Raw genomic sequence first — 57,671 nt, forward strand, 5'->3', positions numbered from 1 at the left:
GGGGCGACCGTGACCCCGATCGTGCCCCTGCTCGAAAATCAGACTCCAGAGTCTGTACAGATCGAATTGCGCAAGCTCAACATTCGTATTGAACGCAGCCTTGCCCTCCTACCCGATGACCAGCGAGATCAAGAAATCGGGCAGTTACGAACACTCCTAGAGAACGCCAAGGCAGCCGAGTTAACAGCAATTGAAAAAGCAGCTGGCTTGGCCAAAATGATCAAAACCCTGTCGCTAGAGAATGACCAACTAAGAAAGGTGCGAGCCGAGAAAAACAGCCATACCGTGCCCCTCCAACAGCTGCCCATCCTGGTAATAGAGCGCCAACAATCAAACGTAGAAATTCGCAATCTCGAAATCCAGAAAACGAGGGAAGCTGTTTGCAGCTATGCCCGTGGGTTGTGGGCACATGAAGATTTGGCTAAGTGCCGCACACGCAAAATGGCGGAGATAGTTCGAAAGGCTTTTGATTCGGACCTTACAAAATACCTTCCCAAGACGGATGTGGTTCTTGCGAGGTGGCTGTCTGAGGACGCGGCACCAGTCTCAGCAAAGCGCAAAGGGCGCCCGTCCAAATCCGATCCAAATAAATAAATCACACGCCCGGTCGGATATTCAATTATCTGGATCCGTCGAACAATTTTAACGCGTGATTCATCCTGTCAGCATTGCCATCGTCGAGTACCCAATATGACCCTGGAGGCATAGACGATGACAGCCCATTTCCAACACCTTTTTCAGCCGAGCTTACCGGCTGAGCATCAGGAATTAGAGTCGCGCACCAACTCCACCAGCAATGAAACCTCCCGACCTCTTTTTTGCGCAGGGGTCAAAATGAAGGCGTCGGATGCTGCTCAAACGAGCATGAGGACCGCAGCATGACCCTCAAAATCATCTCGCTCGATTATTCAGGCCACACTGTGAGCTTTAATGCTGAAGGCTGGCTCAACGCAACCAATGCTAGCTCTCACTTCGGAAAAGATCCCGCCCAATGGTTGGAGCTAGACTCGACCAAAGAGTACATCACGCGGATTTCCGAAAGAATATCTGCCGACAGCATCGGGCAACCCAATACGCGCCCTGTATGGACGCGTCGTGGAAAAAACTCCTCACGTGAGGTGTGGCTGCACCCGAAGCTTGCGGTCAAGTTCGCCTGCTGGCTTTCCGTTGACTTTGAAATATGGTGTGACGAGCAACTTGAAGGCTTGGTACTCAATGAAATGTCGGCCAGAGTAGTAGCTCGTCGCCAGGCAGCTATCAGCTACCGAAGCATGTGCGATGCTCTTTTCATCACCCATGAAGCTATTGGCAAGACCACAAAACCTCACCACTACATGAATGAGGCGAGACTGATTAACGAAGTCGTTACCGGAGCATTCGCCGGGCGGGATCGTACTCAACTGACCCTGGCTGAGCTTGAGTTGGTGACGCTGATTGAAAACCGCGATGTACTTTTGCTTGGCCTAGGAAAGGAATATGGCGCTCGCAAAGTCGCACTCAACGCCTACATGGAGCAGCTGCGCACAAATAAGGTACGTAGAATTCAGCAATAGACTCCGCCTGTCTTCTCTTTGTCAATCATGCATTAACAGGACTATCGACAAAGCAGGCAATAGCTCCCAAATAAAATGCGTAGATCGACGTTATCGCTTTTGGCATAGCACCAGCCAGCTTGACCCGTTTGACTGTCACCGACTAAATCCCCTCTTTCGGTGTCCGTCATGCCGCATTCAACTGTTCGTAGACCGTGGACGCGTCTTTTGACCACGGGGCTATCCGTTACTCTGGCGGCAGCCAGTTTGGACGGACTGGCCATCAACACTGCCACACTCGCCAGTTCAAGCCTCTCACCGGATTGCCTGGAATACCGAATCATCGGCGTTTGCTACTGGCTACGCTGCACACCCTTTGGCTGCAAGATCAAAACCTCGCCGAAGGTGCGCCATTACACCCCTGACTCGGTGGTATCGAGCTATTCGGATACCGGCGCCAATCCATGGACTGAGGTGGCACTGATGAGCCCTACCAATCCCACCGCTCGGGGCGGCGGCGATGGCACCACCAATCAAGCTCACGAAAACAACCTCACCAAGTTCAAGAATGCGGACGTGATCGGCCATCCAGGCACCCTGCTGTTCAACCGATTTGCCAGTCAGTTCGGTTACACCTGTCCCGGTACCGGTGTGCCCTTTCAGCCCTATCTACTAAGCACCTTCGATACCCTCGCATGGCGCTACAACCTGCCGGAGATGCTCTACCCCGAAGCACTGATACCCGGTCAACGTGAAATCGGCAGTTCACCAATGGGTGACCTATGGGGCAGCGTATATCCGCGTGGCGGCTTTCTGGAGCAGGTCGACGACCACAAGGCGGCAGCCGTGATTGCCCAGCGAGCAGGCGATATTGTCACTCGACGTGGTCAACCCCATCTCTATCTGCCATTGCTGGCCATGGCCTATCCAGGTTACTGGCCAGCCGGGGAGCTGGAGGAGGGCGACGCAAACAGCGGAAAGTGGCAACCACTACAACCCGAGCGCTCACCCACTTGCGTGGTATTTCCACATCAAGCCGCCCTACCCCAGGCGGAAGATGGCGCCTATGTCTGGGGACTCTGGCGCCCTTACCAATGCTGCAAACGTGAAGGACAAACCTTTCTCGGCAGCAGCTACTTCGGCCAGTGAGACTCAGCCATGAAATCGATGCTGACTCTCATGATCCCGTCCCCTTCAAATCTGCGCTGGTTGCTGATCAGCTCAATTCTGCTCTGGGGGATGGCTCCGGCTCAGAACGAGCGCAGCGAAACCAAAGCGGGCTTCAGCGGCAGCGTGATCGGAGACGATGTGCTGTACAGCATTGGCGGAGGCAGCGCAGTCCCCATGGGACCGGGCGCCAATATGCAGAGCCTGGGTGTCGGCGCCGGCTGGAGAGGCAATCTGATCTGCGGTGATATGAGTCTGGAAACAACGCTGCAGAACCAGCTCAACGGCCTCACCAATGGCTTTCAGTCGATCATGAGCAGCGTGATCCAGAACGCCACCAGCGCGGTCGCCTCCCTACCCGCGCTGATCATCCAGCGTGCCAACCCCGGGCTGTATAACCTGCTGACCAACGGCATTCTGCAAGCACGACTGGACTTCGACCGATCCAAGTCGACCTGTCGTGCTATGGCCAATCGCATGGCCGATATCGCCGGCGGGCAATCGGGCTGGGGCCAGTTGGCCGAAGGCATGGCCTTGAAGGAAGCAACCAACAAGACTGACGCCGTCGCCGCCATCGAACAGACCGAAGCCCGACGCGGTAATCGGGGTGTTCCTTGGGTTGGCGGCGATCAGGCTGGCGGTAGCGGCCAGGCACCTATCAAGGTGGTCGGTGATGTGACCCGCGCCGGCTACAACCTGCTTAACGGCCGTAGCGTCACGGACACCTCACCGATCCCCCGCTCCAACTGTGGCGATCGCCTGAGCTGCCTGAACTGGCCCTCGCCCCAGGCCGCCGCCGATTGGGCCAACCGAGTACTGGGCGAACAGGTGCAACGCACCTGTGACGGCTGTAGCAAAACCGATAGCACCCCAGGGACTGGTTTGACGCCGCTGATCCAGGAGGAATACGAGACCAAGCTCAGGGCTCTGCAAGATCTGATATCCCAGCGCATTCTCACCACACCAGACAATCTGGAGGCGGCCGGCAGCAATGCGTTGCCAGTTACGCGAGGATTGATCGAAGCCCTGCGTGAGGAGCCTGACCAGGAGCTGCTGGGTAAACGCCTGGCATCGGAAGCAGCGCTATCGAGCGTGCTGGAGAAAGCCTTGCTGCTACAGCGCACCCTACTCACTGGACGCCAGGAACCCAACGTCGCAGCCAACGATCTGGCGCAACAAGCCGTCACCCAGGAAAGCGATCTGCTGAGCCTGGAAATCCAAAACCTGAAAACCGAACTGGAACTGCGCCGAACCTTGGCCGCGAACACCGCCAGCGAAATTTTGCGGCGCAATCAGCAGCGAATCGAAGGCTCCCGCGGTGTCTATCAGGGCGATCCGGAGCGCAACCGCCTTGAGCAGATAGAACGCCCCGTTGAAGGAGGTCGCTAGCATGGGCAAGACATGGATCAGGCATATGTCTACAGGGGCGCGAATCGCGTTGTGGGTCTCGATCCTGATACTCACCGGGATACTGATCAACCTGCTCGCCATCCGCCTGATGGGGGATGCGCAGGCCTGGCGTCACTGGCTGGATAAGCACACCACCGACCTGCTGATCTGGCGGCTGTGCCTGTATACCTTGCTGATCTACGGTTGGTGCTCAATGCGCACTCGACTACTGCAACACCAACCCGAAGCGGCTCGACGCCTGTGTCGTGCCGAGTGGGCCGGCGCCACTGCTCTGGCGCTGTTGGAAATCAGCAACGCGCTTTCCAATGCGGAGGCCACATGAGCCTGAGCACTACCGACTACCTCGAGTACTACCTGACTCTGGTGGGTTGGATCGTCAACAACGGTCTGTGGCAGGTACTGGTCGCCAGCGGCGTATTCGCCCTGCCGTTCCTCGCCATCATCCTGCAGGAGTGGTTACGCGCCCGGACCGAGGGTGCCGACGAAGGCAACAAGGGCGTGCTCTCGGCGATGCGAATCGAGAACCGGGTCTGGGTGGCCATCGTGGTGATCCTGTTCGCCGGCATCCCATTTGTACCGGTGGACTTGAACACAGCGCAATTCGACGAGAGCCGTTCGCGACAGTGCCAAGTGAGCGTCGCTGCACCTGGTGAAACCGGCTGGAACAGTGCCTTCACCACCCTCAACAACCAAAGCGCCGAAGTGCCGGCGTGGTGGTTTTTTATGCATTCGCTGTCCAAGGCAGTTACCGGTGCTGCGGTGGCTTCGATACCCTGTGGCGCCGACTTGCGGCAGATGCGGATGGCCATCGACAGCGCACGAATCGACGACCCGCTTTTGGCTCAGGAGGTCGCCGACTTTACCCGCGACTGCTATGCCCGCGCTCGAGCGCGGATGTTTATGGATCGTCCGCATTTGAACGAAGAGCAGATGAACGACGTCGGCTGGATAGGCTCGCGCTACTTCCTCGACACCCCCGATTTTTATGAGCGCTACCGCTCCAGTACCCCGCGCAGTGCCTGGCCCTACGATGCCAACCGCGACGCCGGGCTGGCCCAGGTGCCTGACGGTGGCGGCTATCCCGGTTGTCAGCAATGGTGGGCGGACGACGATCGGGGCCTACGTGCCCGACTGTTGCAGCAAGTGGATGCTGACTTGCTCACCCGCCTATCACGCTGGGCGGGCTTTCTGCCCCGCTCCGAAGTGGATGATGCGGTGGTTCGTGCGGTCGCCGCGCCTCGGCAGCAGGCGATGAATCAGGGACAGGTCTACAACGACTACGGCGGCCAGGTCGAGAAAAGCATCTCCAACATCATCACCCGCGCCACAGCGGATTTGGGTCTGACAGTGGGCTCATTGGGGTTCTTCCCGGCCATGGACGTAGTGCGCCAAGCGCTGCCGATGGTGTTGTCGCTGTTGAAGATGGCCCTGGTCATCTGCCTGCCGCTGGTACTGGTAATCGGTACCTACGACCTCAAGACCCTGGTCACCGCCAGCTGCGTGCAGTTCGCGCTGTTCTTTGTGGATTTCTGGTTCCAACTGGCGCGCTGGATCGACAGCACCATCCTGGATGCGCTCTACGGTAGCGGGGCACCGAACAGCAATTTCAATGTGCTGTTTGGGCTGAACAATTCGTTCGGGGATATGTTGCTGAACTTTGTGATGGCGGCGATGTTTGTTGTACTGCCAGGCTTCTGGATAGCAGCGCTAACCTGGACCGGTATTCACGCCGGTAGCTTCCTGCGAGGCTTAAGCGATGGAACAACCGAAGCAAAAAGTGCTGGTCGAGGTGGTGGCGAGATAATCAGCAAGAAACTCATATAAAGGAGGACGGGTCACGCCTCGTCATCCGTCTCAAACAGTCGGCCAAAGTCTGTGCGGACTCCATTCTCATAGAAGCCATACCCCTCATCACCATGGCGCCATTCCTTGTCTCGCATTCGATAAGAAAAATCGCTCCGGGCTACTCCCCTTCCAATCAGGAAAAGCCCCGTAACAAGTCCTGCCAAAAGGATCGAAAAACTCAGGAGCAAGACCAGAACGCTCAAACGTATGAACCAGGCGATGGCCTTGGCTCCCAGTACCGGAAGACCGCCGGCGACCAGCCACAAACGCAAGTGCTGCTCTTGTCGGATAAGCCCTCGATAGGCTCTTCCCAGCCAGCGCCCGACACGCTCGGCCTTACTGATTTTTGGGTAACAAGTCATGGTACTCACCTCTGCGACACGGACCTTTCAGAGCCCAATTCGAAGAAGGACAAAGGGTATGGATAACACAGTTCCTCCACTTGTTGCGGACCGTTTGTCCATAAAAACGGCTTGAAATGGCGCAATCAAAAGACACAACGGAAGGGTCGTTAATAGCAAAGGCCCTATCCAGAAAAGGCAAAAGGCACTCCCGCCGCACGCGCTTCAGAGGCAGCCATGTTTCGTTGGTTCCGCTCCCGAAAAGGAGCAACTGAAACACCCGCTTCCGCCCGCTTCGAACCATCGAGTGGCTGGTTGAAGCCCCTGTCGGCAACGGAGCTGCTAACCGTTCCCCATCGACAGTCGCTGATGGAGCAGATCTGGCAGCGCACCGCGGTCTCACCCGAACAATTCGCCCTTCTCTACCGAACGTCACTGGAGCGCTATGCCGAATTGGTACAGCACTTCCCCGCGTCGGAAAGCCATCACCACGCACAGCCAGGCGGACTGCTGGATCATGGCCTGGAAATCGTCGTTTGCGCTCTGAAGCTGCGCCAGTCACACCTGCTACCTCAGGGCACACCACCGGAAATCCAGACCCAACAAGCCGAAGCTTGGACAGCAGGTATCGCCTATGCAGCACTGCTGCACGATATCGGCAAGCTGGTCACCGACCTGGTGGTGGAAGACCAAACCGGGCAACGCTGGCACCCGTGGCACGGCCCACTACGACAGCCATATCGCTTTCGCCATAACCCGGATCGACAGTACCGCTTGCACGGCACAGCGGCCGGGCTGCTGACCAGCGCAGTACTCGGGCGTGAGCCACTGGACTGGCTCAGCGGTTTCCCGGAACTCTGGGCCGCCCTGCTCCACGCCCTGGCCGGACAATATGAGCACGCTGGGATACTGGGCGAACTGGTAATCCGCGCCGACCAAGCCTCAGTCGCCCGCGCGCTCGGCGGAGACCCAGTCCAGGCTCTGAGCGCACCGCGACACGCCCTGCAACGCAAACTGATCGACGGCCTGCGCTACCTGCTACGCGAGTCGTTCAAACTCAATCAACCTCAGGCCTCGGATGGCTGGCTCACCGAGGATGCTCTGTGGCTCGTGAGCAAGACCGCTTCGGACAAGCTGCGTGCCCACCTGCTCTCCCAGGGCATCAGCGGTATTCCAGAGCGCAACACCACGCTGTTCAACATCTTGCAGGAATATGGGCTGGTGCTGGACAACCCTGAAGGCAAGGCCATCTGGCGCGCTACCGTGCAAAGCGACAGCGGTTGGACCCAGACTTTCACCCTGCTCAAGCTAGCCCCGGCACTGATCTGGGAGTCGGATCAACGGCCAGCTACTTTTTCGGGCACAATCCAAGTCGAACCTTGGCAACAGGAAGGCCATGAAGCTGATGCCATAGAAACACAACCCGAGACCGTGCCCTCCAACGAAGGTGCGGCACAAACCACAGACCACCAGGCAGCATTCAAGTCATCCGCGGGTATGCAGTTTGTGGGCTGGATACGGGAGGGACTGAAAAGCGAACGGCTGCGGCTCAACGAAGCCAAGGCTCTGCTGCATACGGTCGATGGCACGGTATTTCTGGTAAGTCCTGGTTTGTTTCAGCGCTATGCCCAGGAACACCCAGCCATTGCCCGCGAAGCGAAACGTGAAGGCACCACGGATTGGCAGTGGATACAGAAACGCTTTGAGCAGCTGAATCTACACCGCAAACAACCCAGTGATCTGAACATCTGGACCTGTGAAGTACTGGGTCCAAACAAGGGGCGTCGACTACATGGTTATCTGATGATTGATCCGCGAAACTTGGTCGTAGAGGTGACTTTCAACAATCCGTATCTGAAGCTTTTACAGTATTCAGAAAGAGAAAAAATCATTTAGCGTCCCTAATCTGTACAGCACGCGGAGCGCCATAAATGTGAGTCCCGATGAGTACCAAGGTTCGCTCACAGCTCAACGGCACCTGCAAAGAAACAAAATGCGACAAATAGGCAGCAGCCTACCAGCAGGACACCCCCATCAAATTATCGGATACTTCGCACGCTTTCTTGGTCTATGACTGACTGAGCAACCCTCCCCCTTCGTAATAGGCTTGTCGAGTCACAAGTATACCTGTGACCGGGTGTCGCAACCTGTACTCACACGAAGGCGCGGTAGCTCCGTAACGATGTAGTCAACGCTTCTGGCGTATGGCTGCTGCGTTCTATGGTGGACCGCGCGAGGCAGGTTTCGGCCTGGCCGGTGTTCCTTCGTGTACCGGTTTGCGACCCTCGCGTGGTCTGCCACCCTCATCGTGTCGCAACGGCGGATGGCAGTTCCTTAACCTCACGAAGGAGATAAGGAGAATGGTCTATCCCCCTTTCATGCCCGGGCACCGCCTGTCACGTCGGGTGTTACTACGATCTGGCCATGGAGCCCCAGTCCATGATTGATCGCTCATTGCTCTCTCGCTTGCCCACACCCACCCTGATCAAACTTGCCTCGCTGACACCCAGCGAAGCGGTCGATCATTTACGCCATGCCGCCCGGCTTTGTCTGGACGGTGCCCGAACCCTGGCCTTTCAGGATGACCAACAGCAGGAACTGGCCGATAAACTGATCAAGGACGCCATTGCCCTCTATGACATGGCCCTACTGCGACAACGCCATCTTCCCGCGCCGACGACCAGCGACACCCTCAGCCTCAACGCTTGCGACAACGCTCTATCAGAAAGCCCCACACCTTGGGATGAGCGATTCGCTCAGGAAATCGCCAGCGGCACGCGTTGCGCCGGACTCTGGCTGGACCGGCGAGCCACACAACCCTTGTGGTGGCAGTTGACCCAGGCCCGTCGCGGCTACCCAGAAGGCGAGCGTCGTGACGCCTTCGAAGCCGGCTTTCTACGGCATCTGCAGCAGCGGCTGATCGCCATGCAATACCGAACCTCACGCAGCCCGTCCCCTCGCTGACAACAGCCCCGCACAAGGCGGCAGCGTTCACGCTGTCACTTTGTGCGAACCAAAAAAGGTATTTAACGCCAGACTCAATCCTCTCTCGGCCAGCACCGTACGCCTACTTTATTGCACCACGTTTTACTTTTAACCGAGTGACATTCTCGCCGACCTGATTTGCAAATTCGTGGGGGGTGATATGCTCCTGACGATTGGCCTCAAGGTACCGGCTCCACCAGTTCATGATCAGCCTGCGCTCTTCAATAAACTCTGCCTTATGGATGTAGGCCGCGCGAACACTGTTCCGCTCTCGATGGCTCATCTGCCTTTCAATAGCGGTCTCGGACCATAGCCCTGACTCGACCAATGCGCTGCAGGCCATTGCACGGAACCCATGACCACAGACGTCCCTCTTGGTGTCGAACCCCATTACTCGCAACGCTTTGTTCACGGTATTTTCTGACATCGGCTTCCAAGGATTGGCATCGCCTGCGAATACTAGGTCAAACGTGCCGGTAAGAGCGTGAATCTGTTCGAGCAGCGCCACGGCTTGCGGCGATAAGGGTACAAGATGGATATCCCCGGCCATTTTCGTCCCCCTTGTGGAGTAGCGGACGCCTTTCAGGGCTGGCCGAGTATCGGGAATCGCCCATACACCGCGCTTGAGGTCGAACTCACCCCAACGGGCAAAACGAAGCTCACTGGAACGTACAAATACATGTAACGACAGTAATAACGTGAGCCGAGTCAATGGTCGTCCCGGATAGGTATCGACGAGCGCAAGTAATTCCGGCAGGCGCGATAAAGATAGGGCTGGCCGGTGAAGCACCCGTGGGGTCTGGATAGAGCCCTCAAGATCGTAAGCAGGATTCACAGTGATCAATCGACGACGCTTTGCTTCGCGCATGATGCCTTGTATATAATTTTGTACCCTCAAGGCGAGGTCGATCGTGCCACGAGCCTTGATCGCTTCCAGTGGCTGGAGAAGATCGAAGGTATCCAGCTCTGCAATTTGCCGCGACCCGATCAGCGGAAATACATGGGTCTTGAGGCGATTCATTACAGTCTTGGAGTGGTCGGATGACCACTTGGCTGACATGTTCTTGTGCCAAGCTCGGGCAGCGCTTTCGAAGGTTCGGCCTTTTGTGGCCGCTTCAATCTTGGCCTTCTGTTTGTGCTCGACCGGATCAACTCCTTCAACCAGGAGTCTTCTAGCTTCCAAACGCTTTTGGCGGGCATCGGCCAGACTGACAATCGGATAGCTGCCAAACGAGGTCAGCCCTTCCCGTCCATCAGGTTTTACATACCTGAGGCGCCAGCCTTTGCGGCCATTGGGTTGGACTAGAAGGTAGAGGCCGTCGCCATCGAAAAGTTTGTAGGCACGATCTCTGGACTTGGCTAGGCGGCAAGCCGAGTCGGAGAGCGGAGCAGTGGTGCGCGACATAAGGGTACTCCCCCTTTATCGAACTGACTGTTGTACCCCTAATTTTACCCTTAAAACGACTGGATTCCAGCAGAACTGACCAGAACCAGACGGAACGCCAAAACGAAAAAACCCGCCAGAAGGCAGGTTTTTTGGGGGTTCCAGAGAATTCGTAAGCGCTCTATGGAATGCAAGATGGTGCCCGAAGCCGGAATCGAACCGGCACGCCCTTACGAGCGGGGGATTTTAAGTCCCATGCGTCTACCAGTTTCGCCATTCGGGCGGTAGCGCGGTGAAGCGGTCTACGCGGCGGCTCATTACGAGTCAGAGGGCTCCAAAACCTGCAAACCAACCTGACGCCTGCGCGACAAGGGGACGAATATATACATCCCCATCCGGCGAAGCAAGTTTGCCGACGTCAATTCCCCACGCCACACACATTTCGCAACCATCTGATTTTCAAAGAATTGCCCGGCACCTGGCATGCCTCGAACCAGGACGCCCCCTCAAGGACCCTCCCACCTGGCCAAGTCATTGGATTTCCAAAGGTTATGCATCAAATTGATATCAGGCTGTAATTATTTCATCACAAACGGCCGCCATAATCGGGCACTGCCAAAGGATCTGGCCCCATCCCAAGAAGCCCGCACATGCGGGCTTTTTGCTGTCTGGCGCGAAAGCGCTGGGCCTCCAAGCCCACAAACAAGGCTAAAGCACCCGCCCATCCCAACCAACCGTCACGTTACCCGGCAATTCTTGACGATGCTGCAGCAACCAGGCATCCAACGTATGCCCGACATGGGTCAACACGCCCAGCCCTGGCTTTAATTCTTCGATGCACTGCAATGCCAGCGTCAAATCATTGTGATTACGCGGTGCCTGGGGCTGCGGCGGCATCGAACAATCAAGCACCAGCACGTCGAGCGCTTCGCGTTGCAGCCAGGCCGTCGTCACCGGCGGCAAGCCGACAGTGTCGGTGAGGTAGGCGATGCGCCGCCCCTGCCCTTCGAACAGATAACCCAGGGTCGGTTTTGAGTGTTGCAGTGGCAGCGCCGTAACACTGAGCAAACCGAAATGCCGGGTTTCGAACTCACTGAAAGGTTGGGTGAAATCGAGGATGCCAGGGTGTTTGTAGAGATCGGACAAACCCTCCGGATCCACCGGACCGTGCACAGGAATCATCAACCCATGACCCCAACGCAGATGCAGCAGCCCCTGGGCGTGATCCGCGTGGTAATGGGTCTGGAAAATGCCGTTGAAGCTTCTCGGTGGAAAGCGTTCGGTGAGATCGGGCAAGCCGCTGTCGATCAGCCAGCGCTGGTCGCCACACTCGATCAGCGCGCTACAGGGCAGGCGCCGCAGGCTTGCTTCGCCGCGAGCCAACTCGCAAGCGACACATTCGCAACCGTATACCGGCACTTGCCGGGCATCACCGGTGCCGAGCAGGGTCAGGCGCATAGAGTTTCTCCATTAAGGCACGCCAGCAAGCACTCGACTGTGCGCTCCAGCGCTCCAGAGTTGTCGATCAGGCACAACCCTGGCACGGCCTCGGCGATCAGGTCCTCACTGAAGCGGACATTACGCGCCAACCGTTGGTCAATTTCCGCCAGCGACTCACGTCCGCGTGCCAGCAAGCGTTGACGCAACACCGCCTGATCCACGCTCAGCAACAACACCCACAGCTGCGGATAGCGCAGACGCGTCTGCGCCAGATGGCCACGGGAACCATTGACCAGCACGTCCTCCCCCGCCGCCAGCCAATCATCGATATCCCGAGGAATGCCATAGGACAACCCATTGGCGTGCCAGCTCAGGGCAAACTCGCCCTGAGCCTCCAGCACAGCGAACTGCTCCGGGCTCAAGCCCTCGGCCGCCTCGCCCCCCGCCTGCGCCGAACGGGTGATCACCCGCCGCGCGATACGGCATCCCCGTTCGGCCAGGCGCACTCGCGCGGCATCCAGCAGGCTGTCCTTGCCCGAACCGGAAGGCCCGATGAGATAGATCAACCTGCCTGCCATCAAAACACCCTGTTCGCTTGTCGCCAGACCTGTTGCACAACCGGCAGTCCATCCCGGCACCTGGCCTGCACCAGATCAGCCCGCAGGCCGATGGCAATTTCGCCGCGATCGCTCAAACCGGCCGCTCGCGCCGGCGCCAGACTGATCATCTTGACCGCTTCGGGCAGATTGCAGTGATTGTCCAGCGCCGCCAGCGAGAACGCGGCTTGCAGCAGGCTCGCCGGGTAGTAGTCGCTGGACAATATATCCAGCAATCCCTTGGCGGCTAGGTCGGCGGCGGCCACATTACCCGAATGGGACCCGCCACGGACCACGTTCGGTGCCCCCATCAACACGCTCATGCCCAGCCGCTGGCAGCCCTGGGCCGCTTCCAGGGTGGTGGGGAATTCGGCGATGGTCATGCCGTAGCGTGCCGACTCCTCGACATGGGCCACGGTCGCATCGTCATGGCTGGCCACCGACAGGCCACGGGCCAGGCAGTGTTCGACGATGGCGGCGCGATAACGATCGCTGTACTCCTTCGAGTTGGCCATTTGCAGGACGATAAAGGCATCCATCGTCTCGTCGTTCAAGTGGTACTTGCCCATGTAGTACTCGCGGTACTTGGACTCCAGCACGAACTGACGCTGGCCCGGCGAGTGGTCCATCACCGACACCAGCTGCACCAGCGGGTTTTCCACCAGGTCGCGGAATACGCTCAGGGTGTCCGGGTGGCAGAGTTCACAACGCAGGTGCAGGCGGTGTTCGGCGCGGGTCAGCCCAGCGCCCTCGGCTGAAGCGATAGCCTCCAGCATCGCCGGCAGTTTCTGCATGCGATTGCCCTTGGGATTGACGTCGCCGATGGACACCGCGTCGAACACCGTGGTGATCCCGGCGGCGATGATCTGCGCATCATGGCTGAGCACCGCCGACGTCGACGGCCAGTCCACGCCGGGGCGCGGGGTCATGTGTTTTTCCAGGTTGTCGGTGTGCAACTCCACCAGGCCGGGCAACAGGAAATCACCGTTCAGGTCCTGGGCCTGGGGCAACTGGCTGCGGCCTTCGGCGATATCGACGATCACCCCGTCACGCAGCACCACGGAGCCCTCGATCACACGGTCGGCCAGGACCAGACGGGCATTGCTGAGGATCTGTTCAGCGGGCATGGGCGTATTCCTCTTCGGCAATGGCGGTTGGGGTCATGTCGAGATGACGGTCGGCCACCGCTTCACGGGCGGTATGGTCGTGGAAAATGCCGATCAGCGCGGTACCGCCGGCCTTGGCTTCGTTCATCAGTTCCAGCACCACCTGGCGATTGTTGTCGTCCAGAGACGCGGTGGGTTCATCCAGCAACATCAGCGGCCAGGCGACCATAAAGCCCCGGGCGATATTGACCCGCTGCTGCTCGCCGCCGGAGAAAGTGCCCGGCGCCAACTGCCAGAGACGCTCGGGGATATTCAGGCGACCGAGCAAGAGTTCGGCACGGGAACGCGCCCTGGCCTTGGACCAGCCACGGGCCAGGGCCGGCTCCATCACCACGTCCAGACAGGCAACACGGGGGATCACCCGCAGGAACTGGCTGACATAGCCGAGGGTCTGCTGGCGGACCTGGAGAATGTCCCGCGGCGCGGCGCCCACCAGCTCCAGCCACTCACCGGCATGCCTCACCCGAATGCTGCCGCCCGCCGGCAGATAGTTACCGTACAAGGTGCGCAACAAGGTACTTTTCCCGGCGCCGGACTGGCCATGCAGCACCAGGCATTCGCCGGCCCGCACACTGAAATCCACCCCGCGCAGCACATTCAGCACCACGCCATTGTGCTGGTGCAGGGTGAAGGTTTTCGAGAGGCCACGGACCTCGATCAAGTTAGTCATCGCACTGGATTCCACTTCACGAACAAGGCTCATGGCTGCAACACCGAAGACACCAGCAGTTGCGAGTAAGGGTGTTGCGGATCGTCGAGGATCTGGTCGGTCAGCCCGGTTTCCACCACATGTGAGCGGCGCATCACCATCAGGCGGTCGGCCAGCAGACGCGCCACCGCCAGGTCGTGGGTGACGATCACCACCGCCAGGTCCAGCTCCCGGACCAGGCCACGCAACAGGTCGAGCAAACGTGCTTGCACCGAGACGTCGAGGCCGCCAGTGGGTTCGTCCATGAAGACCAGGCGCGGGCTCGATACCAGGTTGCGGGCGATCTGCAGGCGTTGCTGCATGCCGCCGGAAAAGGTGCGGGGCAAATCGTCGATACGCTGCGGGTCGATTTCCACCTGGCTCAGCCAGTCGAGGCCAGCGCTACGCAGCTGCTGATAGTTGCGTACGCCCTGGGCCATCAGCCGCTCACCGATGTTGGCACCGGCCGAGACGCCCATGCGCAAACCATCCCGTGGGTTCTGTTCGACAAAGCCCCATTCGGTGCGCAACAAGGTCCGGCGCTCGGCCTCGCTGGCGCTGTACAAGTCCAGCCATTCACCGCCCTTGCCGCGATAACCGATGCTGCCACGCTGGGGCGGCAGGCGCCCGCTCAACAACGAAAGCAAAGTGGATTTTCCCGAGCCGGACTCACCGACAATCCCCAGCACTTCACCGGGATACAGGTCGAAGCTGACACCCTGGCAGCCCTTTTCCAGGCCGTACAACAACGTCAGGTCACGCACTTGCAACAGCGGTTCGGCGGATAGGCTGACCGACTGCTCTTCCATCAGGGACAGGTTCATTGCTTGCTCTCCTGCTGCTCGACCCGTTGGGCGCAGTACCAGGTGTCGGAACAGACAAAACGTTGGGTGCCGGCGTCGTCGATGATCAGTTCGTCGAGGAAGGAGTCGTGGCTGCCGCAGATGGCGCAGCACTCTTCCCACTTCTGCACTTCGAAGGGATGGTCTTCAAAGTCCAGGCTGGTGACGCGGGTGAACGGCGGCACCGCGTACAAACGCTTTTCCCGTCCAGCACCAAACAGCATCAACGCCGGGCTCATATCGAGTTTCGGGTTATCGAATTTGGGAATCGGCGACGGGTCCATCACGTAGCGCTCGTCGACCATCACCGGGTAGGCGTAGCTGGTGGCGATATGGCCGAAGGTGGCGATGTCCTCGTACAACTTCACATGCATGACCCCGTAATCGTTGAGGGCGTGCATGGTCCGGGTCTCGGTTTCCGAAGGCTCGATAAAACGCAACGGCTCGGGGATCGGCACCTGGCAGACCATGATCTGATCGGCCTGCAACGGCGTTTCCGGGATGCGGTGGCGGGTCTGGATCACCGTGGCGTCAGGCGTGCGTTCAGTGGTGGCCACACCCGCCGTGCGGGCAAAAAAGCGCCGGATGGAGACCGCATTGGTGGTGTCGTCGGCACCCTGGTCGATCACCTTGAGCACGTCCTCGGCCCCCAGAATCGCGGCGGTCAGTTGCATGCCGCCGGTGCCCCAGCCATAGGGCAACGGCATCTCGCGACCACCAAAGGGCACCTGGTAACCGGGAATCGCCACGGCCTTGAGCAAGGCGCGGCGGATCATCCGTTTGGTCTGCTCGTCGAGGTAGGCGAAGTTGTACGCCGGGTCGCGCGCGGGCGCTTGGCTCAGGTCATTCATGGCGTTTCCCCTCGGCCGGTTGGCGCAGTTTGCGGATCAGTTCCAGTTCGGACTGGAAGTCCACGTAGTGAGGCAATTTGAGGTGCGAGACAAAGCCCGCCGCTTCGACGTTGTCGCAATGCATCAGCACGAACTCTTCCTGCTGCGCCGGCGACTGGATCTCTTCGTTGAACTCTTCAGCGCGCAGTGCACGATCCACCAGGGCCATGCCCATGGCCTTGCGCTCGGCATGCCCGAACGCCAGGCCGTAGCCGCGGGTGAACTGCGCCAACTCCGTGGCCGAACCGACGAACTGGTTGACCATCTCGCACTCGGTCACTTCGATACTGCCCAGGCAGATGGGGAAACCCAATTCTTCCGGGTCGATCCACACCTCCACGTCACCGATCCGAATTTCCCCGGCGAACGGGTGGTTGCGGCCGTAACCACGCTGGGTCGAGTACCCCAGGGCCAGCAGGAAACCCTCATCGCCACGGGCCAGGGCCTGCAAGCGCTGGGCACGGCTGGCCGGAAACTCCAGGGGATCACGGGTGATGTCGGCGACGCTGTCGCTGTTGTCGGCCTCGTTCTTGATCAAGCCTTCCTTGGCCAGCAAACCCAGTACCCGTGGGCACGGTTCAAGACGAGTATCAGGCGTGACCCGGGGCCCCGGGTATTCGCCCTCGGCCAATAATGCAAAGTCCAGCAGGCGATGGGTGTAGTCGAAGGTCGGCCCCAGCAGTTGGCCGCCGGGCACATCCTTGAAGGTCGCGGACAAACGCCGACTGAGGAGCATCTGCGAGGTGTCGATCGGCAGGCTCGGACTGAAGCGCGGCAACGTGGTGCGGTAGGCCCGCAACAGGAAGATCGCTTCCACCAGGTCCCCCGCCGCCTGCTTGATCGCCAGTGCGGCCAGCTCTTCGTCGTACAGCGAGCCTTCGCTCATGACCCGGGCCACGGCCAGGGGCAGTTGCTGGCGGATCTGCTCGACACTCAGCTCAGTGACGGAGGTGTCGCCCCGGCGCTTTTTCGCCAGCAGACGGTGGGCATTGTCGATGGCCTGTTCGCCACCCTTGACGGCTACGTACATCAGGCAAGCTCCTCTGCGATATGGGCGACCCGGGTGCTGCGGGGTAAACCGATCAACTGCGGGCCGGCGGCAAACAACACATCCAGGCCACGGGGGAAAACCTCACGGCGTTGGCGTTCCAGCCAGAAGCCTGGAGGCAACGGCAGACTGACCCGACGTGTGCTCTCGATGCCCGGGCCGCGCCAGTTCAACTCGCGACCAGCCGCCAGAGCGGGCAGCTGGACCAGTAAGGTGCAGGACTGATCCGGGTAACGATCATTGCCGTGGTCGAAACCGCCCAGGTCCAGCAGATCCGCTTCGCCGAGCAAGGCGAACGCGGCCTCCTCCCGGTGGAGGGTCAACGGACAGCCGCAGTGGAACGCCAGGTTGGCGCGGATCAACGGCGTATCGAAGGCCGGCGCCAGCCACAACGGCGTATCCACATCCAGCAGCGCCAGGCACAGCGCATAGGTGGCGGGCGCCAGGCCTTCCAGGCTTGGCGCGGTGGCCAGGGACTGGACCAGACCAGGCTCGGCCAGCGCCTTGAGGGCGGCGCGAAAGCCGCGCTGGGCATCCAGTACCGGGTCGACAAACGCCGGTTGCAACAACTGTGGATTCATCAGTTTTCTCCTCGAACCAGGGTGAAGAACTCCACCTTGGTGGCAGCGGTGTCCGCCTCTTTTTCCGCGCGGCGGGCGGCCTGGGCATCAGCCAGGGGGGTGATCAAGTCGCTGAGCCACAGGCTCCCTTGCGCACCCTGCAAATGCGCGTCGGCCAAGGCCGCCAGCTCGGCGTGCACCTTGTCGCGACCGGCCAGATAGCTGTAACCGGTACGGCCATCCGCCAGGCGCACCACGCAACGGGTCACGCTCATTTCGCCGACGTTGAACGGCGCGCCGTTGCCGCCCATACGGCCACGGACCAGGGTCATGCCGATCTCCGGGGCTCGGATCAACTGGTAATCAACGTCGCGCAAGGCGGCTTCATGGGGGAGCAATTCACTGCGTCGGGCACGGGCAAGCACACCGATCCAGTGCTGACGTTGGGACGGGTTCATCAACGGGTTCTCCATCAGGTGACGACCTGGTACTGAAAGCGATCCGAACGACTGGTGGACTGGGCCAGCTCCACCGGGAGGCCGTCGCGATCGCGGGAAAGGGTAAACACGGTCAGGGCCGGCAAATGCCGGGGCATCATCAACAGCGCGGCTTCGTCGCGGTTGGGCAGACGGGCACCGATCAAGCTCTGGGTCCGCGTCAAAGGCAGGTCCCGCTCACGCAGGTACTGGCGCAGGGAACCGCCGTTGTAGTCCGCCAGCAGCGGCGCATGGCTGGCGCAGTAGCGATGGCGGATCAGGCTGACGGGCTGGTGGTCGAGTTTGCGCAGGGTCTGCAATTCGATCATCGGCGCCATCTCGGCAATGCCCAGTTGTTGCGCTTCGTCGCGACTGGCGTAGCAGTAGCGGCGTTTGAGCAGTATCGCCTCCACCCCGACACCCTGGGCCGACAATGACTGGCTGTAAGAGGTCTCGGCGCCCATCGGGTAGATCAGCGGTCGCTCCAACACCTGGGTGCCCTTGCCCTGCAAGCGCAGCAGGCTGCCTTCGAACACCAGCTCATCGATGGCCCGGCGCAGGGTGTGGCGGTTGACACCGAAGCGTTCGGCCAATTGCACTTCGCCCGGCAGGAAGTCGCCGGCCTGATAACTGCTCAGTTCGCGGCGCAGGATATCGGCCAGTTCGCGGTACACCGGCTCATCTTGTCTAGACAACTGCATCGTTAAAAAAAGCGCCCAGGGGCACCCCTCCGAAATCAGATGAACTGCTTGCGCAGGCGTTGGGAAAAGACATCGATCAGGCTGACGACGACGATGATCACCAGCAGCACCGCGCAGGTCTGGACGAACATGAAGGCACGGATGTTTTCCCAGAGGATCACTCCGATCCCGCCCGCCCCGACCATCCCCACCACCGTCGCCGAGCGCACGTTGGCTTCGAAGCGGTAAAGCGCGTAGGAGACCCACAGCGGCATCACTTGCGGGATCACGCCGTAGATCACTTCCTGCAAGGCGCTGGCACCGGTGGCGCGAACGCCCTCCACCGGGCCCGGATCGATGGCTTCGACCGCTTCGGCGAACAGCTTGGCGAGTACGCCGGTGGTGCTGATCCACAGGGCCAGGACCCCGGCAAACGGACCCAGGCCGACCGCCACCACGAACAACATGGCGAAGACCATTTCGTTGATCGAACGGAACGCATCCATCACCCGGCGCAGCGGCTGGTGGACCCACCACGGCGTGATGTTGTCGGCGCAGAGAATCCCCAGCGGCACCGAACAGACAATCGCCAGCACCGTGCCCCAGAGGGCGATCTGCACGGTGACGATCATCTCCTTGAGGTAGGAGCGCCAGTCATGGAAATCCGGCGGGAAAAAGTCGGCGGCGAAAGTCGCCATGTTTCCCGAATCGCGGTACAGCGCCAGCGGGTTCATCTCGGCGCCGCGCCAGGCCCAGGCCAGCAGGACCAGGAACAAGCCCCAACCGACGTATTGCGGCCAGGTGTGCTTGCCGACAGCTTCAGCGTGCAGCGTGGTCATGATCGACTCTCATCAAGGCAGCTCAGAAAAGGCGCGGCGTGCTAGCGCCGCGCCGAGGATCAACCGGCGTTGGCCGCAGTCTTCTTGTCCAGCTCGGTGAGGCGCTGTTGCAACTTGGCCAGGTCGGCGTCGATAGCCGCGAGTTTCCTGGCCTTGTCGGCCGCCTCCAGGTGGTCGTCGGCGCTGACGATGGTGCGTTGCTTGAACAGTTCCAGTTGGCGGATCGGCAGCAATTGGTCATCGCTGGACACAAGGAACTTGCCCAGTTGCATGCCCTTGAGCACCGCCTTCTCTTCATCGGTGTTGCCGTAGCCGAGGATAAAGTCGCGAATCCTGGCCTTCTCGCTGTCGCTCAGGTTCTTGCTCCAGACCATCGGGTCGGCGGGAATCAGCGGCGACTTCCAGATCACCTTGAGCATGGCGGCCTTGTCCGGTTGGGTGACTTCCAGGCGTTCCCAGCTTTCAGTGTTGAAGGTGGCGACATCCAACTGCCCCTTGGCCACGCTCAAGGCATTGACCTCATGGCTGGAGTTGAGCGTGCGCTTGAAGGCGGTGGCCGCGTCGACATGGTTCTTGGCGAACACGTAGTAGCCCGGCACCAGGTAGCCCGAGGTGGAGTTCGGATCACCGTTGCCGAAAGTCAGGTTCTTGGCGTTCTTGAGCATGTCCTCCACGGAATTGATCGGGCTGTTCTTGTTCACGATCAGCACGCTCCAGTAACCGGCCGCGCCGTTGGCGGCGGAGGTCTGGGCGAAGATTTCGCCGTTGGAACGGTCCACCGCTTCCATGGCCGCCTTGTTGCCCAGCCAGGCCACGTCGACCTTGTTGAAGCGCATGCCCTGGATCAGGCCGGCATAGTCGGAGGCAAAGGTGGCGTTGATGGTCAGGCCGGTATTCTTGTGCATGTCATCCAGGAACGGCTGCCAGATGCTCCGCAAGTTCTGCGAAGACTCGGTGGACATGATGCCGAAGTTGATGATCTTGTCGGCGGCCTGGGCGTGACCCATGACACCGGCGGCCAACAAGACGGCGGACAGACACACGTGACGGATACGGTTCAACATTGAAGGATTCCTGTGGGTGGAATACTGCCGGGGGAACAAGGGTATTCAGAGGCTCGCCAACACCAGTCGGGGCGTGACTTCGGGGCGGCGGCTCTGCTCGGAAAACATCAGGCTGGTGTCGAGGTCGGCACCGTACAAATCGTTGAGGAACTGGCTGCTGAGATCGCTGCCGCGCCCGTCGTAATGAATCCGCCCGCCTTTCAATGCCACCGCCCGGGGGCAATAACGCATGGCGTAATCGACTTGATGCAGGGTGACCACCACGGTCTTGCCGTCGCGGCGGTTGATATCGGCAAGGATTTCCATGACCTTGCGCGCCGACTCAGGATCGAGGGAGGCGATGGGTTCGTCGGCCAGAATCACCTCGGCGCGCTGGGTCAGGGCCCGGGCAATCGCTACACGCTGCTGCTGGCCACCGGACAAGGTCGAGGCGCGCTGCGCCGCGAGATCGGCGAGACCAACACGGGCCAGGGACTCCATGGCGAACTGCTTTTCCTCGGCATTGAACAATCCGAGGCTACCGCGCCAGCGTGGCATGCGGCCCAGGCAACCGAGCAGCACGTTGTCGAGCACGCTGAGGCGATTGACCAGGTTGAACTGCTGGAAGATATAGCCGATATCGGCCCGTAGACGCCGTACCTTGCCATTCAAGCGTCCGGAGACCTGCACATCGCGACCAAGCACCTTGACGCTGCCGCCGTTGCTTTTGTCGCAACAGGCCAGGCCCGTGAGGTGACGCAACAAGGTGGACTTGCCGGAGCCGGAAGCACCGATCAGCGCAACCATCTCACCGACCGCGATGGAGAGATCGAGATCGACCAAGGCGCTCTTTCGCGCAAAGGTCTTGTTCAGATGTTCGACACGGATCGCTGGATGCATGGGCCGCTCTATCAGGTTGAGCAGCCGTCCCTGGCCACGTTTGAGTTCAAACGACTCTAGGCAGGCGGGGTGTCAGGTAGATGACCTGAACAAAACATGGGAATAAACGTTTGATGAAGGTTTGATGAAAGGTTGAGCGGGGACGCCCGAAGAGCACACGCCAGCTTTAGACGAACGGCCAAGCCGAATGCCCGCAGCTCCTTGCACTTGGGCAAACGCGATCTATTGTCTCCCAATATCACTCAAGAAAAACTGAGCCCCCTATTCTGGTCGGCAGTACCGTCCAGTGACAACGACACCTCGGAGTCCGAGTCGATGGAAGAAACCCTCATTCTGGTGGATGAGGATGATTGCGAAACCGGCAGTGCGTACAAACTGTTCATCCATCAACAGGGCCTGCGCCATCGGGCTTTCTCGATCTTCATTTTCGACGAGCAAGGCCGCTTGCTGCTGCAGCAGCGCGCCCTCGGCAAATACCATTCGCAAGGCCTATGGACGAATAGTTGCTGCGGCCATCCACGCCTGGGTGAACAGACCCTCGCCGCCGCGCAACGGCGTTTACTCGAAGAAATGGGCTTGACCTGCCCCCTGAAGAACGTTGCCTCCCTGCTCTATCGGGAGCAGGTTTCGAACGACCTGATCGAGCATGAATTCGATCACCTGTTCGTCGGTACCAGCGACACCCCACCCGTCGCCAATCCCGATGAAGCCCTGGCCTGGGCCTGGTTGCCGCTGTCCGACATTCCGCAGCGCATTGCCGCCGAGCCGGAAAAGTACACGGTCTGGTTTCAAAAGATCTTCGACACCTACACCCTCGCGGGTCTGCGCGCCTGGCAAAAAATCGCTCTCGCGGCATCCTCGACCGGCCACGCCAGGGCCACGCAGTTGTCAGGCCTGCCACCAACGCGGCAATAGCTGCCGGACCTTGGCCTCGGCAAAACGATCGTCGATCAGCATCACCACGCCGCGATCCTGCTCGCTGCGAATCACCCGGCCCGCCGCCTGCACGACTTTCTGCACGCCCGGGTACAGGTAGGTGTAGTCATACCCCGCGCCGAACAGTACAGCCATGCGTTGCTTGATCTGTTCGTTGACCGGGTTCAGTTGCGGCAACCCCAGGGTCGCGATAAACGCGCCGATCAGTCGCTGGCCGGGCAAGTCGATGCCCTCGCCAAAGGCTCCGCCGAGGACCGCGAAGCCAATGCCCTGGCTGTGCTCGGTGAACTGCTCGAGAAAGGCCTGGCGCTGGCTTTCCTCCATGCGTCGCGATTGCAGCCAGAGCGGGATCTGTGGATGAGTCTCGGCCAACAGCCGCGCCACCTGCTGCAGATAGTCGAAGCTGCTGAAGAACGCCAGGTAGTTGCCGGGACGCTCGGCGAACTGCTCGGCCAGCAGCTCGACGATGGGTGCCAACGAGGCCTGGCGATGGACGTAGCGGGTGGAAATCTGGCTGACGATCCGCAGGTCCAGCTGCTCGCGTTTGAAGGGCGACTCGACATCGATCCACGCGGTGTCCGCCGGCAGGCCCAGCAGGTCGGTGTAGTAGCGCCGGGGACTCAGGGTCGCGGAAAACAGCACGCTGCTGCGGGACGCCGTCAGTCGTGGACGGAGGAAGCCGGCCGGCACCACATTGCGCAGGCACAATTGCGAACTGCGGCGCTGGCCGTTCTCGCGCAGGCTGATGTCGAACAGGTAATGCTCGTCGAACAGCTCCCCTACCCGTGAGAACTGCAGCAGCTCGAAATAGAAGCCCTGGAGTTCGCCATCGACACCTTGCGGGTGTTCATTGAGGTAGTCGCCGATGGCCGACACGCACAAGCCAATGGCGTTCAGCAACTTGGCGGGCGCCTGCCCATAGGCCTGATAGGGGCCGGCCTGCTCCTTGTGCAAGGCATTCCACTCGCGGTTCAAACGCTGGAACGACTTTTTCAAAGCGTCGGGGATGTTGCGCCGGACACTGCTCAGCACCTGCTGGTCGAGGCTCGCGCTGTACATCTGCCGTCCCCGCTCCACCAGGTTGTGGGCTTCATCCACCAGCGTCGCCACCCGCCACTGGTTGGCCTGGGCCAGACCGAACAGCAGCGCGCTGAAGTCGAAGTAGTAGTTGTAGTCGGCGACCACCCAATCACTCCAGCGGGCCATTTCCTGGCTCAGGTAATAGGGGCAGATATCATGGGCCAGGGCGACGCTTCGCAGCGCCTGCTGGTTGAGCAAGGGCACGCCGACCGCGGCCTGTCTCGCTGCGGGAAGGCGGTCGTAAAAGCCTCGGGCCAAGGGGCAGGACTCGCCGTGACAGGCCTTGTCCAGGTGTTCGCAGGCCTTGTCCCGGGCCACCAGCTCCAGCACCCGCAGCGGCAACTCGGGTGAGCGCCCATAGAGGACCTGCGCCGCATCCAGGGCCAACTGACGACCCGGGGTCTTGGCCGTCAGGAAAAACACCTTGTCCAGTTGCTGCGGCGCCAGGGCCTTGAGCATCGGGAACAGCGTGCCGAGGGTCTTGCCGATCCCGGTCGACGCCTGGGCCATCAGGCAGCGACCGGTGCTGACGGCCTTGTACACCGTCTCGGCCAGGGTTCGTTGGCCGGGGCGAAAAGCGTCGTGGGGAAAGGCCAGGTCCCGGGCTGCCTGATCGCGGGCCTGGCGATGGCCGGCCTCCTGCTCGGCCCAGTGCAGGAAACGTTCGCACTGCCGCACGAAGAACGCCTCAAGCTGCGCGGCGCTCCAGGTCTCCCGCAGCACGGTTTCCTTTTCGCTGACGATATCGAAGTAGACCAATGCCAGGTTCATTTCCGGCAGTTGCAACTGCCGGCAGAGCAGCCAGGCGTAGATCCGAGCCTGGGCCCAGTGCAGTTGGCGATGATTGGCCGGCTGGGCGGCAAGGTCGCCGCGATAGGTCTTGATTTCCTCCAGCAGGTTTTGCCCCGGGTCATAGCCATCCGCCCGGCCCTGGACCTTGAGGTGACGGTAATGCCCTTCCACCGCCAGTTCCGCCTGGTAACCCTCGGCCCGCCGCGAAGCCACGGTGCGATGGCCGAGCATGCCCTCCTGGGCCGTCGGCGACGGCGTGAAGCGCAGGTCCAGGTCGCCGACCTTGGCGGTGAACTCGCACAAGGCGCGCACGGCAACGCGGTAGGTCAAGGTTCCTCCACTGTCCATTGCACATAGCAGACGGCAATCGGCATCTGGTGCTGGCGGCAGAACTCCAGCCAACGCAGCTGGTTGTCCTGCAAGCGGTCACCCGGGCCTTTGACTTCGATCATCCGGTAGCGCTTATCCGCCGGCCAGAACTGGATCAGGTCGGGCATGCCGGCGCGGTTGGCGCGGATATCCAGCAGCAGGCGCTCGAACCAGTGTTGCAGATGTTCGGCGGGCAGGCAGTCGAGGGCCTGCTCCAACAGCTCCGGGGTGAGGATATTCCAGAACACAAAGGGCGATTGCAGGCCCCATTTGGCGTTGAAGGTAGCGCGGATGCTGTCCCGGTAGCGACCGTCCTCCAGTTGTCCCAGGCACTCGGCGAACAGCTCGGCACGACGGGCGTGGAAGTCTTCGTCATGGAGGTCCGCCGGACCGCTCTGGAACGGGTGGAAAAAAGCCCCCGGCAGCGGCGCGAAGATCGCCGGCCAGCACAACAGGCCGAACAGCGAATTGACCAGGGTGTTTTCCACGTAGTGCACCGGGGCCTGCGGTTCGTGCAGGTGCCGGGCGACGCCTTCCTCGACGGACAGGGCCGGGTCATTGACCAGTACCAGGTCCAGCCGGGTAATCGCCACCGGCGCTATCGGGGCAATCGCCGGCAGGCCGAGCTTGCGCCGCAGCCGTGGCAGGATACGCAGCAGATGCTGTTGCTCTTCGGCGCTGCGGGGCGCGTCCTGTGCCTGCGACGCCAGGTCCATGGCCGACTGGAACTCGCCCAGGCGTTCGAGCACGCGGATCCGCCGCAAACGTGCCGGCGGGTGGCTGCAGCCGCTATAGATCGCCAGTGCGCCGGGCCAGTCCTGCAAGCGCTCGCTCTGCTGCCCGAGCTGGAACAGCAGTTTGCCCCGACGCCGTTCCAGCCAGGGGTTGTCGGTGTCCAACCGGTTGACGTGCTGGTGTATCAGGCCTGGCTCCTCGCCAGCCTCCAGGGCCTCGCGGGCTGCATGCAGATGCAGGTAGCCATCGAGGTCGGCGCGGCTGCGCAGGCCGCGGGACGACGCTTGGAGTTCGACCTTTTCATAGGTAAAGATGCCCAGGTCCGCCAGCACGAATTCGGACCAGTCCTGGTACAGATTGCCAAAAAACATCAGCCGCAGGCGGTCGCACAAAGGCATTACCCGCAAGCTGTAAAGCGGCTCGGGAATGCTCGGGCACCATTGGGCAAATGGCCGGTTCTCGTCGAAGCGCAGGGCCAGTTGCCCATAAAGCTCCGGTTTGTTGGCTCTGGGCTGGGTGATATCGGCCTTGAAACTGCTCAGCACCTCGGCCTTTTGCAGGACCGCGAACAACTGCTCCAGGCTCAGCGGCGCGTCATCACGTACCCAGCCCAGGGCCAGCAACGGCAGCGCCGCCTGCTCGGGGTCGCCGATTTCGGCATAGTTCAGCTTGCCGGCGCGAAAGTGCTCGCCCTTGCGCATCACCATTCTTACCAGCAAGGCCCGGGAGGCCTTGGGCAAGCCGGCAAAATCGCGGATAAAGGCCTGCTCCCGAGCGTCCAGCAGGTCGGCATAACGCGCGGCCAGCCAGTCGAGCACTTGCTGGAAGTTGTTCAGGTAGTAGAACGGATCGTCGAGGGGCTGGGTTGTCACAGGCGGGAAGGACCACGGTTATCGAATGCTGGTTATGCATACAGATAACAGGCCCTCCCGCCCCTGGCAAATACAAACGGACAAAGGGCGCCTCAGTCGAGCTGTTCCAGGCGCAAGGCATCGGCCAGCACGCCCAGGGCCTGGTCCAGATGACGGTGGGCATTGGCGGTGCTGCACAGACGCAGGTGCTGCTGATGCAAGCCATGCAGGCTGAAGAGTTCGCCGGGGGCGATGACGATCTTCTGCTCCAGCAGTCGCTCGAACACCTTGCGCATGTCCACTGGCCGGGTCGCCTGCGCCCATACCGTCGCGCCCCCCTCTGGCGGCACGAACGCCAGGCTGTCGGCCAGACGTTCGCGTAGCAGACCGCCCATATGCGCCATGCGCTCCTGCAACAAACGGCGCAAGGTCGCCAGGTGCTGATCAATCCGACCGCTGCTGTAGAGCCGGGCAATCGCCTTCTGCCGGGTCGGCGACATGCGGAACGAACGCAACAGGAAATGCCGCTGCAACTCCGCCCCCAGGTGCCGGGACAGCAGGTAGCCGAAAGGCGCCTCGGCACCCATGATCCGCTCGAAGCTGGCGAACACCAGCAGGCGATCCGGGTCCACCAGGTCGCGCATCCGCGGTCCGCCAGGCTCGAAGGCGAACTCGCCATGGCTGTCGTTTTCCAGTAACCAGACGCCGAAATGCTCCAGCAACCGTGCCAGGTGCTCGCGCTGTACCAGGGGCATCAGGCTGCCACGGGGCACACTGAGCCCGGAAGACATCAGCAACAGCTTGACCGGCTGGGTCTGCAGCAAGTGCTCCAGGGCCATCAGGTCAAAGCCACCGTCGTCCAGTAGCGGCAACTCGACGATATTGACTCCGCCGGCCTGCAACAGCCGCAGAATCACCCAATCGCAGGGCGACTCCACCAGCACCGTGGCCTGTTTCAGGCTCATAGCGGCCATCAGGGTTTCCAGCACGCTGCGCAGGTCCGCGCCGATATAGACATCGTCGGCATGCCAGTAACGCTGGGCCGAGGTGGTGTAGCGCACGGCCAGGGCGGTGCGCAGCTCCAACTCGCCAAACGGCTGGAACTGTGGCGCCTGTTGGCGCGGGTACTGGCGCACCAGCTCGCGTTCGAGCAACAGCAACGGATTGTCCAGCGACAACAGCAGCGCCGGCTCATCGCTGCTCAGCACCAGGGTACCGGGCCGCCGCGAATGCACATACAGGCGCTCCAGCACATCGGCGCTGCCACTGACAAACGACGCCCCGGAGACCGGTAGCGCGTAGTAACCCGACTTGGCGAGCGAGTACACCCGCCCCTCCTTTTCCAGCAGGGAATAGGCGTACTGGATGGTCGAAATCGAAACATTCAGGCGCTCGGCCAACTGACGCAGGGACGGCAACTTGACCCGGGCATCGGTCTCGACTTCGCTGATCAGGCTGACCAGATAACGGTAGACCGCCTGGTAGGCGAAGTCCGAGTGTTTACGCCCCTTGTCAGGTAAGGGTTGAGTCATGTCCTGGGGTACGGACGAATCCGCACCCGGCTTGGGAGTGTCTGAAACTATCAATACCAATCCTTTTTAACGTCCCGACAAGACTTCTTTGAATACTTCACCGTTGTCGGGATTGACGATGTCGATGCGGTACTTGTCCGGGTCGCTGGCGCGAACCCGGGCAATCAGCGAACTGACGCCGGAAAAGTCCACCTGGGCCTTGGTGTAGAGATCACCAAGCAAGGTCGGGGTCAGGCCGCTGACTTCGCTCAGCCATTGCCAGATCTGCTCGGGCCCCCCCTGCCCCGACAGCGCCTTGTGCAAGTCCGGCAGCGCCACCAGCATGCCGGGGTGGCAACTGCGCAGGAACAGCTCGAGCCCATGGCCACGGTTGACGAAGGGCGCGAACAACAAACAGGTCAGTTGCACTTCGCTCAGGCCAAAGGCCTCTTGCGCGTAGGCACTGGCCAGCGCCCGTCGATCGAGGATCTTCTCGTCGCTGTCATAGGCCCCCATGGCCTGCTCCACCAACCGCGCCGGCATGCGCTTGCGGCGCATCATGGCGGCGGCCAGTTGCAGGTACTCGCCGATGCCACCCTCGTAGCTCAAACCCCGCACGTACTGCGCCTGCAAACCGCGCATATGGGCCATCAGCAAGGGATTGGCGCAATCGGATTCGCTGAAGTGGAACGCCAGGTCATCGAACTGGAAACCGAGAAACTCGGTCAGCAACGGCCAGCGCTCCTCAAGGTCGCGACCGACCAGGTCATAGACGCTGACCAGCATCGGCGCCGAGGCCCGACTGGAACGACTGATGGCCGGGCCTTCGGGCTCCACCAGGGCCTCGCCATACAGCTCGCGGTAATAATCCAGGCCGAGGTCGTGACAGGTTTTGACCGCCTCGTCGAACTCCAGCGCCCGCCCTCCGGCCCAGGTTCGCTCCGGCTTCTCGGTCGCCCGCAGCAACCAGGTCATGTACTGCTTCTGCTCCCGGGGCGACTCGCCGCTGACCAGGGCATCGACGCCTTTGTCCCAAGCACTGGAGCGCTCGTAGAAATCGGCCATGGACAGATAACAGCCATTGCAGAAGGTCGCGCGCCCGTCACCCGCGGTCAGGTGGCCGCTCATCAGCAGATTGCGACGGTTGATATCGCGATTGAGTTCCGACATCGGCAGGCGATGATTGAACGGCCGGACATGTTTGTTATCCACCATCAACAACTCGACCCGGGGGTCGTCATAGACAAACAAGGCACTGTAACTGCGGTGGATATTGTGCATGACCGTAGCCGTCACACCGGCATGGCGCAACGTGGCGACCCGCAGGTTGAAGGTGGCCGGCGAACGTCCGGCAATACTCAACTGCGCCGCCCGCAAGAACGCCAGCGTATAACTGCTGTCCTTGCCGCCGCCGTGGGCCACCATGACCTTGAATTCGCCAATACGCTCAATACCGCCCGCCGCTACGATCAGACGTTGAATCAACAACTGCAGTGCAATACGTTCAGCGCGCGTAAAGTAACTCATCAGACGCTGCAACACCTGCTGATAAACATAATTCATTGCCTGCTCATGAATGGAGCTCATAGCCTTTATACACCTGGTTTGAGTTCAGTGTCGGGCAAACAGCGCTCGCATTACCGGCAGCGGCCGGATCAGACGGAAGATTGCCTGCCCCATATAATCCTGAATGCGGACAAGCAACACCCGAAGTATTGCACAGGCCTGAAACACCCACGGCAAGAGCTTTCGAGCATGACCGACGTCACGGATTGCCAGTTAGCGCTGGGAGTCTGCGTGCCAATAAAAATATCTTAGGAATATTCTTACAATGACCTACAACTATTAACTACCCGCAAGAATTTAACGACATAAGGAAACCATCTTCGCCCGAGACCCTGAAGACGAGACATCCCACACGTTGCATTCAAAAGAGTTCGACCTGAAACTTCGAAAAACAACGAGACTCCGATACGGCGGCTGGTAGTGAACCATAACTCATTCCTTGAGCTGTAAGTGACGCTTCAATTATCAGCACTTAACCGGCGATTAACAGATACAGAATCCGGCAAAAAACCGGTTCAGTTGATGGTATTTTTCGGCGCGAGTAAACGCCTGGAAAGTTGTTAGAAAATATTTCAAGGCATTAATAAAAAACCCCGTATCGCAGAACGATACGGGGTTATGTCAAACCGCTTCAGTCAGCTCAACTGGGCTCAACTTGCAGCGCGACCCGACCGCGGCACGGGCAACCATCCATGAAACGGTGCGCCTCGACAAACTCGTCGAACGGGAAAGTCCGGATTTCCAGCGGCGGCAACACCCGGTCGGCCGTCAACTGGTTGATATCGCGCAAGGCCCTTTGCAGCGCCGCCTGATCCTGGACGATGCCCAGTTCCGGCTTGCCGGTGAAGTTGCCGATGCAGTGGACGAAGAACTGGATGTTCTTCTGGAACGCCGCACACGCCGGGAACGGGGTCTGGTTGCCGCCCTGCAGGCCGTAGAGCACCAGGCTGCCACGGGGCGCCAGGACATCGCCGAGCATCGACATCTGTGGGCCACCAAGGCCGTCGAAGACCATGTCGACGCCACGTCCATCGGTGTATTTGTTGACCTGCATCAGCAGGTCCTGCTCTTCGGTGACAATCACCTTGTCGGCACCCAAGGACAACAGGTACTCGCGCTCTTCCGGGATCTTGGTCGCGGCAATCACCTTGGCGCCCAGGGCCTTGCCCAGTTGCACGAAGGACGGCCCGGCACAGTGGCTGGCATCGGTGACCAGGGCGAACTGCCCCGGCTTGACCCGCGCCAGGTCCACATAAGCGAAATAGGCGATCAATAGCGGCGTGTAGTGCACGCTGGCCTGGACCGGGGTCAACACATCCGGGTAACGGGTCAAGGCCGAGCGTGGCAGGACGATCTGCTCGCCATAGACCGGGTAATCGTTGGGGCTCTGGGCCGGGAAGCTGGCGACCTTGTCGCCGACGGCCAGGTCATCGACGCCATCGCCGATGGCGGTGACCACACCGGCCATCTCATGACCGATACCGGCCGGCAGGCGGGCCTGGGACGACGCCAGGTTCTGCCGCCAGAGAACGTCATACCAACTGATGCCAATGGCCTCGACACGCACCTGCACTTCGCCCGGCGCAGGCAGGGTGGCCGTATGCTCTTCGCATTTGAGCACCTCGGCCGGGCCAAACTTGTGAAAACGGATCGTGCGGGACATCGCAAACCTCGTCAAATGAACCTCTAATGCCACGAACTCTATCCGGGCTTTTCGTGCAAGACCATCAGTGGCTATTAATAGTCGACATGCCTGTCATTGATTGGCGACCATTGTACACAGTTCAAATTTCCGTGCGAATCAACCACTTTTGCCCGTAAGATTGACCTTCCCCGCCAGTGAATATCCTGTGAAGCGAGCCCGATGAACCGTAACGACTTGCGTCGCGTCGATCTGAACCTGCTGATCGTATTCGAAACCCTGATGCACGAGCGGAGCGTGACCCGGGCCGCCGAAAAGCTGTTCCTCGGCCAGCCGGCCATCAGCGCGGCGTTGTCGCGCCTGCGCAGCCTGTTCGATGACCCGCTGTTCGTGCGCACCGGCCGCAGCATGGAGCCGTCGGCCCGTGCCGTGGAGATCTTCGCCCTGCTCTCCCCGGCCCTGGACTCGATTTCCACCGCGGTCAGCCGCGCCTCGGAGTTCGACCCGGCCACCAGCACCTCGGTGTTTCGCATCGGCCTGTCCGATGACGTCGAGTTCGCCTTGCTGCCGCAGTTGCTCAAGCGCCTGCGCGCCGAGGCGCCCGGCATCGTCCTGGTGATCCGCCGCGTCAACTATCTGCTGATTCCGGCCAAGCTGGGCTCCGGCGAGATTTCCATCGGCGTGTGCTACACCACCGACCTGCCGGCCAACGCCAAGCGCAAGGTGCTACGCCGCAGTTCGCCGAAATTGCTGCGGGCCGACACCATGCCCGGCCCGATGTCGCTGGATGACTTCTGCGCGCGGCCCCATGCCCTGGTGTCGTTCGCCGGCGACTTGAGTGGTTTTATCGATACCGAGCTGGAAAAACTCGGGCGCAAGCGCCATGTGGTGCTCGCGGTGCCGCAGTTCAACGGCCTGAGCACCCTGATCTCCGGCACCGACATCATTGCCACCGTGCCGGACTACACCGCCGATGCGCTGACGGCAGCCGGTGGCGTGCGGGCCGAGAACCCGCCGCTGGACACCCAGACCTTCGAACTGCACATGGCCTGGCGCGGTTCCCAGGACAACGACCCGGGCGAACGCTGGCTGCGCTCGCGGATCCAGATGTTCTGCGGGGACCCGGACAGCCTCTGACGATTGCCCGGATCCCCCGACAACGGGCCGAAGCGCCAATCCAGCACCCTGTCCATCCATCAGGTCATGTTGCCTACAAATGGCAACGCCAGATACAGCTTGATCACAATGGCATTGGCGATATCGATAAAAAACGCCCCCACCATGGGGACCACCAGAAACGCGATCCGCGACGGGCCGTAACGCTGGGTTACCGCCTGCATGTTGGCAATCGCCGTGGGCGTTGCGCCCAGGCCAAAACCGCAATGCCCGGCGGCCATGGCCACGGCATCGTAGCTGCGGCCCATCGCCCGGAAGGTGACGAAGATCGCGAACAGCGCCATCAGCACTGCCTGGGCCGTCAGCAGGATAAAGATCGGCAAGGCCAGCGCCGCCAGATCCCACAGTTTCAGCGACATCAGCGCAATGGCCAGGAACAGCGACAGGCTGACATTGCCCAGCACCGATACCTCTCGTTCGAACACCTCGTGCCAACCCAGCACCGACAGGCTATTGCGTAGCAGCACGCCGACAAACAGCACACAGACGAAGGTCGGCAGCTCAAGGGCCGTGCCCTTGATCAGCTCGCTCAGGAAGGTACCGGCCAACAGGCTGATGGCAATCAACGCCAATGTCTCGATAAACGAACCCGGTGTGATCATCCGCTCGCGATTGGGCTGCTCGAAGCCCTTCGGCATGCTCGGTACTTCACCGATCAGTTCCTGGGTCTTTACACGCTTCAGCAGAAACCTGGCCACCGGCCCGCCGATCAGGCCTCCCAGCACCAGGCCGAAAGTCGCCGAGGCCATGGCCAGCTCTGAAGCCGACGCCACGCGATACTGCTCGGTGAACACCGAGCTCCACGCGGCGCCGGTACCGTGACCGCCCGATAAGGTGATGGAACCGGCCAGCAACCCCATCAGCGGATCCAGGCCCAATGCGGCGGCCAGTGACACGCCGAGGGCGTTTTGCACCACCAGCAAGCCCACGACCACCAGCAGGAAAACACCCAGTACCCGTCCGCCTTTCTTCAGGCTGCTGAAGTCGGCGCTCAAGCCAATTGTAGCGAAGAAGGCCAGCATCAACGGGACTTGCAGAGAGGTGTCGAAGCTCACTTTAAAATCGGCGAATACCCGCAGGAGCAACAGCACCAGAGCCACCACCAGGCCGCCGGCAACGGGCTCGGGAATGTTGTAGGTGCGCAGGAAACCAACGCGGCGACAGAGTCCGCGACCAAGCAGCAGCACCAGCGAAGCGGCTACCAGTGTGCCGTAGAAGTCGAGTTGAACCATATGGATAATCCTCGGTAATTATTTTTGTCTGACCCTGTTCTGGACAAAGTCGAGCCGCCCCGACAACCCGAATGTCGAGGTTTGAATAGGCGTGTTCGTGTCGTTGATTAACGGAGTCGATAATCAAAGGAGGCGAATGAATGGGTGTCCGAAACGTGGTCCCTGTCTGAAATTGCGATCCTGCAAAGGCTCACGGTATGTTTACCGATCATGTAGGACAACGCCCTGCTAACGTACCGACCCGTCGGTCGGACTTGCCATTTTACTGAACCTTTTTGCAGGCGATGTAGGCATTATTCCCATCAATGACCGGATAATTCTGAATATCCAGATCGATCGCCGTGTAACTGTCCTCCGTTGCAAGGGCCTTTCAAGGCGGTAGCGACATTCCCGACATTACCCTGCGCGGCAGCGCCCCGCGGGATGACGCCAGAGGGGCTTTTGCATTCCCAGCAACAGTGATTTGTCATTTCCGGAATAGATAGCCACCTAACGGAAAGCGCATGCTAGAGGGCTCGAGTCGGATTGATATCATTCCGAATGATAGTTACCTTCGCTTCATTCGATTCGTGCGCAACCACCCCGCCACAGCATGATCCGCCCATCTCAATAGATTGGCGGACTCCCCCCATGGAACAGTCACTTAAACTTTTGCGCTTCCCTCTGGCTGCCCTGGCGGTCGTGGTGATGAGCGCCTGCGGTAAAGCGCCCGTGGCGGCAGGTGGCGCGATGCCGGCAGCCAAGGTCAGCGTGGCCAAGGTCATCGAGCAGCCCGTCAATGAATGGGACGAGTTCACCGGTCGCCTCGAAGCCCCGGAAACCGTCGAGATCCGTCCGCGCGTCTCTGGGCAGATCGACTCGGTCGCCTTCACCGAAGGCGCCCTGGTGAAGAAAGGCGATCTGCTGTTCCAGATCGACCCACGTCCTTACCAGGCTGAGGTCCATCGCCTCGAAGCCCAATTGCAACAAGCCCGCGCCAGCGCCAGCCGCAGCGCCAACGAGGCCGAGCGCGGCAAGCGCCTGCTGACCAGCAACGCGATTTCCGCCGAACTGGCCGACACCCGCAGCAGCTCCGCCCAGGAATCCAAGGCCGCGGTCGACGCCACCCAGGCGCAGTTGGACCTGGCGAAACTGAACCTGAGTTTCACCCGCGTCACCGCCCCGATCAGCGGCCGCGTCAGCCGTGCCGAAATCACCGCCGGCAACATTGTCACCGCCGATGTCACCCCGCTGACCAGCGTGGTTTCCACCGACAAGGTCTACGCCTACTTCGACGCCGACGAGCGGGTCTACCTCAAGTACACCCAACTCGCGCGCCAGGGCAAACGTGGCCAGACCACCCCGGTCTACCTCGGCCTGTCCAACGAAACCGGCAACCCGCACCAGGGCGTGATGAACTTCGTCGACAACCAGGTCAACCCCAAGACCGGCACCATTCGCGGTCGCGCGGTGTTCGACAACGCCGACGGCGCCTTCACCCCGGGCCTGTATGCACGCCTGAAGCTGGTCGGCAGCGGCACCTACGCCGCCGTGCTGATCAACGACGAAGCCGTGGGTACCGACCTTGGCAAGAAGTTCGTGCTGGTCATGGACGCCGACAAGAAGACCGTTTACCGCTCGGTCGAGCTGGGTCCGAAAATCGAAGGGTTGCGCATCGTGCGCAATGGCCTGAGCAAGGACGACACCATCATCGTCAAGGGCCTGCAACGCGTTCGCCCTGGCTCGCCCGTGGATCCGGAAGTGATCCCGATGGCGTCCAAGGAAACCCTCGCGGCCCTGGCCCTACAAAAACAAGCCCTGGAAGCCAGCAACCTGCCCCAGGTCACGCCCGCCAAGAGCGCACCGGCACCGGCTACCAAGCTGGCCGTAGCGACTCCACGCGGTTAAGGGATACACACGATGAATTTTTCCCAGTTCTTCATATCAAGACCGATCTTCGCGGCGGTGCTTTCGCTGCTGATCCTGATCGCGGGCGCCATCTCGCTGTTCCAGTTGCCTATCAGTGAATACCCGGGAGTGGTACCGCCGACCGTGGTCGTGCGTGCCAACTTCCCTGGCGCCAACCCCAAGGTCATTGGTGAAACCGTGGCCGCGCCGCTGGAACAGGCGATCACCGGCGTCGAGAACATGCTCTACATGTCCTCGCAATCCACCGCCGACGGCAAGCTGACCCTGACCATCACCTTCGCCCTGGGTACCGACCTGGACAACGCGCAGGTGCAGGTGCAGAACCGTGTGACCCGTACCGAGCCGAAACTTCCGGTGGAAGTGACGCGGATCGGTATCACTGTCGACAAGGCCTCGCCCGACCTGACCATGGTTGTGCACTTGACCTCGCCGGACAAACGCTACGACATGCTCTACCTGTCCAACTACGCCTTGCTCAATATCAAGGACGAGTTGGCGCGCCTCGGCGGCGTGGGTGACGTGCAACTGTTCGGCATGGGCGACTATTCCCTGAGGGTCTGGCTCGACCCGAACAAGACCGCTTCGCGCAACCTGACCGCCACCGATGTGGTCAACGCCATTCGCGAGCAGAACCGCCAGGTCGCGGCCGGCCAATTGGGTGCGCCCCCCGCCCCCAACGCCACCAGCTTCCAGCTGTCGGTCAATGCCCAGGGGCGCCTGGTCTCCGAGGAAGAATTCGAGAACATCGTGATTCGAGCCGGCGACGACGGCGAGATCACCCGCCTGAAAGATATCGCCCGGGTCGAGCTCGGCTCCAGCCAGTACGCGCTGCGCTCGTTGCTGGACAACCAGCCGGCGGTGGCGATCCCGATCTTCCAGCGTCCGGGCTCCAACGCCATCGATATCTCCAACGAAGTCCGCGCCAAGATGACCGAGTTGAAGAAGGACTTCCCCGAAGGCATGGACTTCAGCATCGTCTATGACCCGACGATCTTCGTCCGCGGTTCCATCGAAGCGGTGGTTCACACCCTGTTCGAAGCCCTGATCCTCGTGGTCCTGGTGGTGATCCTGTTCCTGCAGACCTGGCGTGCCTCGATCATCCCGCTGGTAGCAGTACCGGTGTCGCTGATCGGTACCTTCGCCGTCATGCACCTGTTCGGCTTCTCGCTCAACGCCCTGTCGCTGTTCGGCCTGGTACTGGCCATCGGTATCGTGGTGGACGACGCCATCGTGGTGGTGGAGAACGTCGAACGAAATATCGGCCTGGGCCTCAACCCGGTGGAAGCCACCAAGCGCGCCATGCGTGAAGTGACCGGTCCGATCGTGGCCACGGCGCTGGTGCTGTGTGCGGTGTTTATCCCGGCGGCCTTTATTTCCGGGTTGACCGGGCAGTTCTACAAGCAGTTCGCCCTGACCATCGCCATCTCCACCGTGATCTCGGCATTCAACTCGCTGACCCTGTCGCCGGCACTGGCGGCCGTACTGCTTAAAAGTCACGACGCACCGAAGGATGGTTTCTCCAAGGTCCTCGACAAACTGCTGGGCGGCTGGTTGTTTCGTCCGTTCAACCGCTTCTTCGACCGCGCCAGCCATGGTTATGTCGGTACCGTGACCCGCGTTATCCGTGCCAGCGGCATCGCCCTGGTGCTGTACGCCGGCCTGATGGTCCTGACCTGGTTCGGTTTCGCCAGCACCCCGACCGGTTTCGTCCCGGCCCAGGACAAGCAATACCTGGTGGCCTTCGCCCAACTGCCGGATGCGGCGAGCCTGGACCGTACCGAAGACGTGATCAAGCGCATGTCCGACCTGGCCCTGAAACAGCCTGGCGTGGAAAGCGCGGTGGCCTTCCCTGGCCTGTCGATCAACGGTTTCACCAACAGCCCGAACGCCGGTATCGTGTTCGTGACCCTGAAGCCTTTCGACCAGCGCAAGGACCCGAGCCAATCAGCCGGTGCCATTGCCGGTGCCCTGAACGGCAAGTTCGCCGGGATCCAGGAAGCCTACATGGCGATCTTCCCGCCTCCGCCGGTACAAGGCCTGGGCACCATCGGCGGCTTCCGCCTGCAGATCGAAGACCGTGGCAACCTGGGTTACGACGAGCTGTACAAGGAAACCATGAACATCATCGGCAAGAGCCGAAGCGTGCCGGAACTGGCCGGATTGTTCACCAGCTACACGGTCAACGTGCCGCAGGTCGATGCCGCTATCGATCGGGAAAAGGCCAAGACCCACGGCGTGGCCGTCAGCGACATCTTCGACACCCTGCAGATCTACCTGGGTTCGCTGTATGCCAACGACTTCAACCGCTTCGGTCGCACCTATCAGGTCAACGTCCAGGCCGAACAGCAGTTCCGCCTCGAGTCCGATCAGATCGGCCAGCTGAAAGTGCGTAACAACAAAGGCGAGATGATCCCCCTGGCGACCTTTATCAAGGTCAGCGACACCTCGGGTCCGGACCGCGTCATGCACTACAACGGCTTTATCACCGCGGAAATCAACGGCGCCGCCGCACCGGGCTACAGCTCCGGCCAGGCCCAGCTGGCGGTCGAGAAACTGCTCAAGGACGAACTGCCCAACGGCATGACCTACGAGTGGACCGACCTGACCTACCAGCAGATCCTCTCGGGCAATACCGCGCTGTTCGTCTTCCCGCTCTGCGTACTGCTGGCGTTCCTGGTACTGGCCGCCCAATACGAAAGCTGGAGCCTGCCGCTGGCGGTGATCCTGATCGTACCGATGACCCTGCTGTCGGCGATTACCGGGGTGATTGCTTCCGGTGGCGACAACAACATCTTCACCCAGATCGGCCTGATCGTACTGGTGGGCCTGGCGTGCAAGAACGCGATTCTGATCGTCGAGTTTGCCAAGGATAAACAGCAGGAAGGCCTCGATCCGCTGAGCGCGGTACTGGAAGCCTGCCGCCTGCGTCTGCGGCCGATCCTGATGACTTCCTTCGCCTTCATCATGGGTGTGGTGCCCCTGGTGTTCTCCAGCGGTGCCGGTGCCGAGATGCGTCATGCCATGGGTGTGGCGGTGTTCTCCGGGATGCTCGGGGTGACCTTCTTCGGTCTGCTGCTGACGCCAGTGTTCTACGTATTGATTCGCCGCTTTGTCGAGCGCAGCGATGCTCGCAAAGCCGCCCGGGCCCTCAAGCTGGAGGCGCAACAATGAGCAGTCTGAAGGCCTTTCTACCGAGCCTGCTGGTGCTGGCGCTGGGCGCCTGCACCGTCGGCCCGGACTACAAGACCCCGGCCACGGAGAAGGCGAACATCACCGCCGCCACCGATGGCAGTACCGGTCAGAAGAACTATGACCGTGCGCACTTCCAGGGTATCTGGTGGCAGCAGTTCGACGATCCGACCCTGAACCAGCTGGTGACCCAGTCACTGGCCGGCAACCGTGAATTGCGCGTGGCCTTCGCCCGCCTGAAAGCGTCGCGGGCGATCCGCGACGATGTCAGCACCGAAACCATGCCGACCATCACCAGCCGTGCCAGCGCCGACCTCGCCAAGGGCCAGGTGCCGGGCACCACCGAGCAGCGGGTCAATAGCGAACGCTATGACCTGGGCCTGGACATGGCCTGGGAAGTCGACCTGTTCGGCCGTATCCGCCGCAACCTGGAAGCCGCCGATGCCGACCAGCAGGTGGCCGAAGCCGATCTCTACCAACTGCAGGTCACCATGATTGCCGAACTGGTGGATGCCTACGGTCAACTGCGTGGCGCGCAACTGCGGGAAAAGATCGCCCTGGCCAACCTGAAGAACCAGCAGGAATCCAAGGGCATCACCGAAAGCCTGCGGGATGCCGGTGTCGGCGATCAGCTCGACGTGGTCCGTGCCGACGCCCGCCTCGCGGCGGTCGAAGCCACGGTGCCGCAATTGCAGGCCGAACAGGCCCGTGAGCGCAACCGTATCGCGACCTTGCTCGGCGAGCGTCCGGACACTTTGACAGTGGACCTGGGTCCGAAAGACCTGCCGGCGATTTCCAAGGCCCTGGCCATTGGCAATCCGGGCGACCTGCTGCAACGCCGTCCGGATATCGTCAGCGCCGAACGCAAGCTGGCCGCCGCCACCGCGCGGATCGGCGTGGCCAAGGCCGACCTGTTCCCCCGGGTCAGCCTCAGCGGCTTCCTCGGTTTTACCGCCGGGCGCGGTTCGCAGATCGGCTCGCCAGCCGCCAATGCCTGGGCCCTCGGCCCAAGTATTACCTGGCCGGCGTTCAACCTCGGTAGCGTCAGGGCCCGTTTGCGCGGTGCCAACGCCGAGGCCGAAGGCGCCCTGGCCAGCTACGAGCAGCAAGTGTTGCTGGCCCTGGAAGAAACCCAGAACGCCTTCAGCGATTACGGCAAGCGCCAGCAACGGCTGATCTCGCTGATCCGCCAGAGCGAATCGAGCCGTGCCGCCGCCGATCTGGCTGCGATTCGCTACCGCGAAGGCACTGCCGACTTCCTGGTCCTGCTCGATGCCCAGCGCGAACGCCTGGCCGCCGAAGACAGCCAGGCCCAGGCCGAGACCGATCTGTATCGCGGCATCGTGGCGATCTACAAGTCCCTCGGTGGCGGCTACGAGCCACAGACGGTCGCCAGCAGCAACTGATTCAAGACCTCCCGGGGTTGGATGCCCTCCGACCCTTTTTCAGCCCCGCGCCACCTTGGTCGCGGGGCTTTTTTTCGTCCGCGAATAAGCCCTGGCGATAGCGTTGCTGGATATTTCAGCAGCTTCGAAATGCTCTAACGAACTGTCATTTCTGACAGTTACCGGCGGGATGAACCGAGGGGTACGGTAAGTGCGCGCATAGATCGTGCGCACTCACTCATCGCAAGGAGAAGCGTTATGAAACTCCCCTCTCGTTTAGCCACTTCCATCGGTTTGATTGTCGCAGGTCTTGACCTGGCCGGGATGGCCATGCCGGCACAAGCCGCTTGGACCAATGAAAACAGTGCCGCCCTTTTGCAAAGCGCCAATGTCGGAATCAATAGCAATGGAGTCTCAACCGGTAACGGTGTCACCACCGCATTTGCCCGGACTGCCTATAAGTCGTCAGCCGTTGCCGGAGGCGCTACTATTCTGACGCCTTTGTTCAGCAACGAGGCTTGTGCGGCGGGCAAACCCACCGACACAGGAGTAATTCCCGGCGTCTGCCAAAATTCCGTGGGGGTCGCCACACCTGTCTTTTGGAATGCCGCCAACAATAACCCCCCCACAGCGGAGCAGCCCCTGCCAGGCCTCCTGGGACTTGCAGCCGGTGTTCGGGCCGAGCTCACCGCCATTAACAACGCGCAGATAGGCGCTGGTGTCAGTATCGACGGCACCGACACGGGAACGCCGGTCACATGGTCGAATACCGGGGTCCCCACGGCTTTGAACCCGCCACTGCTCGACTCGAACACCAATTGCAGTGTTGCCGATATCAATAACGCCGCTACACCTGCCGTTGTGGGCAACTGCCCTGCGGGCGCGGCCGGCTCAGGGAAAAGCCGTGCCGTTTACTGGTCAAGCCCGACCGCGGCCTTCGCGGTCTTGTCCCTCCCATCAGGTGCGGATTACTGCAATGCCATGGAGATCAACGACAGCGGGCAAATCATGGGTGAATGCATCTTCCTCGTCACCGGCACACCCGATGTCCATAAAACCGTCCAATGGGGTTCAGGCGGCACCGGACCGACCGTGCTGCTGACCGTCAACGGCAGCACTTCGCTGCGCAACTGGCCCGTGGATCAGAATAGCTCGGGGGAAATTGCCTTTAACCATGAGGTGAACGGAGGGTATGTCCTGCCAGGCATCTGGACCACGAGCAGTACCAACGGTATCGGTATCGCCGCCCCGACCGGTAGCTCCGAAGCCGCTGCCACGGCGATATCGGACACCGGTGTCGTCTCGATCTGCGCTGAAGTCGGCGGAAACGAAGAGGCAGCCGTTTCCCATGGTGGGGCAGCACCCATTCTGATTGCCGCATTGAGCGGGGGCCACAACGACTGCGCGACTGCGATTTCCAAGAATGGCACCTACGTTGCGGGCTATAGCGACGGCCCGGGCACCAATACTCAAACGGTCAATTCCGTGGAAGAGCTGACGCCGTGAGTGCCTAAAGACAAATGGCTATGACGCACTTAATTTGACGTTAAAGAGGAATATCAAGATGACTTCGATCATGCTTGACTTCAAAGAAGCGGCGCCTGCGTGTTGCAACGGGGCAGGCGTTCAATCTCAAGGCCACTCGCGACGCAGAGGAGGATGGGTACTGGCGGCGGCAATTGCGTTGTGCGTGATTGCCCCGCTCATCTCTGCCCCCAGCTACGCCCAGCCGGTCTGCGGGCCGACGACCCGAACAGCTTGCCGTGGGCCAGTGCCTCTTTTCAGTTCTCGCAAACCTGCCAATAACTCAATCATTAACCAGAGCCAGACAAACATCACGATCATCAACAACTTTTACGTGAGCAATGCTGGCAATAACTATAACTACACCAACAACGCAAACTATGTCCCTGCGCAATACAGCCAGAGCACATTTCCTAGTTATAACGGAGGTGTTGGACGCTACCCGATCTATTGAAACCCAATGAGCTAAGGCGTTAGTTGCCTGAGTTCCAAACAGCCCCGCCCCGCCAGGTCGCGGGGCTGTTTTCGTTCGGGAATCAAGCCTGGCGATAGCGTTGCTGGGTATTTCCGCAGCTTCGAAATGCTCTAACGAACTGTCATTTCTGACAGTTACCAGCGGGGTAAGCCCAGGGGTACGGTAAGTGCGCGCATAGATCCTGCGCACTCACCCATCGCAAGGAGAAGCGTTATGAAACTCCCCTCCCATCTACTGACTTCGCTCGGATTGGTTATCGTCGGCATCAACCTGACCACAGCGGCACAGGCTGCCGCATGGAGCTATGACATCACCAATGGCGGGTTTCTCAACACCTGGATTACCGGTACCAATAATCTGCATCTGTCGGTTGGCGGCGGCACTACAACGAACTTCATCCGCATAGCCATATGGGCCAGCGTGTCTGGCGGAGCCACGGCCCTGCCGTCCTTGACCACCTCAAACGCGGGACAACCTGGGTCCTGCACCGCCAGCGCGGTCAGCAATGGCTCGGCAACCACGGCCGTGATCATCGGTGCCTGCAAAGATGGCAGGAACGTTAACCAGGGCGTCAAATGGCTCGCCAGCAATCTGGCCGCGGCGCCTCAGCAACAGCTACCGCTGCCCATCCTCGCGGGGCTGCGCCTGGTACCCGACGTACAGACCGTGGTGGCCGCCGTCAATCTGGCGGGTGTCGTGGCGGGCGTCAGCATCAGCCCCACGGGTGAGGCCACGCCAGTGGTCTGGACCTCCGCCGGGGCAGCCAACAGCCTGCTCCCGCCGCTGCTCGGTTCAGTCACCAACTGCAGCGTGGCGGATATCAATGACGCGGCCACCCCCTCGATCATCGGCAATTGCCCGGCCGGTGCCGGAGGCTTTGGGACAAGCCTTGCCGTGCTCTGGGCCAATGCCAGTTCCGGCTATACCGCGTTACCCGTGCCCAGCGATGCCAGCTACTGTGTGGCCAGTGAAATCAACCTGAGCGGAAAGATCCTCGGCACCTGCTATTACCCCGGCAACGGCAGTGGCACTCCCGATACGTTTAAAACCGTGCAATGGGCCGCCGGTGGCGGCAGCGCGCCGACGGTGATGTTGACCATCAACGGCGGCACCTCGCTGCGTAACTCCGGGATAGCCATGAACGCCTTGGGGCAGATCACCGGTAATCGGCTGCAGTCCGGAGGTTTTGTCGACCCGTTCTACTGGGATCCCGCAACCGGTACCAACGGGATACCGATCCCACACTTGCCAGGTAGCTCAAGAGCGACCGCCAAGGCCATCGCCGACAACGGCGTCATCGTCGGTTGTGGCGAGGTCGCCGGCACCAGCGAAGCCTTCGCCTACCACAGCACCAGCGGCACTCTCGTCGCGATCACCCCTCTGGCTTCCGGCGGCAACGACTGTGCCAATGCCATTTCTCCGAATGGTGCCTATGCGGCGGGCATCAGCGAAAGCAGTAGCGTCAGCGAAGAAGTCGATGGGGTGGCCATCAACAGCCCCTAGGGCGAACATGTGAACAACTCAGGGCTTCTATCGAAGACTATTCATTTGATCCAGAGGAATACTGAAAATGACGACTATTGTTCTTTCCCCGTCAGCTTGTCCCCGGGAGACGAAAGCGATGCACACCCGGCCCCCCAAAAGAGGGGTTGCATTGGCCATGCTGATCGCCGTGGGCGCTATCTGCCCGTTGATCGCGACATCCAGCCATGCCACGCCCAGCTGCGATCTTTTTTGTGTATTCAACAACCCTGCCCAAAGCGATCTTGGCAGTATCATGATTGACGGTCGTAGCTTTAACGTGGAATACAAAGGCCCCCACCCCAATGCCAATGGTTACACCATTAATCTCCCCCGCGAGACCACGCCCTATACTTTTTACGGCTACTAAAATCGAACGGGTGACCTCGCCATCCTTGATTCGGACTCCAACCCACCAGCCCCGAGTGCCTTTGGCCCCGGGGCTTTTTCCATGGGTGACTTGGCCTTTTCGGGTCATCTCGGGATATGCTCGTCGCCAGGGGCCGAACTGATAGCCATTTGCCCCGAAAGGACTGAAGGTCTAAAGGGGTTGGGCAATGTCACAGTCAGTCTTCCAGTTGTTCCTGACCCAGCGCCTGGCCGCGCTGGCCGGGGCCGATTCGCTGCGGGCCATCCGCGAAGGCCTGCTGTGGCTGCTGCCCTGCCTGCTGGTGTCGACGGCATTCCTGATCCTGTCGGCCTGCGCTCGCCTGGCGGGACTGCCCGACGACTGGGTGAATTTCCTCGCCGGGCTGCACGAGAAGATCAGCGGCATCCTGCCCTTGCTGGTGGCCGCCTCCATCGGCTATATGCTTGCCATCCGCTATCGCCTGCCCCAGGTGCCGGTGGCCTTCCTGTGCCTGGCCCATGTGGAAATCGCCATCTACCTGCTCAGCGACTTTCCCCGGGCCGCGGCCACCCTGGTGCTGTTTATCGCCATCGCCTCGCCGCTGATCAACGTACCGATCATGGCCTGGCTGTACCGACAATCCTGGACACGGCTGGTACGGGAAAACGTGGTCGGCTTCAATGTCCGCGACAGCATCAACGTGGTGCTCCCCGGCCTGATCGCCACCGCCCTGCTCGTCACCGTGCTATCACTGCTGCTGGAGATTCCCCTGGTCGCCCAGATGCAGGTGCCCTTCGACCGCGGGGCGCTGGACCATCCCTACCGCTACGGCGCGCTGATCAGCGCCACCAACTCAGTCCTGTGGTTCTTCGGCATCCACGGCCTGCACGCCATGCAGCCGGTGTTCAGCGTCCTCGACGAGGCGGTGACGATCAATCAGATCAACCTCGCCGCCGGGGAACCGCACCGCTATATCCTCAACAGCGGCCTGCTGGGCTGTTTCGCCTTTATCGGCGGCTCCGGCGCCTCGCTGTCACTGATCGTCGCCGTGCTGCTGTTTACCCGTGACCGCTCCCTGCGCCTGCTGGCCCTGGCCGCGGTGCCGCTGTCGTTGTTCAACGTCAATGAAGTCCTGCTGTTCGGCTTGCCGATCATTCTCAACCCGCGCCTGTTCATCCCCTTTCTGATCACCCCGCTGCTCAACGCGCTGATCGCGGTGGCGGTGACCCAGGCCGGCTGGGTGGCACCGATGGTCACCGGCATGCCGCTGAATTCGCCGGTGCTCCTCAACGCCTACCTGAGCACCAACGGCGACTGGGCCGCGGTGCTCCTGCAACTGGTGCTGTTGGGTATCGGCAGCCTGATCTACGCCCCCTATGTGATTGGCCTGCACCGTCACCAGGACGCCGACAACGGCATCTATATCAAGTCCTTCGACACCACCTTCCGCAGCCTCGAGGAAAAGGGCCGGCTGTTCGAACTCGACCCGGTGGCGGCCTCGTACAAAAACGACGCCCGTCGTGCCCGGGAAGTGGACCGTATCCGCCAGATCAGCGAATACGAGTTTTACCTGGAGTTCCAGCCGCAAATCTCCAAGACCACCGGCCTGTGCACCGGTTGCGAGGCCCTGATGCGCGCCCGTGACAAGGACGGCAATACCCAGCAGCCCTGGGAGTTCCTCAAGTGGCTGGGCCAGGCCAACCTGATGCCGGATGTCGACCTGTGGGTGGCCTCCCAGGCGCTGGAGCAATATCGGCGTTGGCACAAGGCCGGCTTTGAACTGCCGATGACCATCAACGTGACCGGCGCTACCTTGTGCATGCCGGAGTACGGCGGGCGCCTGCTGGAGATCCTCGCCCAGGCCCAGGGCATGATTTCCGTCGAACTGACCGAGGACGCCCTGGTCGGCGATGTCCAGGTGATCAATCGCCTGATCGAGCGCCTGCACGGTTTCGGCGCCAAGCTGTATATCGATGACTTCGGCACCGGTTATTCGGCGTTGAGTTACCTGCACCAGTTCAAGATCGACTGCATCAAGATCGACCGCAGCTTTGTCGTCGCCCACTGCCATCCCGAGGGCGCGCGGGTCTTGAATGGCATGCTGCGGCTGTGTGAAGCCCTGAACCTGGGGATCATTGTCGAAGGCGTGGAAACCCAGGAGCAGTACGATGCCCTGCACTCGTCGACGGAACTGGTGATCCAGGGTTGGTACTTCAGCAAGGCGATCCCCGGCGAGCGCATGGCGGAATTCGTCCACCAGCGCCAGTCATTGACGCGGGAGACCAGCGGCTTGATGCTGCCCGGCTAATGCCGTCATAGAGCCCTTCGATCATCTTGTCGGCCAGGGTGATTGGACAACGGCGGGCAGCGGCGCTTAAGGTGGAGTACCGTCATTTTTCCCAAGCCCCAAGACCCTCGCCATGATCGTCCGCTCCAAGCCGAACCTGATCGCCATCCTGTTTTCCCTCAAGGGCTCGATTGCCAAGCGCATTGCCCTGCGCTGCCTGCTGGTGACCGTGCTGGCCTCGGTCATCGTGCTGGTGGAGACCTGGCATCCGGCCTATTTCTCCAAGGTCAATGCCACGCCCTTCACCTTGCTCGGCTTGTCCTTGTCGATCTTCATGAGCTTTCGCAACAACACCTGCTATGACCGCTGGTGGGAAGGTCGCAAGCAGCTGGGGCAATTGATCATCGACGTGCGCTCGTTGATTCGCGAAAGCCAGGTGCTCGGCGATGGGCCGCAACGGACCGCGCTGCTGCGCGAGCTCTGCGGTTTTGCCCACGGCCTGATTGCCCGTCTGCGCCTGGAGGACGAACGCCAGGCCATCGAACCCTGGCAACAGGAAACGCCCGCCACCGGCCATCCGAATGCCACCGACCAGTTGCTGCAACGGATCGGCGCACGTTGCTCCGGGTTCGCGGCACAAGGGCTGATCAGCGAGTACCGCTATACAATCTTCTCGGCGCTGCTGCTCAGCCTCAGCCAGGTCCAGGCCAGCTGCGAGCGGATCAAGCACACGCCACTGCCCTTCCCCTACAACCTGCTGCTGCACCGCACCATCTACCTGTTCTGCATTCTCCTGCCCTTCGCCATGGCCGAACCGCTGGGCTGGCTGACGCCGGTGTTCACCGCCATCGTCAGCTACACCTTCCTCGGCCTGGACGAGATCGGCGACGACCTGGAGGACCCGTTCGGCTTCGATGAAAACGATCTGCCGTGCAATGCGATCCTGCGCAGCGTGGAACGCGAAGTCCTCGCCAGCCTCGGGCACAGCGAACTGCCGCCGGTGCTGGAACCGGTGGACTATGTGCTGACCTGAGGCGGGCTGATCGGTGGCGCGGGTTTGACTCCTGAGCGCGGCTGACCGAAGCTGGTACATTCAACGCTCGCCAGCTCACGGACCCTGCATGACGAAGCCTCGCCGCTACCTGCTTACCAGCCTGTCGCTCCTGCTTGCCCTCGGCCTTGTCTGGCACTGGCTGCCCGGCAAGCCTGCCGCTCCCCAGGCCCCGCATATCAATTACGGCCAGGCGCTGAAGCAAGCGCATAATGGCCTGCCCGGCGCGGCGCGGGTGCTCTACCAGCAGCTGGCGCGCAAAGACCTGACGGATGCCCGCCGCGCCGCCCTGCATGCCGAACTGCCCAACTACCCCAGCCCCCAGGCCCTGAAACTGGCCGATGCGGACCTGCAGAACTCCTCGCCGGTGGTTCGCGAAGCGGCGATCCAGAGCATTGTCGGCCTGGTACCCGGGGCCCAGCGCAGCCTGTTGCTCGGTCCGGTGCTGGAAGACCACGAGCAAGCCGTGCGCTTCGCCGCCGCCAACGCCATGCTCGGTTTGTCACCGGACGACCAGGGCTTGTATTACGGCCCGCTGCAACAGGTGGTGGACGAGTACGAACGGACCCTGGCGGCCCAGCCGGAAAGCGCCGAGGCGCAGTTCCAGCTGGCGCGCTTGTATTTGCATGAGGGACAGCTGGACAAGGCCCAGGCGGCGCTGGAGCATGTCTCGCGGCTGGAGCCGGACAACCTCAAGGCGCTGGTGGCCCAGGTCGAATTGCTGGACAAGCGCAACCAGCCGGACCAGGCCCGGCAACTGCTGGCCAAGCAGCTGCAGGTGCAGCCGCAATCGGCCTATCTGCAACATGCCCTGGGGGTCTGGCTATTGCGTCACGGCCAGACCGAACTCGCGGTGCTGGGGTTGGCCAAGGCGGTGGAACTGCAACCGGAGAACGCCGAGTACCGCTACAAGCTGGCCACCACCCTGCATGACTTGCAGCAGGTCGAGGCGGCCCAGCGGCAGTTGGAGGAAATCGTCCAGCGCCAGCCGTCGAACCGCAAGGCGCGGGTGCTGCTGATCAGCTACTGGAAGGAAACCGGGCAATTGCAGAACGTGCAGATCCTGCTGGCCCAGTTGGAGCAGCAGAACCCGGATGATCCGGCGTTGCAGCAGGGGTTGTAAACGCTCGTCCGCGAGACTTTTGGCGGGTTCGAGGGCCTCTTCGCGGGCAAGCCCTGCTCCTACAGTATGGTGTCGTTCACCGATTGTGTGTACGGCACAACATTGTTGAGCAGGGCTTGCCCGCGAAGCTTCTGGCTATCTTGCAGCCCCCATCGCCGGCAAGCCGACACCCACCGGGAGAGATCGCGTTCAGCCGGCTGAGTCGCGCAATAATTTTGAACCCCGATAAATGCCCAAGGTCCAGTACAAGACCCCTCCTAGGTAACAAGAGGTCTGGACTTGACTACATCACTTGCCCCCATCACTCCCAAGGCAGCGACCGGCATTGAAGGGCTGGACGATATCCTCTGCGGCGGCTTGTCCCGCGGCCATGTCTTTCTCCTCGAAGGAGAACCCGGCACCGGCAAGACCACCGTGGCCCTGCACTTCCTGCTCGCCGGTGCCCAGGCCGGCGAACGCTCGCTGTACATCACGCTCTCGGAAACCGAGCACGAACTGCGCCAGGGCGCCGCGTCCCACGGCTGGGAACTGGACGAGAACATCAGCCTGTTCGAGCTGACCCCGCCGGAAAGCCTGCTCAATGCCGACCATCAGCAAAGCCTGCTGTACTCCTCGGACCTGGAACTGGGCGAAGCCACCAAGCAGATTTTCGAAGTGGTGGAACGGGTCCAGCCGACCCGCGTGGTCCTCGACAGCCTGTCGGAGATTCGCCTGCTGGCCCAGAGCTCGCTGCGCTATCGCCGGCAGATCCTGGCGATCAAGCACTACTTCGTGCGTTATGACGCCACCGTCCTGCTGCTCGACGACCTGACCACCGAATCCCTCGACAAGACCGTGCACAGTGTCGCCCATGGCGTGATCCGCCTGGAGGAACTGACCCCCAACTACGGCGCCGAACGACGCCGCGTGCGGGTGGTGAAGTACCGTGGGCAGAAATACCGTGGCGGTTTCCATGACTTCACCATCATGGGCGACGGCCTGCATGTCTTCCCCCGGCTGGTGGCGGCCGAACACCGTGGCCGTTATGTGCGCCAGCAACTCACCAGCGGCATCGCCGAGATGGACGCACTGCTCGGCGGCGGTATCGAAACCGGCTCCAGCACCCTGATCCTCGGCCCGGCCGGCACCGGCAAATCGCTGATCGCGATGGTCTTCGCCGCCGCGGCGGTGGCCCGCGGCGAGAAAGCCGCGTTATTTATTTTCGATGAAGAGCTCGGCTTGCTGTTCGAACGCATGCGCAATATCGGCATTGATCTCCAGGCCCTGCAAGACACTGGCAACCTGTTGATCGAGCAGGTCGACGCCGCCGAACTGTCACCCGGTGAGTTCTCCCATCGGGTGCGCCGCTGCGTGGATCAGGGCGGCATCAAGACCGTGGTGATCGACAGCATCAACGGTTACCAGGCCGCGATGCCGGAAGAAAATGCGCTGATCCTGCATATGCACGAGTTGCTGCTCTACCTCAATCGCCAGGGCGCGGCGACCTTCATGACCGTCGCCCAGCACGGGCTGGTGGGCGACATGCAGGCCCCGGTGGACATCACCTACCTGGCGGACACCGTGATCCTGCTGCGTTACTTCGAAGCACTGGGCAAGGTCCGCCGGGCCATCTCCATCATCAAGAAACGCACCGGCGCCCACGAGTCGACGATCCGCGAATACCGCATCAATGCGCGGGGCATCACCATCGGTGCGCCGCTGGAGGCGTTCCAGGGAGTCTTGCGTGGCGTACCGACCTACCTCGGTGAAGGCCCGCCCCTGCTCAAGGAAGAAGGTTTGTGACTACCCCCGACGTGGTCTCCGAACGGGCCATCATCCTCGCTCCGCTGGGGCGCGACAGCCAGATTGCCCTGAGGATTCTCGCCGAGGCCGGTTTTCCCGCGGTAATCGCCCGGGACCTGGCGGCACTCGGCGCCGAGTTGGAACAAGGCGTGGGTTTGATCATCATCGCCGCCGAGGCCCTGCGCGAAGCGGACCTGGGCGCCCTGCAGGCGTACCTGCAACAGCAGCCGGCCTGGTCCGACCTGCCGATCGTGCTGCTGACCCATCACGGCGGCCCGGACCAACCGCCCTCTTCCCGGCTCGGCGCGCTGCTGGGCAATGTGACCTTTCTCGAGCGCCCGTTCCACCCGGTAACCCTGATCAGCCTGGTGACCGCCGCCATTCGCGGACGCCGCCGCCAGTATGAAGCCCGCGACCGGCTGTTCGACCTCAGCCAAAGCGAACTGCGCCTCAAGGACACCCTCGAAACCCTCGAACAACAGGTTGAAGAGCGCACCGCGCAACTGCGTCACAACGAGGAAGCCTTGCGCCAATCGCAGAAAATGGAAGCCGTCGGCCAACTCACCGGCGGCATCGCCCATGACTTCAACAATATGCTCACCGGCATTATCGGCAGCCTCGAGTTGCTCAAGCGGCGGCTGGCCCGTGGTCGCCTCGAGGACCTCGACAGCCTGATCGACCTCGGCGTGACCTCGGCCAATCGCGCCGCCGGCCTGACCCACCGCCTGCTGGCCTTTTCCCGGCGCCAGTCGCTGGACTCCAAGCCCGTCAATATGAACGAGCTGGTGACCTCCATGGGCGAGCTGCTGAACCGCAGCCTCAATGAAAGCATTCGCCTGGAAATGGCCCTCGGTGAAAACCTGTGGACCGCCGAAGCCGACCCCAACCAGTTGGAAAGCGCCCTGCTCAACCTGGTGCTGAATGCCCGCGACGCCATGCCGGACGGCGGCAACCTGCTGGTCAGGACCTTCAACCAGGCGTTGGACCTGGCGTTTACCGAAGCCCAGGCCAACCTCGAGCCCGGCGACTATGTGGTACTGCAGGTGCGCGACAGCGGCAGCGGCGTACCGCAAAGCATCATCAACCGGGTCTTCGATCCGTTTTTCACCACCAAACCCATCGGCCAGGGCACGGGCCTGGGCCTGTCGATGATCTATGGTTTCAGCAAACAGTCCCGAGGCCATGTGGCCATCGACAGCACCGTCGGCCAGGGCACCACGGTCAGTCTGTACCTGCCGCGCTACCAGGGTGCCCCGGAGGTCCAGGACGAAGCGCTGCACTCCGGCCATGCGCCCCATGCCGAAGACGGTGAAACCGTACTGATCGTCGAGGATGATCCGGCGGTGCGGGTGCTGGTCAGCGAAGTGCTCGGTGAGCTGGGTTACCGTTTTGTCGAGGCCTGCGATGCCAATGGCGCGATACCGATTCTTGACTCCGGCCAGCGCATCGACCTGTTGATCAGTGACGTCGGGCTGCCAGGGATGAACGGCCGGCAACTGGCGGAAATCGGCCGGCAACTGCGGCCCGGACTGAGGATCCTGTTTATCACCGGTTACGCCGAACACGCGGCGGTGCGCGGCGGCTTCCTCGACCCGGGCATGCAAATGATCACCAAGCCCTTCACCTTCGAGCTGCTGACGGCCAAGGTTCGCGAGATGATCAGTGTGTGACGGGGGTCAGGCCAACAGCTTGCGGATCTGCTCCTGGAGGACATCCAGGTCGAACGGCTTGGCCAGGATCGGCGCGCTATGGGCAATGGGACTGTGGGACTCGCGGATTTCCGCCGGGTAACCACTGATGAAGATCACCTTGAGGTCCGGGCGCAGCTTGACCGCAGGCTCGGCGATCTCTACCCCGGAAACACCACCAGGCAAACGAAAATCGGTGATCATCAGGTCCAGGTTGGGTTTGCTCGCCAGGATCGCGAACGCCTGCTCGCCGTTTTCCGCTTGCAGTACCCGATAGCCCTCGCTGGAAAGGTAGGCCGAAAGGACCATCAGGATCGAGGCATCGTCCTCGACGATCAATACGACGTCTTGTGCATCTTCACTCATGGGAAGCCTTTATTCCTGAAATTGCTGCCAATACGACCATCGGCTCAGCCAGAGGTTGCGTCTGATGTCGGCTTTTCCTACAAGGGCAGGCAAACGCAGAACAAGGCCCCCTCGCCAAGGGTACTCTCGACGGTGATGCGACCACCATGGGCCGCGACAATCTGCTCGGAAATAAACAGGCCCAGACCCAAGCCGGCGGCGACATGACTGCCGGACACCCGCTCGAACTGCTGAAAGATCCGCGCCTGGTCATCTTCGCCGATGCCGATGCCGCGGTCACGCACTTCAACCCGGGCCTCGTTCGCCTGGCGGTACACACGCACCTCGATCGGGCTTTTGGCGCCATAGCGCAAGGCGTTGGTCAGCAGATTGGAGATCACCTGTTCGATGCGGAACTCATCCCACTCCCCCACCAGTGACGCCTCGCCCGAATAGCTGATCGTCGACCCGGCCGCGTCCACCTGCGCAGCGAAGCTCTCCAGCAATTTGCTCACCAGTTGCACCAGGTCCAGGCGTACGGGGCGGATCGACAGCTTGCCGGTGCGAATGCGCGAGACATCGAGCATGTCTTCGATCAGGCGAATCAGGCTCTGGATCTGCCGCTCGTCCCGCGCGACCATGCTGCGCATCTTGTCCAGGCTGAAGGCGTCGGCATTGTCCCGGGCCAGGTGCATCTTGCGCAGTTGAGTCTCCAGGATCAGCCCGTTGAGCGGCGTGCGCACCTCATGGGAGACGATCGACATGAAGTCATCGCGCATGCGCACGGCGTGCTGCAACTCTTCCTGGGTTAGCTGCAGTTGCTGCAACAGCAGCCCCTGCTCGCGGCGACTTTGCTCCAGGGCCTCGACTTGCAGCTTCATCGCCTTGCTCTGTCGATAGAGCTCGACAAAGATGCTGACCTTGCTCTTCACCGCATGGGTGTCGAGGGGTTTGTGCAGAAAGTCCACCGCGCCGCTCTCGTAGCCCTTGAAGGCGTAGTTGCGCTCGCGGCCAGCGGCGCTGACAAAGACGATGGGAATATTCTTGGTCTTCTCGGTGCCGCGCATCAACTCGGCCAGTTCGAAACCATTCATGCCCGGCATCTGCACATCGAGAATGGCCATGGCGAATTCGTGCTGAAGCAGCAGCGACAGCGCCTCATCCGCCGAGAGCGCCTTGTAGACAATGCGGTCCTCGCGCCTGATCAGCGCTTCCAGCGCCAGCAGATTCTCCGGCAGATCGTCGACGATCAGCAGTTTGGCCTGGATAGTACTCAGCATGTGATTCGTTCCAGCTCGACAAGCAGGCGGCCGATGCCCTGCAAAGAAAGAAGGTAGTCCGGCTGGTGCAACGCCAACGCGGCTTCGGGCATGGTCGCGACCCGAGCGTCATTCGGGTCTTGCACCACGGTCAAGCCACCCTGGCGTTGGATCTGTACCAGACCCGCGGCGCCATCCTGATTGGCGCCAGTCAAGAGTATGCCCATCAGCCGCGAACCATAAGCGTCCGCCGCCGAAGCAAAGAGATAATCGATCGAGGGCCGGGAATAATGCACCCGCTCTTCGCGACTGAACGAAAAGCTGCGGTCCTGCTCGATGGACAGGTGGTACCCGGGAGCGGCGAAATACAAAGTACCCGGCACAATGCTTTCCTTGTCGTCCGCCTCTTTCACCGGCAGCGCCAGGCGCCGCCCGAACACTTCGGCCAACTGGCTACGGTGCCCGTCCGGCATGTGCAGGACGGTCACGATCGGCAGGCTGAAACGCGTGGTCAGCGAGCCGAGCACGGTCATCAGGGCCTCGACGCCACCCGCCGAGGCCCCCACCACGACCGCTTCGACCCGCTGGCGGTCGATGCTTTGCAGTAACGGGTCGTTCATGATTTACGGTAGATCCGTTCTTGTTTGACCAACGCCTCGAACCGCTTGCCATAGGCTGAAAAGTCCAGCGTCTCCTTGCTGCCCAGCACCAGGAAGCCCCGATGACACAACGACTCATGGAACAGCCCAAAGGCTCGATCCTGGAGTTTTTTATTGAAATAAATCAATACGTTACGACACGAAATCAGCTGTGTTTCAGAGAATACACTATCCGTCGCCAGGCTGTGGTCGGCAAAGGTCACGTTTTCCCGTAGGGTCTTGTCGAATATCGCGTAGCCGTAGGCCGAGTTGTAGTACTCGGCAAAGTCGCGCTCGCCGCCGGACGCCCGGTAGTTATCGGCGTAGGTGCGCACGTTGTCCAGGGTAAAGATGCCCTGCTTGGCCTTTTCCAGCGAATGGGGGTTGATGTCGGTGGCGTAGATGATCGTGCGTTCGAGCAAACCTTCTTCACGCAGCAGGATCGCCATGGAGTACACCTCCTCACCGGTGCTGCACCCGGCGATCCAGATCTTGATCGACGGATAGGTCTTGAGCAGCGGCACCACCTCCTGGCGAATCGCCAGGAAATGCCCGGGATCGCGAAACATCTCGCTGACCGGAATGGTCAGGTACTGCAGCAACTGCATGAACGCCGCCGGATCGTGCAGCACCCGCTCCTGCAGCGCCGAGATGGTTGCGCAATCGAGCTGGAGCAAGGCATGGTGAACCCGGCGCTTGATCGACGCGCCGGAGTAATCGCGAAAATCGTAGCTGTACTTGAGGTAGATCGCCTCGATCAACAACCGCAACTCGATGTCGGTACTTCGATCCACTAGATCCGTTCCATCTTCGGTAGCCAGACACGGATCAACGAGAACAGTCGATCCAGGTCTATCGGTTTAGCCAGGTAGTCATTGGAGCCGGCCTGCAGGCAGCGCTCCTGGTCATCCTTCATCGCCTTGGCCGTGACCGCAATGATCGGCAGCTTGCGCCAGCGCGGATCCTTGCGGATCTCCAGCGTGGCCTCGTAACCATCCATCTCCGGCATCATCACGTCCATCAACACCAGGTCGATGTCCTCCACTTCGTTGAGTCGCTGAATCGCTTCGCGGCCATTACGGCCGATTTCGACAATCGCGCCCTTGTGTTCCAGCGCGCTGGTCAAGGCGAAGATATTGCGCACATCGTCGTCCACCAGCAGGATCTTGCGCCCTTCGAAGACCTTGTCGCGGCTGCGGGCGGTCTTGAGCATGCGCTGTCTTTCATGGGACAGCTGGGATTCGACTTTGTGCAGAAAGAGTGTCACTTCATCGAGCAGGCGCTCCGGCGAGCGCGCGCCCTTGATGATGATCGAGCGCGAGTACTTGTGCAGCTCGGCCTCTTCGTCGCGGGTCAGGTTGCGCCCGGTATAGACGATCACCGGCGGAAAAGCGCGGATGTCTTCGCTGGCCATGCGCTTGAGCAACTCGTTGCCGAGCATGTCCGGCAGCTTGAGGTCGATAATCATGCAGTCGAAGACCGTATCGCGCAGCAGATCGAGGGCCTCCTGGGCAAACCCCACGGCGGTGATCTCGATATCGTCGTCGCCGATCAGGCGGGCGATGCTGTCGCGTTGCAGGTCATCGTCTTCCACCAGCAGTACGCGCTTGAGCTTCTGGGTCAGCTTGGCCTCCAGGCGCGTGAAGATCTCCTTGAGTTCGTCGCGGGTGGTCGGCTTGAGCGCGTAGCCCATGGCGCCCATGTGCATGGCGGCCTCGACGCGGTCCTCCACGGAAATCACATGCACCGGGATATGCCGGGTCGGTGCCTGTTCCTTGAGGCGCTGCAGCACCGTCAGGCCGGAATGATCCGGCAGGCGCATGTCCAGCAGGATCGCGTCGGGGATGAACTGCGCGGCGAGCTCGAAGCCCTCGTCCGCGCCATGGGCCACCAGGCACTGGTAACCCAGCTCATGGGCCAGGTCGTAGAGAATCTGGGCAAACTTCTGTTCATCTTCGATCACCAGGATACAGCGGCTGCTGAACGGGCCTTTTTCACGGTCATCGGCAAAACGCTGGATCGGCGTTTCCATCACCACCACCGGCGCCAGCTTGCGCGGCGGATCCAGGGACTCCAGCGGTGCCGGCGGCGCTACCACCGGCGCGGGGCCCACGCCATCGTGGCGCTCCACATACCGCTCCGGCATCACCAGGGTAAACACACTGCCCTGGCCGGGCTGGCTGGCCACATTGATGGAGCCGCCGAGCAGCGCCGCCAGGTCGCGGGAAATCGACAGGCCGAGGCCGGTGCCGCCATAACGGCGGTTGGTGGTGCCGTCCGCCTGGCGGAACGCCTCGAAAATGCTCTCATGCTGTTCGGCGGCGATTCCGATGCCGGAGTCGCGGACGGTAAAGGCAATCCCGACACCCGGCTGGCGCGACACGCTCAGGCTGACCCGACCGGTCTCGGTGAACTTGATGGCGTTGGACAGCAGGTTCTTCAACACCTGTTCCAAACGTTGGCGGTCGGTGAACAGCGTCGTCGGCAGATCGCCGCGCAACTCGACCTCGAACCCCAGCTGCTTGTCGCTGGCCAGTGGCTGGAACATGTTGCGCAACCCCTCCACCAGACGTTCGATACTGGTGTTTTCCGGGCGCACCTCCAACTTGCCGGCCTCGACCTTGGAGATATCGAGGATGTCGTTGATCAGATTGAGCAGATCGTTACCGGCGCTGTAGATCGATTCGGCGAACTTGACCTGTTCCGCCGTAAGGTTGTCCTCGGGGTTCTCCGCCAGCAGCTTGGACAGGATCAGCGAACTGTTGAGCGGCGTGCGCAGCTCGTGGGACATGTTGGCGAGGAATTCGGACTTGTACTTGCTCGAGCGTTGCAGCTCCTCGGCGCGTTCCTCGAGTTGGACCTGGGCCAGGTTCAACTGATTGTTCTTGAGGTCCATCGCATCACGCTGCTCGGCCAGGGCCAGGGCCTGCTCGGCCAACTGCTCGTTGGTCTGTTCGAGTTCGCTCTGCTGGCTTTCCAGATGAACCTGGGACTCCTTGAGCACCTGGGACTGTTCTTCCAACTCTTCGTTGGCGGTCTTGAGCTCTTCCTGCTGGACTTGCAACTCTTCGTTGAGTTGTTGGGTCTCGGCCAGCACCTCCTGCAAGCGCTGGCGGTAACGCGCGGCTTCGATGGAGGTGCCGATATTGTCGGCAATCAGTTCCAGCAGCTCGATATCACGGTCGTTCAAGGGCCGCAGGAAACCCAGCTCGATCACCCCGTTGATCCGCTCATCGTTGGTGGTCGGCACCACCAGCACACTGCGCGGCGAGCCGTTGCCCAGGCCCGAACTGACCCTGAAGTAATCCACCGGCACTTCGTCCAGGCGGATCAGGCGGCCCTGGCCCGCGGCCTGGCCGACCAGGCCTTCATCGCTGAAGATCGCCTGCTCCTGCTGCTCCTGCTCGCGGGAAAAGCCATAGCTG

The 57,671-nt window shown here is 61.2% G+C and carries 47 protein-coding genes, 1 tRNA gene and 1 pseudogene (1 of these 49 running past the window's edge); 22 read left to right on the forward strand and 27 right to left on the reverse strand.

Features of this window, described 5'->3' with window-relative positions; genetic code table 11:
• The 6 genes and pseudogenes from M5B42_RS25270 to M5B42_RS25295 all read left to right on the forward strand — a co-directional run.
• Positions 1-594, forward strand: a pseudogene (locus M5B42_RS25270) (hypothetical protein); the annotation flags it as partial.
• A gap of 284 nt (positions 595-878) precedes the next feature.
• Positions 879-1,553, forward strand: a complete 675-nt coding sequence (locus M5B42_RS25275) for a KilA-N domain-containing protein (RefSeq protein ID WP_248747350.1) — start codon at positions 879-881, stop codon at positions 1,551-1,553.
• A gap of 168 nt (positions 1,554-1,721) precedes the next feature.
• Positions 1,722-2,681: a TIGR03756 family integrating conjugative element protein gene (locus M5B42_RS25280; protein WP_248747351.1), complete on the forward strand. Its 960-nt coding sequence runs from the start codon at positions 1,722-1,724 to the stop codon at positions 2,679-2,681.
• 90 nt (positions 2,682-2,771) lie between these two features.
• Positions 2,772-4,088, forward strand: coding sequence for an integrating conjugative element protein (locus tag M5B42_RS25285; RefSeq protein ID WP_248747414.1), 1,317 nt, complete (start codon positions 2,772-2,774; stop codon positions 4,086-4,088).
• A 1-nt stretch (position 4,089) separates the two neighbouring features.
• Complete coding sequence (locus tag M5B42_RS25290; RefSeq protein WP_248747352.1) at positions 4,090-4,431, forward strand: hypothetical protein; 342 nt, start codon at positions 4,090-4,092, stop codon at positions 4,429-4,431.
• Positions 4,428-5,933: a conjugal transfer protein TraG N-terminal domain-containing protein gene (locus tag M5B42_RS25295; RefSeq protein ID WP_248747353.1), complete on the forward strand. Its 1,506-nt coding sequence runs from the start codon at positions 4,428-4,430 to the stop codon at positions 5,931-5,933. The genes M5B42_RS25290 and M5B42_RS25295 overlap by 4 nt, the downstream gene beginning before the upstream one ends.
• Positions 5,934-5,944: 11 nt before the next feature.
• On the opposite strand, the gene M5B42_RS25300 is transcribed toward M5B42_RS25295, so the two are convergent.
• Positions 5,945-6,316, reverse strand: a complete 372-nt coding sequence (locus M5B42_RS25300; protein WP_248747354.1) for a DUF3742 family protein — start codon at positions 6,314-6,316, stop codon at positions 5,945-5,947.
• Positions 6,317-6,532: 216 nt separating this feature from the next.
• On the opposite strand from M5B42_RS25300, the gene mobH reads away from it, so the two are divergent.
• Positions 6,533-8,191, forward strand: coding sequence for a MobH family relaxase (gene mobH / locus M5B42_RS25305; RefSeq protein WP_248747355.1), 1,659 nt, complete (start codon positions 6,533-6,535; stop codon positions 8,189-8,191).
• Positions 8,192-8,734: 543 nt separating this feature from the next.
• Entirely contained in the window at positions 8,735-9,259 is a 525-nt protein-coding gene (locus M5B42_RS25310) for a LasR-specific antiactivator QslA (RefSeq protein ID WP_152739514.1), read from the forward strand.
• 103 nt (positions 9,260-9,362) lie between these two features.
• Here M5B42_RS25310 and M5B42_RS25315 read toward each other — a convergent pair whose 3' ends face one another.
• The 15 genes from M5B42_RS25315 to phnC all read right to left on the reverse strand — a co-directional run bounded on the left by M5B42_RS25315 (position 9,363) and on the right by phnC (position 21,832).
• Complete coding sequence (locus M5B42_RS25315) at positions 9,363-10,685, reverse strand: integrase arm-type DNA-binding domain-containing protein (protein ID WP_152739515.1); 1,323 nt, start codon at positions 10,683-10,685, stop codon at positions 9,363-9,365.
• A 175-nt stretch (positions 10,686-10,860) separates the two neighbouring features.
• Positions 10,861-10,947 (reverse strand) — tRNA-Leu (locus tag M5B42_RS25320).
• A gap of 425 nt (positions 10,948-11,372) precedes the next feature.
• Positions 11,373-12,122 (reverse strand): phosphonate metabolism protein PhnP, encoded by a 750-nt coding sequence (gene phnP / locus M5B42_RS25325; protein WP_248747356.1) that lies wholly within the window; start codon positions 12,120-12,122, stop codon positions 11,373-11,375.
• Positions 12,113-12,682 (reverse strand): phosphonate metabolism protein/1,5-bisphosphokinase (PRPP-forming) PhnN, encoded by a 570-nt coding sequence (gene phnN, locus M5B42_RS25330; RefSeq protein ID WP_248747357.1) that lies wholly within the window; start codon positions 12,680-12,682, stop codon positions 12,113-12,115. The genes phnP and phnN overlap by 10 nt, the downstream gene beginning before the upstream one ends.
• Entirely contained in the window at positions 12,682-13,827 is a 1,146-nt protein-coding gene (locus tag M5B42_RS25335; RefSeq protein WP_248747358.1) for an alpha-D-ribose 1-methylphosphonate 5-triphosphate diphosphatase, read from the reverse strand. The genes phnN and M5B42_RS25335 overlap by 1 nt, the downstream gene beginning before the upstream one ends.
• Positions 13,817-14,536 (reverse strand): phosphonate C-P lyase system protein PhnL, encoded by a 720-nt coding sequence (gene phnL, locus M5B42_RS25340; protein WP_248747359.1) that lies wholly within the window; start codon positions 14,534-14,536, stop codon positions 13,817-13,819. The genes M5B42_RS25335 and phnL overlap by 11 nt, the downstream gene beginning before the upstream one ends.
• A gap of 29 nt (positions 14,537-14,565) precedes the next feature.
• Complete coding sequence (gene phnK, locus M5B42_RS25345) at positions 14,566-15,378, reverse strand: phosphonate C-P lyase system protein PhnK (RefSeq protein WP_248747360.1); 813 nt, start codon at positions 15,376-15,378, stop codon at positions 14,566-14,568.
• Positions 15,375-16,247: an alpha-D-ribose 1-methylphosphonate 5-phosphate C-P-lyase PhnJ gene (locus M5B42_RS25350; RefSeq protein ID WP_248747361.1), complete on the reverse strand. Its 873-nt coding sequence runs from the start codon at positions 16,245-16,247 to the stop codon at positions 15,375-15,377. The genes phnK and M5B42_RS25350 overlap by 4 nt, the downstream gene beginning before the upstream one ends.
• Positions 16,240-17,316 (reverse strand): carbon-phosphorus lyase complex subunit PhnI, encoded by a 1,077-nt coding sequence (locus M5B42_RS25355; RefSeq protein WP_248747362.1) that lies wholly within the window; start codon positions 17,314-17,316, stop codon positions 16,240-16,242. The genes M5B42_RS25350 and M5B42_RS25355 overlap by 8 nt, the downstream gene beginning before the upstream one ends.
• Positions 17,316-17,915 (reverse strand): phosphonate C-P lyase system protein PhnH, encoded by a 600-nt coding sequence (phnH, locus tag M5B42_RS25360; RefSeq protein ID WP_248747363.1) that lies wholly within the window; start codon positions 17,913-17,915, stop codon positions 17,316-17,318. The genes M5B42_RS25355 and phnH overlap by 1 nt, the downstream gene beginning before the upstream one ends.
• The gene (gene phnG, locus M5B42_RS25365) at positions 17,915-18,352 is read right to left on the reverse strand and encodes a phosphonate C-P lyase system protein PhnG (RefSeq protein ID WP_248747364.1); all 438 of its coding nucleotides are present in this window, start codon (positions 18,350-18,352) and stop codon (positions 17,915-17,917) included. Before phnG ends, phnH begins: the two co-directional genes overlap by 1 nt.
• Before the next feature lie 14 nt (positions 18,353-18,366).
• Positions 18,367-19,071, reverse strand: coding sequence for a phosphonate metabolism transcriptional regulator PhnF (gene phnF / locus M5B42_RS25370; protein WP_248747365.1), 705 nt, complete (start codon positions 19,069-19,071; stop codon positions 18,367-18,369).
• Between the two features lie 35 nt (positions 19,072-19,106).
• Positions 19,107-19,889 carry a phosphonate ABC transporter, permease protein PhnE gene (phnE, locus tag M5B42_RS25375; RefSeq protein WP_177098797.1) on the reverse strand — a complete coding sequence of 261 codons (783 nt, stop codon included), beginning with the start codon at positions 19,887-19,889 and terminating at the stop codon, positions 19,107-19,109.
• Positions 19,890-19,948: 59 nt separating this feature from the next.
• A complete protein-coding gene (gene phnD, locus M5B42_RS25380; RefSeq protein ID WP_248747366.1) occupies positions 19,949-20,953 on the reverse strand; it encodes a phosphonate ABC transporter substrate-binding protein in 1,005 nt (334 codons plus the stop codon).
• A 45-nt stretch (positions 20,954-20,998) separates the two neighbouring features.
• The gene (gene phnC / locus M5B42_RS25385) at positions 20,999-21,832 is read right to left on the reverse strand and encodes a phosphonate ABC transporter ATP-binding protein (protein ID WP_248747367.1); all 834 of its coding nucleotides are present in this window, start codon (positions 21,830-21,832) and stop codon (positions 20,999-21,001) included.
• A gap of 315 nt (positions 21,833-22,147) precedes the next feature.
• Here phnC and idi point away from each other — a divergent pair, with 315 nt between their 5' ends.
• Positions 22,148-22,747 (forward strand): isopentenyl-diphosphate Delta-isomerase, encoded by a 600-nt coding sequence (idi, locus tag M5B42_RS25390; protein WP_248747368.1) that lies wholly within the window; start codon positions 22,148-22,150, stop codon positions 22,745-22,747.
• Here the strand turns inward: idi and M5B42_RS25395 are convergent.
• The 5 genes from M5B42_RS25395 to M5B42_RS25415 all read right to left on the reverse strand — a co-directional run bounded on the left by M5B42_RS25395 (position 22,721) and on the right by M5B42_RS25415 (position 31,335).
• The gene (locus M5B42_RS25395) at positions 22,721-24,970 is read right to left on the reverse strand and encodes an ATP-dependent DNA helicase (protein ID WP_248747369.1); all 2,250 of its coding nucleotides are present in this window, start codon (positions 24,968-24,970) and stop codon (positions 22,721-22,723) included. The two genes, idi and M5B42_RS25395, sit on opposite strands and share 27 nt — an antisense overlap.
• Positions 24,967-26,616 carry a VRR-NUC domain-containing protein gene (locus M5B42_RS25400; protein ID WP_248747370.1) on the reverse strand — a complete coding sequence of 550 codons (1,650 nt, stop codon included), beginning with the start codon at positions 26,614-26,616 and terminating at the stop codon, positions 24,967-24,969. Before M5B42_RS25400 ends, M5B42_RS25395 begins: the two co-directional genes overlap by 4 nt.
• A gap of 92 nt (positions 26,617-26,708) precedes the next feature.
• The gene (locus M5B42_RS25405) at positions 26,709-28,127 is read right to left on the reverse strand and encodes a PLP-dependent aminotransferase family protein (RefSeq protein ID WP_152739519.1); all 1,419 of its coding nucleotides are present in this window, start codon (positions 28,125-28,127) and stop codon (positions 26,709-26,711) included.
• Between the two features lie 66 nt (positions 28,128-28,193).
• Positions 28,194-29,693, reverse strand: a complete 1,500-nt coding sequence (locus M5B42_RS25410) for a hypothetical protein (RefSeq protein WP_248747371.1) — start codon at positions 29,691-29,693, stop codon at positions 28,194-28,196.
• Positions 29,694-30,312: 619 nt separating this feature from the next.
• Positions 30,313-31,335 carry a zinc-dependent alcohol dehydrogenase family protein gene (locus tag M5B42_RS25415; RefSeq protein WP_103494852.1) on the reverse strand — a complete coding sequence of 341 codons (1,023 nt, stop codon included), beginning with the start codon at positions 31,333-31,335 and terminating at the stop codon, positions 30,313-30,315.
• Between the two features lie 201 nt (positions 31,336-31,536).
• Between M5B42_RS25415 and M5B42_RS25420 the strand changes: the two genes are divergently transcribed.
• Positions 31,537-32,451: a LysR family transcriptional regulator gene (locus M5B42_RS25420; protein WP_103494851.1), complete on the forward strand. Its 915-nt coding sequence runs from the start codon at positions 31,537-31,539 to the stop codon at positions 32,449-32,451.
• Positions 32,452-32,510: 59 nt separating this feature from the next.
• On the opposite strand, the gene gltS is transcribed toward M5B42_RS25420, so the two are convergent.
• A complete protein-coding gene (gltS, locus tag M5B42_RS25425) occupies positions 32,511-33,722 on the reverse strand; it encodes a sodium/glutamate symporter (protein ID WP_103494850.1) in 1,212 nt (403 codons plus the stop codon).
• A 630-nt stretch (positions 33,723-34,352) separates the two neighbouring features.
• Here gltS and mexE point away from each other — a divergent pair.
• The 12 genes from mexE to M5B42_RS25485 all read left to right on the forward strand — a co-directional run bounded on the left by mexE (position 34,353) and on the right by M5B42_RS25485 (position 51,986).
• Positions 34,353-35,609 (forward strand): multidrug efflux RND transporter periplasmic adaptor subunit MexE, encoded by a 1,257-nt coding sequence (mexE, locus tag M5B42_RS25430; protein WP_177098805.1) that lies wholly within the window; start codon positions 34,353-34,355, stop codon positions 35,607-35,609.
• A gap of 12 nt (positions 35,610-35,621) precedes the next feature.
• A complete protein-coding gene (locus tag M5B42_RS25435; RefSeq protein ID WP_177098806.1) occupies positions 35,622-38,801 on the forward strand; it encodes an efflux RND transporter permease subunit in 3,180 nt (1,059 codons plus the stop codon).
• Complete coding sequence (locus M5B42_RS25440; protein WP_248747372.1) at positions 38,798-40,225, forward strand: TolC family protein; 1,428 nt, start codon at positions 38,798-38,800, stop codon at positions 40,223-40,225. The genes M5B42_RS25435 and M5B42_RS25440 overlap by 4 nt, the downstream gene beginning before the upstream one ends.
• Before the next feature lie 237 nt (positions 40,226-40,462).
• Positions 40,463-41,710: an HAF family protein gene (locus M5B42_RS25445; protein WP_248747373.1), complete on the forward strand. Its 1,248-nt coding sequence runs from the start codon at positions 40,463-40,465 to the stop codon at positions 41,708-41,710.
• Positions 41,711-41,768: 58 nt separating this feature from the next.
• A complete protein-coding gene (locus M5B42_RS25450) occupies positions 41,769-42,182 on the forward strand; it encodes a hypothetical protein (protein ID WP_248747374.1) in 414 nt (137 codons plus the stop codon).
• Positions 42,183-42,416: 234 nt separating this feature from the next.
• Positions 42,417-43,706, forward strand: a complete 1,290-nt coding sequence (locus tag M5B42_RS25455; RefSeq protein ID WP_248747375.1) for an HAF family protein — start codon at positions 42,417-42,419, stop codon at positions 43,704-43,706.
• Between the two features lie 67 nt (positions 43,707-43,773).
• Entirely contained in the window at positions 43,774-44,094 is a 321-nt protein-coding gene (locus M5B42_RS25460; RefSeq protein WP_248747376.1) for a hypothetical protein, read from the forward strand.
• 187 nt (positions 44,095-44,281) lie between these two features.
• A complete protein-coding gene (locus M5B42_RS25465; RefSeq protein ID WP_248747377.1) occupies positions 44,282-46,381 on the forward strand; it encodes an EAL domain-containing protein in 2,100 nt (699 codons plus the stop codon).
• A gap of 112 nt (positions 46,382-46,493) precedes the next feature.
• Positions 46,494-47,393 (forward strand): bestrophin family protein, encoded by a 900-nt coding sequence (locus M5B42_RS25470; RefSeq protein ID WP_248747378.1) that lies wholly within the window; start codon positions 46,494-46,496, stop codon positions 47,391-47,393.
• A gap of 88 nt (positions 47,394-47,481) precedes the next feature.
• Entirely contained in the window at positions 47,482-48,534 is a 1,053-nt protein-coding gene (locus tag M5B42_RS25475; protein ID WP_103494843.1) for a tetratricopeptide repeat protein, read from the forward strand.
• A 279-nt stretch (positions 48,535-48,813) separates the two neighbouring features.
• On the forward strand, positions 48,814-50,316 hold the full coding sequence (locus M5B42_RS25480; protein WP_248747379.1) for an ATPase domain-containing protein: 1,503 nt from the start codon (positions 48,814-48,816) through the stop codon (positions 50,314-50,316).
• Positions 50,313-51,986 carry an ATP-binding protein gene (locus M5B42_RS25485; RefSeq protein WP_248747380.1) on the forward strand — a complete coding sequence of 558 codons (1,674 nt, stop codon included), beginning with the start codon at positions 50,313-50,315 and terminating at the stop codon, positions 51,984-51,986. Before M5B42_RS25480 ends, M5B42_RS25485 begins: the two co-directional genes overlap by 4 nt.
• A gap of 6 nt (positions 51,987-51,992) precedes the next feature.
• Here M5B42_RS25485 and M5B42_RS25490 read toward each other — a convergent pair whose 3' ends face one another.
• The 5 genes from M5B42_RS25490 to M5B42_RS25510 all read right to left on the reverse strand — a co-directional run.
• Positions 51,993-52,370, reverse strand: a complete 378-nt coding sequence (locus M5B42_RS25490) for a response regulator (protein ID WP_103494840.1) — start codon at positions 52,368-52,370, stop codon at positions 51,993-51,995.
• Positions 52,371-52,447: 77 nt separating this feature from the next.
• On the reverse strand, positions 52,448-53,629 hold the full coding sequence (locus M5B42_RS25495) for a hybrid sensor histidine kinase/response regulator (RefSeq protein ID WP_103494839.1): 1,182 nt from the start codon (positions 53,627-53,629) through the stop codon (positions 52,448-52,450).
• Positions 53,623-54,228, reverse strand: a complete 606-nt coding sequence (locus M5B42_RS25500) for a chemotaxis protein CheB (protein ID WP_103494838.1) — start codon at positions 54,226-54,228, stop codon at positions 53,623-53,625. The genes M5B42_RS25495 and M5B42_RS25500 overlap by 7 nt, the downstream gene beginning before the upstream one ends.
• Complete coding sequence (locus M5B42_RS25505; protein ID WP_177098811.1) at positions 54,225-55,040, reverse strand: protein-glutamate O-methyltransferase CheR; 816 nt, start codon at positions 55,038-55,040, stop codon at positions 54,225-54,227. Before M5B42_RS25505 ends, M5B42_RS25500 begins: the two co-directional genes overlap by 4 nt.
• Positions 55,040-57,671, reverse strand: partial view of a response regulator gene (locus tag M5B42_RS25510; RefSeq protein WP_248747381.1) — the 3' portion only. Its footprint extends 866 nt past the window's final position; only the last 2,632 of its 3,498 coding nucleotides appear in the window; its start codon lies off the right edge, out of view; its stop codon occupies positions 55,040-55,042. The genes M5B42_RS25505 and M5B42_RS25510 overlap by 1 nt, the downstream gene beginning before the upstream one ends.

This window comes from Pseudomonas sp. MWU12-2037 (assembly GCF_023242345.1).
Classification (GTDB): domain Bacteria; phylum Pseudomonadota; class Gammaproteobacteria; order Pseudomonadales; family Pseudomonadaceae; genus Aquipseudomonas; species Aquipseudomonas gingeri_D.

What these genes read in the sequence shown, in the direction of transcription:
- M5B42_RS25275 (WP_248747350.1), top strand. Translation starts at nt 879, where the DNA reads ATGACCCTCAAAATCATCTCGCTCGATTATTCAGGCCACACTGTGAGC.
- M5B42_RS25280 (WP_248747351.1), top strand. Translation starts at nt 1,722, where the DNA reads ATGCCGCATTCAACTGTTCGTAGACCGTGGACGCGTCTTTTGACCACG.
- M5B42_RS25285 (WP_248747414.1), top strand. Translation starts at nt 2,772, where the DNA reads ATGGCTCCGGCTCAGAACGAGCGCAGCGAAACCAAAGCGGGCTTCAGC.
- M5B42_RS25290 (WP_248747352.1), top strand. Translation starts at nt 4,090, where the DNA reads ATGGGCAAGACATGGATCAGGCATATGTCTACAGGGGCGCGAATCGCG.
- M5B42_RS25295 (WP_248747353.1), top strand. Translation starts at nt 4,428, where the DNA reads ATGAGCCTGAGCACTACCGACTACCTCGAGTACTACCTGACTCTGGTG.
- M5B42_RS25300 (WP_248747354.1), bottom strand. Translation starts at nt 6,316, where the DNA reads ATGACTTGTTACCCAAAAATCAGTAAGGCCGAGCGTGTCGGGCGCTGG.
- mobH (WP_248747355.1), top strand. Translation starts at nt 6,533, where the DNA reads ATGTTTCGTTGGTTCCGCTCCCGAAAAGGAGCAACTGAAACACCCGCT.
- M5B42_RS25310 (WP_152739514.1), top strand. Translation starts at nt 8,735, where the DNA reads ATGATTGATCGCTCATTGCTCTCTCGCTTGCCCACACCCACCCTGATC.
- M5B42_RS25315 (WP_152739515.1), bottom strand. Translation starts at nt 10,685, where the DNA reads ATGTCGCGCACCACTGCTCCGCTCTCCGACTCGGCTTGCCGCCTAGCC.
- phnP (WP_248747356.1), bottom strand. Translation starts at nt 12,122, where the DNA reads ATGCGCCTGACCCTGCTCGGCACCGGTGATGCCCGGCAAGTGCCGGTA.
- phnN (WP_248747357.1), bottom strand. Translation starts at nt 12,682, where the DNA reads ATGGCAGGCAGGTTGATCTATCTCATCGGGCCTTCCGGTTCGGGCAAG.
- M5B42_RS25335 (WP_248747358.1), bottom strand. Translation starts at nt 13,827, where the DNA reads ATGCCCGCTGAACAGATCCTCAGCAATGCCCGTCTGGTCCTGGCCGAC.
- phnL (WP_248747359.1), bottom strand. Translation starts at nt 14,536, where the DNA reads ATGACTAACTTGATCGAGGTCCGTGGCCTCTCGAAAACCTTCACCCTG.
- phnK (WP_248747360.1), bottom strand. Translation starts at nt 15,378, where the DNA reads ATGAACCTGTCCCTGATGGAAGAGCAGTCGGTCAGCCTATCCGCCGAA.
- M5B42_RS25350 (WP_248747361.1), bottom strand. Translation starts at nt 16,247, where the DNA reads ATGAATGACCTGAGCCAAGCGCCCGCGCGCGACCCGGCGTACAACTTC.
- M5B42_RS25355 (WP_248747362.1), bottom strand. Translation starts at nt 17,316, where the DNA reads ATGTACGTAGCCGTCAAGGGTGGCGAACAGGCCATCGACAATGCCCAC.
- phnH (WP_248747363.1), bottom strand. Translation starts at nt 17,915, where the DNA reads ATGAATCCACAGTTGTTGCAACCGGCGTTTGTCGACCCGGTACTGGAT.
- phnG (WP_248747364.1), bottom strand. Translation starts at nt 18,352, where the DNA reads ATGAACCCGTCCCAACGTCAGCACTGGATCGGTGTGCTTGCCCGTGCC.
- phnF (WP_248747365.1), bottom strand. Translation starts at nt 19,071, where the DNA reads ATGCAGTTGTCTAGACAAGATGAGCCGGTGTACCGCGAACTGGCCGAT.
- phnE (WP_177098797.1), bottom strand. Translation starts at nt 19,889, where the DNA reads ATGACCACGCTGCACGCTGAAGCTGTCGGCAAGCACACCTGGCCGCAA.
- phnD (WP_248747366.1), bottom strand. Translation starts at nt 20,953, where the DNA reads ATGTTGAACCGTATCCGTCACGTGTGTCTGTCCGCCGTCTTGTTGGCC.
- phnC (WP_248747367.1), bottom strand. Translation starts at nt 21,832, where the DNA reads ATGCATCCAGCGATCCGTGTCGAACATCTGAACAAGACCTTTGCGCGA.
- idi (WP_248747368.1), top strand. Translation starts at nt 22,148, where the DNA reads ATGGAAGAAACCCTCATTCTGGTGGATGAGGATGATTGCGAAACCGGC.
- M5B42_RS25405 (WP_152739519.1), bottom strand. Translation starts at nt 28,127, where the DNA reads ATGACTCAACCCTTACCTGACAAGGGGCGTAAACACTCGGACTTCGCC.
- M5B42_RS25410 (WP_248747371.1), bottom strand. Translation starts at nt 29,693, where the DNA reads ATGAGCTCCATTCATGAGCAGGCAATGAATTATGTTTATCAGCAGGTG.
- M5B42_RS25415 (WP_103494852.1), bottom strand. Translation starts at nt 31,335, where the DNA reads ATGTCCCGCACGATCCGTTTTCACAAGTTTGGCCCGGCCGAGGTGCTC.
- M5B42_RS25420 (WP_103494851.1), top strand. Translation starts at nt 31,537, where the DNA reads ATGAACCGTAACGACTTGCGTCGCGTCGATCTGAACCTGCTGATCGTA.
- gltS (WP_103494850.1), bottom strand. Translation starts at nt 33,722, where the DNA reads ATGGTTCAACTCGACTTCTACGGCACACTGGTAGCCGCTTCGCTGGTG.
- mexE (WP_177098805.1), top strand. Translation starts at nt 34,353, where the DNA reads ATGGAACAGTCACTTAAACTTTTGCGCTTCCCTCTGGCTGCCCTGGCG.
- M5B42_RS25435 (WP_177098806.1), top strand. Translation starts at nt 35,622, where the DNA reads ATGAATTTTTCCCAGTTCTTCATATCAAGACCGATCTTCGCGGCGGTG.
- M5B42_RS25440 (WP_248747372.1), top strand. Translation starts at nt 38,798, where the DNA reads ATGAGCAGTCTGAAGGCCTTTCTACCGAGCCTGCTGGTGCTGGCGCTG.
- M5B42_RS25445 (WP_248747373.1), top strand. Translation starts at nt 40,463, where the DNA reads ATGAAACTCCCCTCTCGTTTAGCCACTTCCATCGGTTTGATTGTCGCA.
- M5B42_RS25450 (WP_248747374.1), top strand. Translation starts at nt 41,769, where the DNA reads ATGACTTCGATCATGCTTGACTTCAAAGAAGCGGCGCCTGCGTGTTGC.
- M5B42_RS25455 (WP_248747375.1), top strand. Translation starts at nt 42,417, where the DNA reads ATGAAACTCCCCTCCCATCTACTGACTTCGCTCGGATTGGTTATCGTC.
- M5B42_RS25460 (WP_248747376.1), top strand. Translation starts at nt 43,774, where the DNA reads ATGACGACTATTGTTCTTTCCCCGTCAGCTTGTCCCCGGGAGACGAAA.
- M5B42_RS25465 (WP_248747377.1), top strand. Translation starts at nt 44,282, where the DNA reads ATGTCACAGTCAGTCTTCCAGTTGTTCCTGACCCAGCGCCTGGCCGCG.
- M5B42_RS25470 (WP_248747378.1), top strand. Translation starts at nt 46,494, where the DNA reads ATGATCGTCCGCTCCAAGCCGAACCTGATCGCCATCCTGTTTTCCCTC.
- M5B42_RS25475 (WP_103494843.1), top strand. Translation starts at nt 47,482, where the DNA reads ATGACGAAGCCTCGCCGCTACCTGCTTACCAGCCTGTCGCTCCTGCTT.
- M5B42_RS25490 (WP_103494840.1), bottom strand. Translation starts at nt 52,370, where the DNA reads ATGAGTGAAGATGCACAAGACGTCGTATTGATCGTCGAGGACGATGCC.
- M5B42_RS25495 (WP_103494839.1), bottom strand. Translation starts at nt 53,629, where the DNA reads ATGCTGAGTACTATCCAGGCCAAACTGCTGATCGTCGACGATCTGCCG.
- M5B42_RS25500 (WP_103494838.1), bottom strand. Translation starts at nt 54,228, where the DNA reads ATGAACGACCCGTTACTGCAAAGCATCGACCGCCAGCGGGTCGAAGCG.